At 62.4% G+C, this 57265-nt stretch carries 52 protein-coding genes (2 of these 52 cut by a window edge); 19 read left to right on the top strand and 33 right to left on the bottom strand.

Translation table 11 applies throughout. The features are described 5' to 3' along the window. From FJ977_RS27610 to FJ977_RS27595, 4 genes are all read right to left on the bottom strand, one after another. On the bottom strand, window positions 1-701 hold the 5' portion of the coding sequence (locus FJ977_RS27610; protein WP_140775334.1) for an ABC transporter permease. Its footprint begins 280 nt before the window's first position; 701 of the gene's 981 nt are visible here — the first part of the coding sequence; its start codon is at window positions 699-701; its stop codon lies off the left edge, out of view. Beyond that, window positions 698-2239: a sugar ABC transporter ATP-binding protein gene (locus FJ977_RS27605; RefSeq protein WP_140775333.1), complete on the bottom strand. Its 1542-nt coding sequence runs from the start codon at window positions 2237-2239 to the stop codon at window positions 698-700. The genes FJ977_RS27610 and FJ977_RS27605 overlap by 4 nt, the downstream gene beginning before the upstream one ends. 83 nt (window positions 2240-2322) lie before the next feature. Next, on the bottom strand, window positions 2323-3318 hold the full coding sequence (gene rhaS / locus FJ977_RS27600) for a rhamnose ABC transporter substrate-binding protein (RefSeq protein WP_065005696.1): 996 nt from the start codon (window positions 3316-3318) through the stop codon (window positions 2323-2325). Window positions 3319-3366: 48 nt separating this feature from the next. Beyond that, on the bottom strand, window positions 3367-4170 hold the full coding sequence (locus FJ977_RS27595) for a DeoR/GlpR family DNA-binding transcription regulator (protein WP_056565871.1): 804 nt from the start codon (window positions 4168-4170) through the stop codon (window positions 3367-3369). 184 nt (window positions 4171-4354) lie between these two features. Here FJ977_RS27595 and FJ977_RS27590 point away from each other — a divergent pair, with 184 nt between their 5' ends. From FJ977_RS27590 to ggt, 3 genes are all read left to right on the top strand, one after another. Further along, complete coding sequence (locus tag FJ977_RS27590; RefSeq protein WP_140775332.1) at window positions 4355-6457, top strand: bifunctional rhamnulose-1-phosphate aldolase/short-chain dehydrogenase; 2103 nt, start codon at window positions 4355-4357, stop codon at window positions 6455-6457. Window positions 6458-6553: 96 nt separating this feature from the next. Next, window positions 6554-7846 carry an L-rhamnose catabolism isomerase gene (rhaI, locus tag FJ977_RS27585; RefSeq protein WP_140775331.1) on the top strand — a complete coding sequence of 431 codons (1293 nt, stop codon included), beginning with the start codon at window positions 6554-6556 and terminating at the stop codon, window positions 7844-7846. A 98-nt stretch (window positions 7847-7944) separates the two neighbouring features. After that, window positions 7945-9684: a gamma-glutamyltransferase gene (ggt, locus tag FJ977_RS27580; protein WP_140775330.1), complete on the top strand. Its 1740-nt coding sequence runs from the start codon at window positions 7945-7947 to the stop codon at window positions 9682-9684. A 49-nt stretch (window positions 9685-9733) separates the two neighbouring features. Here ggt and FJ977_RS36805 read toward each other — a convergent pair whose 3' ends face one another. The 4 genes from FJ977_RS36805 to FJ977_RS27560 form a co-directional block, all read right to left on the bottom strand. Then, window positions 9734-9988: a hypothetical protein gene (locus tag FJ977_RS36805; RefSeq protein ID WP_171883371.1), complete on the bottom strand. Its 255-nt coding sequence runs from the start codon at window positions 9986-9988 to the stop codon at window positions 9734-9736. A 370-nt stretch (window positions 9989-10358) separates the two neighbouring features. After that, the gene (locus FJ977_RS27570; RefSeq protein ID WP_246683357.1) at window positions 10359-10931 is read right to left on the bottom strand and encodes a hypothetical protein; all 573 of its coding nucleotides are present in this window, start codon (window positions 10929-10931) and stop codon (window positions 10359-10361) included. Between the two features lie 113 nt (window positions 10932-11044). Beyond that, the gene (locus FJ977_RS27565; RefSeq protein WP_056565892.1) at window positions 11045-11485 is read right to left on the bottom strand and encodes a hypothetical protein; all 441 of its coding nucleotides are present in this window, start codon (window positions 11483-11485) and stop codon (window positions 11045-11047) included. A 335-nt stretch (window positions 11486-11820) separates the two neighbouring features. Continuing rightward, window positions 11821-13188, bottom strand: a complete 1368-nt coding sequence (locus FJ977_RS27560) for a PLP-dependent aminotransferase family protein (protein WP_140775329.1) — start codon at window positions 13186-13188, stop codon at window positions 11821-11823. 141 nt (window positions 13189-13329) lie between these two features. Here FJ977_RS27560 and FJ977_RS27555 point away from each other — a divergent pair, with 141 nt between their 5' ends. The 7 genes from FJ977_RS27555 to FJ977_RS27525 are packed head-to-tail and all read left to right on the top strand — an operon-like array spanning window position 13330 to window position 22322. Further along, window positions 13330-14649 carry a hydroxymethylglutaryl-CoA reductase, degradative gene (locus FJ977_RS27555; RefSeq protein WP_140775328.1) on the top strand — a complete coding sequence of 440 codons (1320 nt, stop codon included), beginning with the start codon at window positions 13330-13332 and terminating at the stop codon, window positions 14647-14649. A 2-nt stretch (window positions 14650-14651) separates the two neighbouring features. Beyond that, window positions 14652-15659, top strand: coding sequence for an ABC transporter permease (locus FJ977_RS27550; RefSeq protein WP_140775327.1), 1008 nt, complete (start codon window positions 14652-14654; stop codon window positions 15657-15659). A gap of 38 nt (window positions 15660-15697) precedes the next feature. Further along, window positions 15698-16714 carry a sugar ABC transporter substrate-binding protein gene (locus tag FJ977_RS27545; RefSeq protein ID WP_140775326.1) on the top strand — a complete coding sequence of 339 codons (1017 nt, stop codon included), beginning with the start codon at window positions 15698-15700 and terminating at the stop codon, window positions 16712-16714. Window positions 16715-16729: 15 nt separating this feature from the next. Continuing rightward, entirely contained in the window at window positions 16730-18844 is a 2115-nt protein-coding gene (locus tag FJ977_RS27540; RefSeq protein WP_140775325.1) for an SMP-30/gluconolactonase/LRE family protein, read from the top strand. Further along, the gene (locus FJ977_RS27535) at window positions 18844-19956 is read left to right on the top strand and encodes an SMP-30/gluconolactonase/LRE family protein (protein ID WP_140775324.1); all 1113 of its coding nucleotides are present in this window, start codon (window positions 18844-18846) and stop codon (window positions 19954-19956) included. Before FJ977_RS27540 ends, FJ977_RS27535 begins: the two co-directional genes overlap by 1 nt. Next, window positions 19949-21448: a sugar ABC transporter ATP-binding protein gene (locus tag FJ977_RS27530; protein ID WP_140775323.1), complete on the top strand. Its 1500-nt coding sequence runs from the start codon at window positions 19949-19951 to the stop codon at window positions 21446-21448. Before FJ977_RS27535 ends, FJ977_RS27530 begins: the two co-directional genes overlap by 8 nt. Next, window positions 21432-22322 (top strand): hydroxymethylglutaryl-CoA lyase, encoded by an 891-nt coding sequence (locus FJ977_RS27525; RefSeq protein ID WP_140775322.1) that lies wholly within the window; start codon window positions 21432-21434, stop codon window positions 22320-22322. The genes FJ977_RS27530 and FJ977_RS27525 overlap by 17 nt, the downstream gene beginning before the upstream one ends. A 90-nt stretch (window positions 22323-22412) precedes the next feature. Here the strand turns inward: FJ977_RS27525 and FJ977_RS27520 are convergent, their stop codons facing one another. Together FJ977_RS27520 and FJ977_RS27515 are read right to left on the bottom strand one after the other, a co-directional pair. Beyond that, window positions 22413-23237, bottom strand: coding sequence for a universal stress protein (locus FJ977_RS27520; RefSeq protein WP_140775321.1), 825 nt, complete (start codon window positions 23235-23237; stop codon window positions 22413-22415). Between the two features lie 91 nt (window positions 23238-23328). Then, complete coding sequence (locus FJ977_RS27515; RefSeq protein WP_140775320.1) at window positions 23329-23862, bottom strand: flavin reductase family protein; 534 nt, start codon at window positions 23860-23862, stop codon at window positions 23329-23331. A gap of 496 nt (window positions 23863-24358) precedes the next feature. Between FJ977_RS27515 and FJ977_RS27510 the strand changes: the two genes are divergently transcribed. Together FJ977_RS27510 and FJ977_RS27505 are read left to right on the top strand one after the other, a co-directional pair. After that, entirely contained in the window at window positions 24359-24691 is a 333-nt protein-coding gene (locus FJ977_RS27510; RefSeq protein ID WP_140775634.1) for a cytochrome c, read from the top strand. A 204-nt stretch (window positions 24692-24895) separates the two neighbouring features. Then, complete coding sequence (locus tag FJ977_RS27505; RefSeq protein WP_140775319.1) at window positions 24896-25405, top strand: hydrolase; 510 nt, start codon at window positions 24896-24898, stop codon at window positions 25403-25405. 11 nt (window positions 25406-25416) lie between these two features. Here FJ977_RS27505 and arcC read toward each other — a convergent pair whose 3' ends face one another. From arcC to FJ977_RS27465, 7 genes are all read right to left on the bottom strand, one after another. Then, on the bottom strand, window positions 25417-26319 hold the full coding sequence (gene arcC / locus FJ977_RS27500) for a carbamate kinase (protein ID WP_140775318.1): 903 nt from the start codon (window positions 26317-26319) through the stop codon (window positions 25417-25419). A gap of 1 nt (window position 26320) precedes the next feature. After that, window positions 26321-27322, bottom strand: coding sequence for an ornithine carbamoyltransferase (gene argF / locus FJ977_RS27495; RefSeq protein ID WP_140775317.1), 1002 nt, complete (start codon window positions 27320-27322; stop codon window positions 26321-26323). Window positions 27323-27333: 11 nt separating this feature from the next. Next, the gene (locus FJ977_RS27490) at window positions 27334-28548 is read right to left on the bottom strand and encodes an arginine deiminase (RefSeq protein WP_140775316.1); all 1215 of its coding nucleotides are present in this window, start codon (window positions 28546-28548) and stop codon (window positions 27334-27336) included. 11 nt (window positions 28549-28559) lie between these two features. Then, window positions 28560-30023, bottom strand: a complete 1464-nt coding sequence (gene arcD / locus FJ977_RS27485) for an arginine-ornithine antiporter (RefSeq protein WP_140775315.1) — start codon at window positions 30021-30023, stop codon at window positions 28560-28562. Between the two features lie 296 nt (window positions 30024-30319). After that, complete coding sequence (hemA, locus tag FJ977_RS27480; protein WP_140775314.1) at window positions 30320-31597, bottom strand: 5-aminolevulinate synthase; 1278 nt, start codon at window positions 31595-31597, stop codon at window positions 30320-30322. A 468-nt stretch (window positions 31598-32065) separates the two neighbouring features. Next, complete coding sequence (gene fixJ, locus FJ977_RS27470; RefSeq protein WP_140775633.1) at window positions 32066-32680, bottom strand: response regulator FixJ; 615 nt, start codon at window positions 32678-32680, stop codon at window positions 32066-32068. Next, window positions 32667-34154, bottom strand: coding sequence for a PAS domain-containing sensor histidine kinase (locus FJ977_RS27465; protein WP_140775632.1), 1488 nt, complete (start codon window positions 34152-34154; stop codon window positions 32667-32669). Before FJ977_RS27465 ends, fixJ begins: the two co-directional genes overlap by 14 nt. 261 nt (window positions 34155-34415) lie before the next feature. Between FJ977_RS27465 and FJ977_RS27460 the strand changes: the two genes are divergently transcribed. The 5 genes from FJ977_RS27460 to FJ977_RS27440 all read left to right on the top strand — a co-directional run bounded on the left by FJ977_RS27460 (window position 34416) and on the right by FJ977_RS27440 (window position 40013). Then, a complete protein-coding gene (locus FJ977_RS27460; RefSeq protein WP_140775312.1) occupies window positions 34416-35225 on the top strand; it encodes a universal stress protein in 810 nt (269 codons plus the stop codon). A 10-nt stretch (window positions 35226-35235) separates the two neighbouring features. Next, window positions 35236-37932 carry a magnesium-translocating P-type ATPase gene (gene mgtA / locus FJ977_RS27455; protein WP_140775311.1) on the top strand — a complete coding sequence of 899 codons (2697 nt, stop codon included), beginning with the start codon at window positions 35236-35238 and terminating at the stop codon, window positions 37930-37932. Window positions 37933-38145: 213 nt separating this feature from the next. Continuing rightward, the gene (locus FJ977_RS27450; protein ID WP_140775631.1) at window positions 38146-38841 is read left to right on the top strand and encodes a VIT family protein; all 696 of its coding nucleotides are present in this window, start codon (window positions 38146-38148) and stop codon (window positions 38839-38841) included. Between the two features lie 197 nt (window positions 38842-39038). Continuing rightward, window positions 39039-39299: a DUF6455 family protein gene (locus tag FJ977_RS27445; RefSeq protein WP_140775310.1), complete on the top strand. Its 261-nt coding sequence runs from the start codon at window positions 39039-39041 to the stop codon at window positions 39297-39299. Window positions 39300-39464: 165 nt separating this feature from the next. Next, the gene (locus FJ977_RS27440) at window positions 39465-40013 is read left to right on the top strand and encodes a hypothetical protein (protein WP_140775309.1); all 549 of its coding nucleotides are present in this window, start codon (window positions 39465-39467) and stop codon (window positions 40011-40013) included. A gap of 103 nt (window positions 40014-40116) precedes the next feature. Here FJ977_RS27440 and FJ977_RS27435 read toward each other — a convergent pair whose 3' ends face one another. From FJ977_RS27435 to FJ977_RS27390, 10 genes are all read right to left on the bottom strand, one after another. Next, the gene (locus FJ977_RS27435; protein WP_140775308.1) at window positions 40117-40812 is read right to left on the bottom strand and encodes a CBS domain-containing protein; all 696 of its coding nucleotides are present in this window, start codon (window positions 40810-40812) and stop codon (window positions 40117-40119) included. Window positions 40813-40877: 65 nt separating this feature from the next. After that, on the bottom strand, window positions 40878-41048 hold the full coding sequence (gene ccoS, locus FJ977_RS27430; RefSeq protein WP_140775307.1) for a cbb3-type cytochrome oxidase assembly protein CcoS: 171 nt from the start codon (window positions 41046-41048) through the stop codon (window positions 40878-40880). Further along, window positions 41045-43330 carry a cation-translocating P-type ATPase gene (locus FJ977_RS27425; RefSeq protein ID WP_140775306.1) on the bottom strand — a complete coding sequence of 762 codons (2286 nt, stop codon included), beginning with the start codon at window positions 43328-43330 and terminating at the stop codon, window positions 41045-41047. The genes ccoS and FJ977_RS27425 overlap by 4 nt, the downstream gene beginning before the upstream one ends. Then, complete coding sequence (locus FJ977_RS27420) at window positions 43327-43842, bottom strand: FixH family protein (protein ID WP_140775305.1); 516 nt, start codon at window positions 43840-43842, stop codon at window positions 43327-43329. The genes FJ977_RS27425 and FJ977_RS27420 overlap by 4 nt, the downstream gene beginning before the upstream one ends. Beyond that, window positions 43839-45398: a cytochrome c oxidase accessory protein CcoG gene (ccoG, locus tag FJ977_RS27415; RefSeq protein WP_140775304.1), complete on the bottom strand. Its 1560-nt coding sequence runs from the start codon at window positions 45396-45398 to the stop codon at window positions 43839-43841. Before ccoG ends, FJ977_RS27420 begins: the two co-directional genes overlap by 4 nt. Window positions 45399-45570: 172 nt before the next feature. Then, window positions 45571-46434: a cytochrome-c oxidase, cbb3-type subunit III gene (ccoP, locus tag FJ977_RS27410; RefSeq protein ID WP_140775303.1), complete on the bottom strand. Its 864-nt coding sequence runs from the start codon at window positions 46432-46434 to the stop codon at window positions 45571-45573. A 2-nt stretch (window positions 46435-46436) separates the two neighbouring features. Next, window positions 46437-46586, bottom strand: a complete 150-nt coding sequence (locus FJ977_RS27405; protein ID WP_095769664.1) for a cbb3-type cytochrome c oxidase subunit 3 — start codon at window positions 46584-46586, stop codon at window positions 46437-46439. A 12-nt stretch (window positions 46587-46598) separates the two neighbouring features. Continuing rightward, a complete protein-coding gene (ccoO, locus tag FJ977_RS27400; RefSeq protein ID WP_140775302.1) occupies window positions 46599-47330 on the bottom strand; it encodes a cytochrome-c oxidase, cbb3-type subunit II in 732 nt (243 codons plus the stop codon). 10 nt (window positions 47331-47340) lie between these two features. Beyond that, on the bottom strand, window positions 47341-48951 hold the full coding sequence (gene ccoN / locus FJ977_RS27395; protein ID WP_140775301.1) for a cytochrome-c oxidase, cbb3-type subunit I: 1611 nt from the start codon (window positions 48949-48951) through the stop codon (window positions 47341-47343). A 249-nt stretch (window positions 48952-49200) separates the two neighbouring features. Beyond that, a complete protein-coding gene (locus FJ977_RS27390; protein WP_140775630.1) occupies window positions 49201-49914 on the bottom strand; it encodes a Crp/Fnr family transcriptional regulator in 714 nt (237 codons plus the stop codon). A gap of 106 nt (window positions 49915-50020) precedes the next feature. On the opposite strand from FJ977_RS27390, the gene hemN reads away from it, so the two are divergent. Beyond that, on the top strand, window positions 50021-51418 hold the full coding sequence (gene hemN / locus FJ977_RS27385; RefSeq protein ID WP_140775300.1) for an oxygen-independent coproporphyrinogen III oxidase: 1398 nt from the start codon (window positions 50021-50023) through the stop codon (window positions 51416-51418). A 20-nt stretch (window positions 51419-51438) separates the two neighbouring features. On the opposite strand, the gene FJ977_RS27380 is transcribed toward hemN, so the two are convergent. The 6 genes from FJ977_RS27380 to FJ977_RS27355 form a co-directional block, all read right to left on the bottom strand. After that, window positions 51439-51870, bottom strand: a complete 432-nt coding sequence (locus FJ977_RS27380; RefSeq protein ID WP_140775299.1) for a potassium channel family protein — start codon at window positions 51868-51870, stop codon at window positions 51439-51441. Between the two features lie 92 nt (window positions 51871-51962). Beyond that, complete coding sequence (locus FJ977_RS27375; protein WP_140775298.1) at window positions 51963-52409, bottom strand: group III truncated hemoglobin; 447 nt, start codon at window positions 52407-52409, stop codon at window positions 51963-51965. A 24-nt stretch (window positions 52410-52433) separates the two neighbouring features. Beyond that, entirely contained in the window at window positions 52434-53306 is an 873-nt protein-coding gene (locus tag FJ977_RS27370) for an SUMF1/EgtB/PvdO family nonheme iron enzyme (RefSeq protein WP_140775297.1), read from the bottom strand. Between the two features lie 69 nt (window positions 53307-53375). Then, entirely contained in the window at window positions 53376-54479 is a 1104-nt protein-coding gene (gene nirK / locus FJ977_RS27365) for a copper-containing nitrite reductase (RefSeq protein ID WP_140775296.1), read from the bottom strand. Between the two features lie 264 nt (window positions 54480-54743). Further along, a complete protein-coding gene (locus FJ977_RS27360) occupies window positions 54744-55190 on the bottom strand; it encodes a pseudoazurin (protein WP_140775295.1) in 447 nt (148 codons plus the stop codon). Between the two features lie 155 nt (window positions 55191-55345). Continuing rightward, complete coding sequence (locus tag FJ977_RS27355) at window positions 55346-56542, bottom strand: NnrS family protein (RefSeq protein WP_140775294.1); 1197 nt, start codon at window positions 56540-56542, stop codon at window positions 55346-55348. Between the two features lie 205 nt (window positions 56543-56747). Here FJ977_RS27355 and FJ977_RS27350 point away from each other — a divergent pair, with 205 nt between their 5' ends. Beyond that, on the top strand, window positions 56748-57265 hold the 5' portion of the coding sequence (locus FJ977_RS27350) for a Crp/Fnr family transcriptional regulator (RefSeq protein ID WP_140775293.1). Its footprint extends 187 nt past the window's final position; the window shows 518 of its 705 coding nt (coding positions 1-518); its start codon is at window positions 56748-56750; its stop codon lies off the right edge, out of view.

The following is a 57265-nucleotide window of genomic DNA, read 5'->3' as shown; positions in this document are numbered from 1 at the left end:
ATCACATAGCGCGAGATCCAGAGGTAGCCGGCAAGGCCGCCGATCATGCCGGAGATGCAGAAGACGATGAATTTGGTCCGGCCGACATCGATGCCGGTATAGACCGATGCCGTCGGGTTGACGCCGATGGCGTAGATCGAGCGGCCGAGCGCGGTGCGTGTCATCAGGATGAAGAACAGCGCGATGACCAGTATGGCGATCCATGACAGCACCGGAATGCCGAGGAAGGCGGCGCGCTGGAAGCCGATGAACTCAGGGCTCATCTTGTCGGCATTGACCCATGCGCCGCCGGACAGCACGAAAGTGGCGCCGCGATAGATGGTCAGTGTGCCCAATGTCACCACGATCGAAGGGATGTTCAGCCGCCACACCAGAAGGCCGTTGATCGCTCCCAGCACCAGGCCGACGGCGAGCGCGATGACGATCAGCACCGGGATCGGGATCGCCGGGTGCGCGGCGTTCAGCATCGCCACCACCATGCCGGTGAAGCAAAGGTTGGAGGCCATCGACAGGTCGATCGATCGCGTCAGGATGACGACCATCTGGCCGAGCGCCAGGATCATCAGGATAGAAGTGTCGTTGAACACCTGGCGCAGATTGCCTGGATCGGCAAAGGCGGGGAAGCGGGTCGAGATCAGCCCGATCAGCACGACGATGGCGGCGGCCAGCCAGATCTCGCGGTATTTCAGGAGAGCCTTCATGCCGCGATCCCCGCTGCTGTCCGAACCAGCGTTTCGGCGTCGAGCCCCTTGTTCTCGTAGACCGCCGCGACAAGCCCCTCGCGCATCACTACGACGCGGTCGGACATGCCGAGGATCTCCGGCAGTTCCGACGACACCATGATCACCGACAGGCCCTGCGCCACGAGTTCGGCCATGAAGCCATGCACGGCGGCCTTGGAACCGATGTCGATGCCCTTGGTCGGTTCGTCCAGGATGATCACCTTGGGCGCGGTCGCCAGCCATTTGGCGATGACGATCTTCTGCTGGTTGCCGCCCGACAATGTGCCGACATCCTGGCTGAGCGAGGAGGCCCTGAGGTCAAGCCGCTCGGTGTAGGAGCGGGCGAGCGAAAATTCTTCCGCCAGCCGCAGCAAGCCTGACTTGGAGGTGCGCTTGAGTGAGGGCAGCGAGACGTTCTGGAAGATGGGCAGGCCGATCACCACGCCTTGCTTGCCGCGTTCCTCCGGCACATAGACGATGCCGGCCTCGATCGAATCCGCCGCTGATTTCGGCGCGATCGTCTTGCCGTCCAACGTGATCGTGCCGCCTGACGTGCGGGTGATGCCCGATATCGCCTGCATCACCTCGCTGCGCCCGGCGCCGACAAGGCCGTAGAAGCCCAGGATTTCGCCCTTGTGCAGTTCGAAGCCGATATCCCTGAATTCGGTCGGATGCGACAGCCCTGAGACGGTGAGCACCGGCGCGCCGATCTCGGCCTTGCGCTGCGGAAAGATATGATCGACCGAGCGGCCCACCATCATGCGCACGATCTGGCTCTGGCCGGCATCCTTGATCAGGCCTTCGCCGACCATTTCGCCGTCGCGGAACACCGTGTAGCGGTCGGCGATACGGTAGATCTCGTCGAACTTGTGGCTGATGAACAGGATCGCCTTGCCTTCGCTCTTGAGGAATTCGATCAGCAAGAAAAGCTCCTCGATCTCCTTCATCGAAAGGGCTGCGGTCGGCTCGTCCATGATGACGATCCGCGCGTCGATCGACATGGCGCGTGCCACCGCGACGAGGTGCTTGTTGGCGATGCCGAGATCCTTCAGCCGTGCATCGGCATCGATATGGCCGGCATGCATGGTGTCGAGCACTTCGCGGGCATCTTTGCGCATCGTGCGCCAGTCGATGGTGCCGAAGCGCGAACGTGGCGCATGGCCGAGAAAGATGTTTTCGGCGACCGTCAAATCGTCGAACAGCACGGTTTCCTGGTGGATGGCGGTGACGCCATGGCCGAAGGCGGCATGCGCGCTGGGCAGGGTGACGGCCTGGCCGTCGATGCTGATCGTGCCGGCATCCGGCTGGTAGATGCCGGTCATGATCTTGACCAGCGTCGACTTGCCGGCGCCGTTCTCGCCGATCAGTGCGGTCACCTGGCCGGGATAGAGCGAGAGGCTGACATTGTGCAGCGCGCGCACACCTGGGAAACTCTTCGAGATTCCGGACAGCATCAGGCGTGGGGTGGAGGCCAGGGGCCTCTCCATCGCCGCGCCGTGTTGGGCTGTCGTGTCCATGGTTGTATCAAGCCCTGAAGCAGGTCCGTTTAAAGTCGCGGCGGGACGTGAGCCCCGCCGCGACAGCTTGAGAGGGTCCGAGATCAATAGATCTTGGAGAACTTCTCGATGTTGGTCTTGTCGAACTGGAAGGGCGGAGCCATCGCAGCCGAGTTGGTGTCGTCGAGCGTCACCTTGCCGACGCGGCCAATCGACAGCGTGGCGCCGGGCTTTGCCTCTTCCTTCTTCACCGCCAGGTCATGGGCGAGGTAGACGGCGGAGTAGCCGAGGTCGATCGGGTTCCACAGCGCGACCGCCTGGCTGGCGCCGTTGTCGATGAACTTCTTGAACTCGGACGGCAGCGCGAGGCCGGTGACATTGACCTTGCCGATCAGGTTCTCGTCGGTGACGACCTGCGCGGCGGCAACGACGCCAACGGTGGTCGGCGCGATGATCGCCTTGAGGTTCGGGTAGGACTTCAGCAGGCCCTTGGCTTCGTCGGTGCTCTTGGCCGAGTCGTCATCGCCATAGACGGTGGCGACGAGTTTGATCTTGGGGAACTTCTCCGGCAGGATTTTCTTGGCCGCGTCGATCCAGGCGTTCTGGTTGGTCGCGGTCGAGGACGCCGACAGGATAGCGACATCGCCGCCTTCCGGCAGGTAATCGGCGGCAAGCTTGATGATGGTCTCGCCGATCAAGCCGGTATCGGACGGGTTGAGGTGCAACTGGCGGCCTTCCTTGGCGACACCGGAATCCCAGGAGATGACGGTGATGCCCCGCTCCATGGCCTTCTTCAGCACCGGCACCAGCGCGTCGGCGTCATTGGCGGAAATGGCGATGGCGTTGACCTTCTGGGCTATCAGCGAATTGACCACTTCGATCTGCGCTTCGGCGGTCGCCTTGGTCGGGCCGGTGTAGATGATGTCGACGTCGCCGAGTTCCTTGGCCGCCTCTTCGGCGCCCTTGTTGGCTGCGTCGAAGAAGCCGTTGCCGAGCGACTTCACCACCAGCGCGATCTTGACATTCTCGGCATAGGCCGCATTCACGAACATGGCGGCGGAAAAGGCCGCCGTAACCATCAATTTCTTCAAGAAGCTCATCGTATATCCTCCCTTGAGCGTTGCATTTCCATCGCCGCTGCGGGCGTCTCAGGCCTGCAGTGAAGATTCTTCCTTTGCCGATTTGCGGGCGACGATCAGCGTCACGCCGGCGGTCTCCAGCATCTTGGCTTCGCGATCCTCGATGCCGTCATCGGTGATGACCGTGGCTATGCGCGACAACCCGCACAGGATCAGGCTGGAGCGTTTGCGGAATTTTGAGGAATCGACCAGCACGACCAATTCGTCGGCCTGGTCGATAAGCTTCTGCTCGGCCTGGATCAGCAGCGGATCGCCTTCCATCAGGCCGAGCGGTCCCAAGCCTTGCGCCCCCATGAACATGCGGCGCGCGTAGAAATTGCGCGTCACGTCATTGTCGAATGGCGACAGGATGATGTTCTGCTCGCGGTAGATGGTGCCGCCCGACAGCATCACCGTGTTCTTGGAGTGCTTGAGCAGATGCTCGGCGATCGGGAACGAGTTGGTGAAGATCGGCATGCGGCGGCCGGTCAGGAAATGCACCATCTGGAAGGTGGTGGTGCCGCCATTGATGATGATCGGCTCGCCGTCCCCGCACAATTCCACTGCTTCTCGGGCGATGGCCCGCTTCTGCGCAGCGTTGATCGTTTCGTTGACGGAAAAGGGCCGGCCGGCCAGGCCGATGAATTGCGGCGGCGAGATCGCCTCGGCGCCGCCACGCACCCGGCGCAGGCGCTTTTGCACGTGAAGAGCCGCTATGTCGCGCCGGATCGTCGCCTCGGAGGACTCCGTCAGGTCGACCATCTCCTGCACCGTCACCACAGGCTTTTCCTGGACTGCGGACAGAATGATCCTGTGGCGCTCTTTTTCGTGCATGGTTCCTCCCTGCCTGGCCATCTAGGCACTCAAAACAAGCACTGTCAATCATTTCCGATCACATAATTTCATTGTGCAGCGCAATATGATCGATCTTGATCGTTTGTGATTGACAAGCGGGCCTCTTGCGTAGACATTCCCGGCAAAATGGACCGCGGTTTTTTGCGTCCCAGGGAGGATACCTATGCTCGACAAGCGCTCCGGCTCGCGCCTTGCCAATCTGTGGGACGATGCGAAGGCCCTGGGGATGAGCGAGCCTGAACTCCTGGTCTATCGCTCGAACACGCTCGGCTCCGACAAGCGCGTCACCAACTATGGCGGCGGCAACACATCGTCCAAGATCTGGCAGAAGGATCCGCTCAGCGGCGCTGATGTCGAAGTGCTCTGGGTCAAGGGCTCCGGCGGCGACAGCGCCTCGATCAAGCTGGACGGCTTCGCCACGCTCTACATGGACAAATTGCGAGCGCTCAAAAGCCTCTATCGCGGCGTCGAGCACGAGGACGAGATGGTGGGATATCTGCCCCACTGCACCTTCAATCTCAATCCGCGCGCGGCCTCGATCGACACGCCGCTGCATGCCTATGTGCCGAAGCCTTTCGTCGACCACATGCATCCCGACGCCATCATCGCGATCGCCGCGGCCAAGGATTCCAAGGCGCTGACGACAGAGATCTTCGGCGATGCCATCGGCTGGCTGCCGTGGAAGCGGCCCGGCTTCGAACTTGGCCTTTGGCTGGAGAAGTTCTGTGTTGAACACCCCGCCGCCAAGGGTGTCATCCTCGAAAGCCACGGCCTGTTCACCTGGGGCGACACGCCCAAGGAATGCTACGAGACGACGATCTCGGTGATCAACCAGGCGATCGAGTGGTTCGAGCGCCGCTCCGAGGGCCTCGCCATTTTCGGCGGCGAAGTGGTCAAGTCGCTCGACGCCACTAAGCGCCGCGCCATCGCCGCGAAACTGATGCCCAGGATTCGCGGCCTGATCTCCGAAAAGAGCCACAAGCTTGGCCATTTCGACGATTCCGCCGCCGTGCTCGAATTCGTCAACTCCAGGGACCTGCGCCCGCTGGCGGCACTGGGCACCTCATGCCCCGACCATTTCCTGCGCACCAAGATCCGTCCGCTGGTCATCGAGTTCGATCCGGCCAAGCCCGATGTCGATGCGGTCATTGCGCGCCTCGCCGACGACATCGCCGAATACCGCGTCGGCTACCAGGCCTATTACGACAGCTGCAAGCATCCGGACTCGCCCGCCATCCGCGATCCAAACGCCGTGGTCTATCTGATGCCGGGCGTCGGCATGTTCACCTTCGCCGGTGACAAGGCGACGGCGCGTATCTCCGGCGAATTCTACGTCAACGCCATCAATGTCATGCGCGGCGCCTCGACCGTCTCGTCCTATGTCGGCCTGCCCGCCCAGGAAGCCTTCGACATCGAATACTGGCTGCTCGAGGATCTGAAGCTGCAGCGCATGCCGAAGCCGAAGTCGCTGGCCGGCCAGATCGCGCTGGTCACCGGCGGCGCCGGCGGCATCGGCCGCGCGACGGCCAACCGCCTGTTGCGCGAAGGCGCCTGCGTGGTGCTGGCCGACATCGATGAAACAGCACTCGCCAGCGCCAACGAGGAACTGGCGAAAGCCTACGGCAAGGATTTCGTCCGGCCGGTGGTGATCAACGTCACCTCGGAGGATCAGGTCGTTGCCGGCTTTGCCGAAACGGCGGTCGAGTTCGGCGGCATCGACATCCTGGTGTCCAATGCGGGTCTCGCCTCCTCGGCGCCGATCGAGGAGACGACGCTGGCGCTGTGGACCAAGAACATGGACATATTGTCGACCGGCTATTTCCTGGTTTCGCGGGAAGCGTTCCGGCTGTTCAGGGTGCAGAAGATCGGCGGCAATGTCGTCTTCGTCGCGTCCAAGAACGGCCTCGCCGCCTCGCCCAACGCCGCCGCCTATTGCACCGCCAAGGCCGCCGAGATCCATCTCGCCCGGTGTCTCGCGCTGGAAGGCGCGGAAGCGCAGATCAGGGTCAATGTCGTCAACCCCGACGCCGTGCTGCGCGGCTCCAAGATCTGGACCGGCGAATGGAAAGAGCAGCGCGCCGCCGCCTACAAGATGTCCACGGACGACCTCGAGGAACATTACCGTTCGCGCTCGATGCTCAAGCGCTCGGTCTTCCCCGAAGACATCGCCGAAGCGATCTATTTCCTCGCCTCCGACATGTCGGCCAAATCGACCGGCAACATCATCAACGTCGACGCCGGCAACGCGCAGAGCTTTACGCGTTAGGCGCGTTTACCCTTCTCCCCGTTCACGGGGAGAAGGTGCCCGAAGGGCGGATGAGGGGCAGCGCCAGCCGAACGCATTCTTGGGAGGAACCAGCACTTGTCCGAAACGATCATTTCCGCCGACGTCGTCGAAAGAAATAACTTCGCCCGTAAGCCCGACCTCGAGCGTGACTACGCCTCGCTCGGCGAGCGCCTCGACCGGCGCGGCATCGCCATCGACGCCATTCGCGACAAGGTGGAAAAGTTCGCCGTCGCCATCCCCTCCTGGGGCGTCGGCACCGGCGGCACCCGCTTTGCCCGCTTTCCCGGAGCCGGTGAGCCGCGCGACATCTTCGACAAGATCGAGGATTGCGCCGTCATCAGCCAGTTGACGCAGGCGACACCGACCGTTTCCTTGCACATTCCTTGGGACAAGGCCGACCCGAACCGGCTGAAGCAGGCGGCCTCGCGTTTCGGTCTCGGCTTCGATGCCATGAATTCCAACACCTTCTCCGACGCGAAGGATCAGGCGCTTTCCTATAAATTCGGCTCGCTCTCGCATGCCGATGCCGGTACGCGCCGCCAGGCGGTCGAGCACAATCTCGAATGCATCGAGATCGGCAAGACGCTCGGCTCCAGGGCGCTGACGGTGTGGATCGGCGACGGCTCGAACTTTCCGGGCCAGGTCAATTTCGCCAAGGCATTCGAGCGCTATCTCGATGCGATGAAAGAGGTCTATGCCGGGCTACCCGCCGACTGGAAGCTGTTCACCGAGCACAAGATGTACGAGCCGGCCTTCTATTCCACCGTCGTGCAGGACTGGGGCACCAACTACATCATAGCGAAAGAACTCGGCGACAAGGCGTTCTGCCTCGTCGACCTCGGTCACCACGCGCCCAACGTCAACATCGAGATGATCGTGTCGCGGCTGATCCAGTTCAAGAAACTCGGCGGCTTCCACTTCAACGATTCGAAATATGGCGACGACGATCTCGACGCCGGTTCGATCGATCCCTACCGGCTGTTTCTCGTCTTCAACGAACTGGTCGATGCCGAGCTTTCCGGCGCCGACGGCTTCGACCCTGCCCACATGCTCGACCAGAGCCACAACGTCACTGATCCGATCGAAAGCCTGATGCTGTCGGCGGTCGAGGTGCAGCGCGCCTATGCGCAGGCGCTGCTGGTCGACCGCAAGGCACTCGAAGGTTTCCAGGACGGCAATGATGCGCTGATGGCGACGCAGACGCTGAAGGCGGCCTACCGCACCGATGTCGAGCCGATCCTGGCTATGGCGCGGCTGAAAACCGGCGGCGCCATCAACCCGGTCGCCGCTTACCGGGCGGCTGGCTACCGCGCCAAGGTAGCGGCCGAGCGCCCTGCCGTCGCCGGCGGCTCGGGCGGGATTGTCTGACACGCCTGACATCTGAATTGATCCGCCTGGCCCACCATTGATGGTGGACTTGGCGGCAGCGACAGGGTCTTCTGGGCACCCCGCCCAGGAGCACCGCCATGCGCCATATCAGCCAAACCCTGATCGCCGTCAGCCTCTCTTTTGCCTTTGCGATAGCACCACTTCAGGTGACGTTTGCGGCGTCGCCAGCGCCGGCCAAAGGCGAACACGGCATGGTGGTGACGGCCCAGCATCTGGCGTCGGAAGTCGGCGTCGAGGTGTTGAGGAAGGGCGGCAACGCGGTCGATGCGGCGGTCGCGGTCGGCTATGCGCTGGCCGTCGTCTACCCCAATGCCGGCAATATCGGCGGGGGCGGTTTCATGACCATCCGCTTCGCCGACGGCAAATCGACCTTCCTCGATTTTCGCGAGCGCGCGCCGCTGGCGGCCACCAAGACCATGTATCTCGACAAGGATGGCAACCCGAAGAAGGGCGCCAGCCTGGACGGCTATCTCGCGGTCGGCGTGCCGGGCTCGGTGGCCGGTTTCGAAATGGCGCGCGAGAAATATGGCACCTTGTCCAGGCAGGACCTGATGGCGCCAGCGATCGCCTATGCCAAGGATGGCTTCATCCTCGATCAGGGCGATGCCGCCTCTTTTGCCGGCAATGCGGACCGGCTGGCGAAGGACCCGGCGGCGGCCGCCGCCTTCCTGAAGCCCGACGGCAAGCCCTACGGCATCGGCGAGAAGCTGGTTCAACCTGACCTTGCCGCGTCGCTCTCGGCGATTTCCGACAAAGGCTCCGATGCCTTCTACAAAGGCGCCATCGCCGCCGCCATCGTCAAGGCAAGCAGCGCCAAGGGCGGCATTCTGGCCAAGGCCGACTTCGAGCAATATACGGTGCGCGAACTCAAGCCGGTGACCTGTTCCTATCGCGGTTACGAGATTACGTCCTCGCCGCCGCCGAGCTCAGGCGGTGTCATCATCTGCGAAATCCTCAACGTGCTTGAAGGCTATCCGCTGTCCTATCTTGGCGCCGGCTCGGCCGAGACGGTGCATGTCATGGTCGAGGCGATGCGCCATGCCTATGTCGACCGCAACTCGGCACTCGGCGATCCCGATTTCGTCGACAACCCGGTCTCGAAACTTCTTGATAAAGCCTACGCCAAGGACATCCGCGACAAGATCGATCCGTTCCGGGCCGGCGTGTCGCAGGACCTGATGCCGAAGGGTTTTGGCGAGTCGAAGGAGACCACGCATTATTCGGTCATCGACAAGGACGGCAATGCGGTTGCAGTGACCTATACGCTGAATGGGTCCTTCGGCGCAGGCGTCGTCGCCGACGGCACCGGCATCCTGCTCAACAACGAGATGGATGATTTCACCCAGAAGCCCGGCGTGCCGAACCTCTATGGCCTGATCCAGGGCGAGGCCAACGCCATCCAGCCGAAGAAGACGCCGCTCTCATCGATGAGCCCGACCATCGTGGCCAGGGACGGCAAGCCGTTCATGGTCATCGGCAGCCCCGGCGGCTCGCGCATCATCACCATCACGCTGGAAGCGATCGTCAACGTCATCGACCATGGCATGAACATCCAGGAGGCGATCGACGCGCCGCGCATCCACCACCAATGGCTGCCCGACACCGTCTATGTCGAGCCGTTCGGACTTTCGCCGGACACCGAAAAGCTGCTCGCCGGCATGGGCTATCACCTTGATCTCGGTGACCAGACCTGGGGTCAGGCGGCTGGCATTCTCGTGGGAGGCAAGAGCCTGGCGGAAATCGAGAAGGGTGGCGGTGCGCGCTACAATGGCGCCATCGACAGCCGCGCGGCATCGGGGGAGGCTCTCGGATATTGATATCCGGGTAAACCCTTGAACAGGCGCCAGCTCATGGCCGGCCGGGCAGTCAGGTAACCAGCGTGATGGTCGATGCAATCAGCATCAGCGCGGCGATGCCGACAAACAGCGCATAGATGCGCGGCCGGTCGAGCAGAAGCGCATTTCCCGATATCCAGGCCGAGGTCGCGCCGCCAAGCGCGAAGAGGAACCCGTTGCGATGGCCGAAGGTCATCGACGCGGCCATCAGCCCGCCAATGATCAGGGCGCCGAATACGATGATCACGGCGACCGCGTATTTTTCGAAGTCGTTGCCGCCGCCCATGGCCGGGCCGATTGCATTCAGATTCGGCAGGTCGTCCGGATCGAAAGACCCGTATTCGTCTTGACCGATGGATTCTCGCATCACTCGTTCTCCGCTGACCGGCAACAAACCATCAACACTTGCCGAGTGCAACCCGATCGCACGTCCCTCTCCATGTTGACCGCCGTCTTCAACACGTTCCGGCGGCACTTGTCATCGATTTTTCGGCCATCTGGCTCGAATGCAACACGGGTCCGCGCCCCCGGGGCACGCCGCCCTCCCATTCCATATGGACCGTGTTCGCGGAGAAAAGATGATGCCGCCGATCAATTCAGCATGCTGAGGCTTCTGCACGGCTGCGGCGGCGAGTCGCAGTGCCCGCCACGCGCCATCATTCCCGTGAAGGGGAGGCGCTCAATCGACGATAGGGGACGCCATCGAAGCTTGCCGTCACAAAATCGGCGACGGACATCTTGCGCTTGCGTCCGTCGCTGCAGGCATAAACCGGCCAACCGGCATCGCTGCATTCGCTGGCAGCGCAGATACGCGCCAGGCAGTTGCCAATGGTCAACCGGAAGCCACCCTTGCCGGCGAAGCCTTGCAAGAGGCTGCCGTCCGCCGAGCGCCATGTCCGCGCACGAAATTCCGCCCGCAAAAGCAATGGCTCGAGAGAGACCGCAAGATTGGTTTCGCCCGCACGTCCCGCGAACTGCAGACGGAAGCGCGCCATTGCGGTCGTGTATGCGGTCACGAGATCCGATTCGCTAAGATAGGAGATCGGCAGGTTGGAGCGGTCGAGCAGATGAGACACACGCTTGCTTGCCTCTACCGGCGTCAGCAAGGCAACAAGAGTAAGAATGGCGAAGAAAGTTCGCGACATTTTCAGCAGCCATATCGATCTCGGCCTGCCGGTTTGGCCCCGGTTGCCCCTTCGTAACATCCCGCCAATCGTCGCCCTGCGCAAGCCGCTTGCCCACGCGGTCCATAAGGCGGCCGAGTGTGCAACTCGCAAGGCCACCGATGGCGGGTACAGCCGGCGTTGCGGCAAGGAGGAGACCTGCCACCAGCCAGGATTCCTCAGCTGGCGCGCGCCGGCGGCAGTTCGAACAGATTAGCGCCGTTCTCCTGGCCGCGCTCGACATAGCCGATGACGCTGAACCATCTGGCGACGTCAGGCCCCTGCAACCAACTGCGCGAGTGGATGGGGAGATTGCCGGCGAGCGCCTGGATGTGGCGGATGTGCCGCTTGCAGAAACGGACGGTTGAGGCGCGGAAGAAATCCTCCTGCGCGGCAAACAGCGTATCGGCGGCGTCGCTGTTCTCATGCCAGGCGATGATCGCCACGGCCTTGTCGCCCTCGACAAGCGCGTGTGCGCGGCCTTCCTTCAAATTCATCATCAGATTGTCGTAGGCGATCTTGCTGTCCTTGCCGGCCGCCGCGTACTCGTCCGACATCCGCTTGGACAAGCCATGGAAGACATCCTCAAGATCCCCGAGCGTCGCTGCACGTGCTCTCATTTCACCTCCTGCAGCCCCTCCGGGAAGTTTGCCCTAAGGATGGGGGATCACCAAGCAAATCAATTCCACTGACGGGCCGAGTAGAGCAAAGTCATTTCAGGCCGGCACGATCGGAGCTGCCGAACGCATTCCGGCGCTTGGCGGGCTCTTCGCCAACAATCCGCGGAAAATGGCGGAGGCAAGCAGGGACAACACGCTGCCTACCCAGAACGACACGACGGTCGCGGCGCTGGGGAGGCCACGCGATCAATGGCGACGGCGCCCGAGTGGGCAGAGGGTTCAAGTTTCCTCTACTGCTTTGCCTATTCGATCAGGAAGCAGTGAGTGACGCTGCGTCAGGACGTTCTTGCTCGCTGCATGAATTCAAAGAAACGCGGGTCCGAAGCCCACGCAATGTTCACGCGAATGCCGGCCTTGCCTGGCCGGCGTTCCGGCGAAAACACGGTGCCTGGCGCGATGAAAATCCCTTCGCGAGCCCCTTCCCGGGCAAGAGCGATGTCGTCGACGTGGTCCGTCAGCTCCAAATAGACGTAATATCCGCCGGTGGGCTCGGCAAAGAGCCGCAGGCCCATCTTCTGGAGGCGGGGGACGACCGCTTCGGTCGCCTGGCGCACACGTTGCCCGAGGCGCTTCAGATGGCGCCGGTAGTGGCCCTCGTTGATCAGCCCATGGATCAGCCGCTCGATATGGCCAGAGCTGTTGACGGTCGTCAGCATTTTCAGCTCGGCCAGCGAGGCGATGAGGTCGGGGCGTGCCGCGATATAGCCGCAGCGCAGGCTGGCCGACAGCGTCTTGGCGAAGGTGCGCACGCAGATGACGTTCTGCAATTGGTCGAGCGGTGCCAGGCCCACGCCGCGCACGGTTGGCAGATCGATGAACGGGTCGTCCTCGACCACCAGCATGTCGTATCGCGCTGCGATCGTCAGGATCGAATGGGCCGTCGGGAGGTTGGTCGAACTGCCGGTTGGATTGTGGGCGAGCGATTGGGTGAAAAACAGCTTCGGGCGCTCGCGCTCTGCCTTGCCGGAGAGATCCTCGATATCCGGCCCGTTCGCGGTTCGCCTGACGCCGACCATGCGCACCTGCGCCAGCTTCAGCTTGGCGAAAAGCGGGTAGTAGCCGGGATCGTCGACCAGCACCGTGTCTCCGGACACCAGGAAGCGGCGTATGATGAGGTCGAGGGCATGGTTGGCGCCGAACGTCAGCAGGATCTGATCCGGCGCCGCCTGCACCTCGCGTTCCATCAGATCGAAGGCCAGCCGCTCGCGCAGCGCCGGCAGCCCCATCGCCGAACCGTAGCCGTCACTGCTGGATCGGTGGTTCCTCCCCAGCAGCCCGAGGTGACGCCGCACCTCCGACTCCTCCATCCATGAGGCGGGGGGGCGACCGTCGCCAACGCGGATCGAAAAGCTCTCCTCCAGCTGTGCGTTGAGCAGGGAGGCGATGTCCACTGCCTCGGCCACATGAAGCGGGCGCTCGCTCGGCTTTTGCCGGCGTCGTTCGGCGACGGTGAAGCCGGCGCCCGGTCGTGACAGTGCAATTCCGGCTGAAACCAGGCGGTCGTAGGCATCGACAATCGTGTTCTTGGAGACGTCGAACTGCTCGGCGGCCTTGCGTATCGACGGAAGCTTGGCGCCGGCGATGAGCGAGCCCGTCTCGATGCGCCTTCTGATTTCGTTGGCCACGGCCTCGGCGCGCGTCATCTTCTGTTCCTTGCGGCAGCGTGCCTAGAAATGAACTGGTACAGTAAGCCGCTGTTTCTTAAAACTGTACCTTGCCTGATGGTATCAGTTGGACGATAGCTGGCTCAACAAGAAAACAGCATTCGCAGGGAGGCGATGGTGATGGGAGCAGTCTTGGGCGGCGTCGAGCCGCGGCTGAATTCCCGCATCGAGAAGTTTCGCGATCTGTCGCCGGCGGATCGCCTGGCGAAGGCCGGCGAGGCCGCGGGCCTTTCGCAGACGGACCGTGACGCCTTGCGCGGGCTAGGCGCGCTTCCGCTCAACATCGCCGACGGCATGATCGAGAATGTGATCGGCACATTCGAGATCCCGCTCGGCGTCGCCACCAACTTCACCATCAACGGACGCGATTATCTCATCCCGATGGCGGTGGAGGAGCCCTCCGTCGTCGCCGCCGCATCCTATATGGCGCGCATCGCCCGCGGCTGCGGCGGGTTCGAGACGTCGAGCACGGCGCCGATCATGCGGGCGCAGGTTCAGATACTCGACATATCCGATCCTCATGGGGCGCGGGCCCGACTTCTGTCGAGCCGCGACGAGATCGTGGCCGCGGCCAACGAAAAGGACCGGGTCTTGAACCGGCTCGGCGGCGGATGCCGCGACATCGAGGTGCAGGTATTCGAGGACACCGCCGTCGGGCCGATGGTGGTGCTGCATCTTCTCGTCGACGTGCGTGACGCGATGGGCGCCAACACCGTCAACACCATGGCCGAAGCGGTCGCGCCGATGATCGAGCGGCTGTCCGGCGGTGTCGTTCGGCTGCGCATTCTTTCCAACCTTGCCGACCTGCGGCTGGCACGGGCGCGGGTGCGCCTGACGCCGGAGGCACTGGCAACGCAGGAATTCACCGGCGAGCGCATGGTCGCCGGCATTGTCGAGGCCTGCTCGCTGGCGGTCGTCGATCCGTATCGCGCCGCAACGCACAACAAGGGCATCATGAACGGTATCGATCCGGTCGTTGTCGCGACCGGGAACGACTGGCGCGCGATAGAGGCCGGCGCGCATGCCTGGGCGGCGCGCACCGGGCGCTACACGTCACTCAGCCGTTGGGAAGCCGATGCGTCCGGCGCCCTTGTCGGCACGCTGGAAATGCCGATGGCGCTCGGCCTTGTCGGCGGCGCCACCAAGACGCATCCGGCCGCGCGCGCCGCGCTGAACCTGCTTGGCGTGAAGACCGCACAGGAGCTTGCCGAGGTCACGGTGGCTGTCGGCCTGGCGCAGAACATGGCGGCGCTGCGGGCCCTGGCCACCGAAGGCATCCAGCGGGGGCATATGGCCCTGCACGCCCGCAACATCGCGATCGTGGCGGGAGCGGTTGGCGATGACATCGAGACAGTGGCCAAGGAACTTGCCGCCAATCACGACGTCCGCGTCGATCGCGCCAGGGAAATCCTATTGAGACTCGGCAAGGAGAAGGGCTGAGCGTGAGCGACGCAACCGCAAACGGCTATCCGGCAAGGGCTCAAACCCTGCTGAAAACCCAGGAAGGCATCGTGTTGGTGCTGGCGGTGCTGGCCTTTGCGCTGTTTTCCTTGCTGCTGCCGTCCTTCTTTAGCGCCGGCAACATCCTCGCCCTGGTCCGAAGCGTGTCGATCCTCGGCATCCTGGCGCTGGGCATGGCGCTGGTGGTCATCGCCAGGGGCATCGACGTCTCGATGATCGCGACGATGGTGGTTTCCGTTTCATGGGCATTCGTGATCGCGCGCTCGGGCTATTCGCTGGAGTTCGCATTGCTGATCGGAGCCCTATTCGCGGTCGGCGCCGGGCTGATGATTGGGACATTGATCGCGTTCGGCGACGTTGCGCCCATCTTCGCAACACTTGCCGCCGGCTCGGTGATCTATGGCCTCGGCAGGACCTTCTTCTTCACGCTGGAAATGCAGAACGTGCCGCCGGGAGCCGAATGGTTTTCACTGATCGGCCAAGGCCGCATTCTCGGCATTCCGGTGACCGTGGTGGCGTTTGCCCTGCTTTGCCTGGTTCTGCACCTGGTACTCAGCCGCACGCGGTTCGGCTGGCAGATCTATGCCATGGGCAACAACCCGGCGGCGGCCAAGATCATCGGCATTCCCTATCGGCCGATGGTCGTTGCGCAATATGCGATCAGCGGACTGATCGCCTACGGCGCCGGACTGATCCTTGCCTCGTCTGCTTCGGCGATCAATGCCCGGCTTTTCAACTCGACGATGATCTACGACATCCTGCTGGTCGTGGTGCTCGGTGGCATTGGCCTGAATGGTGGCCACGGCAAGGTCCGCAACGTCATTCTGGGCACCATCTTCGTGGGCATCCTGCTCAACGGCATGACCATCATGAACATCGACTACACGATCCAGAACCTGGTCAAGGGCGTCGTGCTGCTTCTGGCGATCGTCATCGATTCACTCGTCAATCCACGTGACGAGCAGACATCCCAGCAAGGGGATCTCTGAGAACCAACCAAAATGCCAAATGCAATGGGAGGAAACCAATGCGACTTCTGAAAACGACAAGATGGCTTGCCGCGGCCTGTATCGCCCTGGCGGGAGTGGTCACGGCCAGCGCGCAGGACAAAGGCCTGGAAAATCCACGCTCGACGACGTTCCACAAGACGCTTGAAGGCAAGAAGGTCGTCTTTCTGCCGCTGTCGATGGGCTTCGACCTGACCGAAGGCTGGGCAGCCGTTATGCGCCAGCAGGCCAAGCGGCTCAACTACAGCTTCGAGATCCGAGATCCCGCCTGGAGCACCGATGCCGGCACCAAGGCGCTGCAGTCGCTGATCAGCGAGAAGCCCGATCTGATCGTAGCGCACAATCCCGACATCCAGTCCTACGCCCGCCTGCTGGCGCAGGCGCAGGCCGCCGGTATCAAGGTGGTGCAGATCAACCTCGAATCGAACACCCAGACCGACTCCTATGTCGGCGCCGACTGGACCGAGATCGGCGAGCAGGCGGCGCAGGCCGTGGTCGACAAGTGCAGCGCCGGCAAGGGCGCCTCGACCAAGGTGGCAATCGACACCGGGGTGCCGACGGCGGCGTCTGACGTCTTCCAGCTCGACGGTATCTATCGCGTGCTGAACCAGCATCCCGATATTCAGGTCGTCTCGCAGCAGGCCACCGAATACAATCCGGAAAAGGCGCGTTCGATCATGGACACCGTGCTGCAGCAGCATCCGGACCTCTGCGGCGCCATCGGCATCTGGGATAACCAGGATACCGGCACGGCGTCCGCCATCCAGCAGGCCGGCAAGAGCGCCCAGGTCTTCCTCGTCACCAGCGGCGGCGGCAACAAGGTCGGCTGCGAGAATGTCGAGAAGGGGCTGTTCAACCTCTACATCAGCTACAACGTGCCGCTGCAGGGCGAAATCCTGAATGCGGAGATCGCGCGCTTGCTGCTTTCCGACGGTGCCGCGGGCGAGACCAAGACGCTCTACTTCAATCCGCTTACTCAGATCACCAAGGCAAACGTCAACCAGCGCAATTGCTGGACCCTGGACGACCTGAAGTAACGGATAACAGGACCGATGGCCGCCAGTGACGTGCTGCTGCGACTGCGCTACCGGTTCGTGCCGGACCGCCTGTTCGGCGAACTTCTGACCAAGAGCTGGATTGACAACGTCATTCCGGCCCTTGCGTTGGTGATTACGGTTCTGGCCATGATCTGGACTATTCCCGGCTTCGTGTCGGCCGGGACGTTCTCGGATCTTGCCCGCCAGGTGTCGGAGTTCGGGCTCGTCGCGCTGGCCCTGACGATCGTCATCCTTTCGGGCGGCATCGACCTCTCGGTCGGCTCCGTGTTCGCCCTTTGCGTGCTGGCCGCGCTGGTGTCGATGAATGTGCTTGGCCTGCCGATCGGCGTGGCGCTCATCGCCACGCTGGCGACAGGAACTGCCTGTGGATTGCTGAACGGCGTTCTTATCGGCTACCTCAGGCTGCGCGCCTTCATCACCACGCTGGTGACGCTGGTCATCTACCGGGCGCTCTATGACATCATCTTTCCGCGCCTTGCCAGCGCCATCGTCGGCTCGATGCCGGTGTCCCCGACATGGGACCTGATCGGCTTCGGTTCGTTCCACGGCGTGCCGGTCTCGTTCGTCATCTTCGCCATCATTGCCATCGGCGCGCATGTCGTCCTCTCACGGCTCAGGCCGGGCTGGCGCCTGCGCGCGGTCGGCGGCGCGCGCCGGTCGGCATACAATGCCGGCGTCAACGTCAAGCTGACGGTCTGCCTGGCCTATGTCGCATCGGGCGTGCTGACCGCCATTGCCGCCTTCCTTTTTTCGGCCCGGCTTGGCAGCACCGGCGCCGACACCGGAATAGGATTGGAGATTTCGGTGCTGACCGCCGTCGTGCTTGGCGGCGTTTCGCTGGGCGGTGGCCGTGGTTCGGTCGGCAATGCGGTGATCGGCTCCATTCTGGTGCTGATCCTGACGAACGGGCTCATCCGGCTGTCGATGCCGGGCTCGGTCAACCAGCTGATCCTCGGCCTGGTTCTGATCGCCGCCGTGCTGTTCGACGCCAAATGGGTGAAGAACCGCGGCAAGCTCCTGAACAAGGTCTATGTGTCGCCGACCTATCTGCGCCTTCCCGAGCAAGCGGCCACGGTGGGAAGCAGCGTGCTGGCCGTCAACGACAAGCTCGGCGCCACGCAGCTGATCGGGCTCGGCGACGTCGAAGGGCCTGAAGATGTTGTGCTCGACCGTGACGACAATCTCTACACGGGAACGCGGCACGGCACGATCATGCGGTTCCTGGCGCCGGATTATAGGCGCTGCGAGGTTTTCGCCCGCATTGGCGGGCATCCTTTGGGGCTCGCTTTCGCACCCAATGGCGATCTTTTGACCTGTGTCGGCGGCATGGGGCTCTATCGCGTTGCGCCAGACGGAAAGGTCTCGAAAGTCACCGACGAAACCAACCGCAGCCTACTGTCGGTGATCGACGATTCGCGGCTGCGGCTTCCTGACGATCTCGACATCGCGCCGGACGGACGCATCTTCTTCAGCGAGGCGACGATCCGCTACGAGATGTCGGAATGGGCGGTCGATGCTCTCGAGGGCAGAGGCAATGGGCGCCTGATATGCCATGATCCGAAGACAGGCTCCACGCGCACCATCCTGCGCGGCCTGATTTTTCCCAACGGGGTCACCATCTGCCGCGACGGCCAGTCGCTGCTTTTCGCCGAGACCTGGGCCTGCCGCATCAACCGCTACTGGTTCGACGGGCCGAACAAGGGCAGACGCGAGATATTCATCGACAATCTTCCCGGCTATCCCGACAACCTCAACCGTGGCTCCGACGGCACCTATTGGATCGCGCTCCTCGGCATGCGCACCAAGACCTTCGACCTGGCCATGCGCAAGCCTGCCTTCCGCCGCCGTATGGCCAGGCGTATCGCCGCCGATGAATGGATGTTTCCCAATATCAATCGCGGCTGCGTGTTACGCGTGTCGGCGACCGGCGAGATCATCGATGCACTCTGGGACAAGGCTGGCGAGAACCATCCCTCGATCACCTCGACGTGCGAGCACAAGGGCTGGCTCTATCTGGGCGGAGTGTCCAACAACCGCATCGGCCGCGTCCGCGTCGAGGGCGCCGACCCGCAATGGACGGCGCATGACGATTATTGGGGGAAGCGCTGATGGTGGGCCTGGGCACATTGGTGCGCCGGCTGTTTTCAGCCGATGATGCCGGCATCAGCGTGCCGGCGATGGACGGCGTCTTCAAGCCGGACAACCGGCTGGAGGAGGCGGAGCGGCTGCTGGCCCTTCCCGGGATCGACAATCTCGTCGCGTCGCCGACAGGGCTGCTTTGCAGCAGCGACAAGACGCTTCTCAGGATTGTCCTCGACGGCACGCACATTTCGCCGGTCACCGTGGCGGAGTTTCCCGCACCGGTCACCTTTGTCGCATCGGCGCCCGATGGCCGGCTGGCCGTCGGGGTCGAAGGTGAAGGCCTGCATGTCGGCCAGGCAGGCACCTGGAAGCGGATCGAGCTCGCACCCGACATGACGTCGTGCCTCACCGCCGGCGTCTTTGCGTCTGACGGGGCGCTGTTGGTCTGCGTCGGCTCGCGCAAGCATTCGGCGCGCCATTGGAAGCGCGATCTGATGGAACGCGGCGCAAGCGGCGGCGTGTTCGCAATCGACCCCATCGGCGGCTCAGGCCGCGCGCTCGCCCAGGACCTGGCTTTCCCCAACGGCGCTGCATTCCTCGGCGATGGCCGCCTGGCCATCAGCGAAAGCTGGCGCCATCGTGTTGTCGCCATCGACCCGAAATCCGCGGTGCGTCCCATGGCGATGCTGGAGGATCTGCCGGCTTACCCCTGTCGGCTGTCATCCGCCGCCGGCGGTGGCCTGTGGATCGCGCTGTTCGCACCGCGACGGCAATTGTTCGAACTGGTGCTGCGCGAGGACGACTACCGCCGCGAAATGATGGCGACGATCGATCCCGACGAATGGATCGGGCCGGAACTTGCCGGGTCGGCGAAACCCGACCAGCCATTGAGCCAGGGCTCTATCCGGCAGATGGGCGTGCTCAAGCCCTGGGCGCCGTCGCGGTCCTATGGCCTGGTCGCCCGCTGCGACGACAAGGGCCTGCTTCGCGAAAGCTGGCACAGCCGCGCCGATGGCTCCATGCACGGCATTACTTCCATTTGCGAATATGGCGACCGCGTCTATGCCACGTCGCGCGGATCGGGCACGTTGCTGCGCTTGGCAGTGCCGGCAAATGACGGTGGATCCGTGCATGGCTGACATCGTCGAATTTCGCAAGGCGACCAAGGAGTTCCGCGGCAACGCGGCGGTGCGCGCCGTCGATTTCACACTCCGGCGCGGCGAAGTCCATGCACTGCTCGGTGAGAATGGCGCCGGCAAATCGACGCTGACCAAAGTGCTCGCCGGCCTCTATCCCTTGACCTCCGGCGAAATGCTGCTCGACGGCAAGCCGGTGAGCTTCTCGTCTCCCGGCGAGGCCATGAAACATGGCATCGCCATGGTGTTCCAGGAAACCAACCTCGTCCAGTCCATGAACGTCGCCCAGAACATCTTTCTCGGCGAGGAACGTTTTTTCAACCGGCTGCGCGGCGTCAACATCCGCGCGCAGCAACATCTGCAGCGGCTGAACTTCCATGTCGAGCCGACAGCGCTGGTGTCGACGCTCGGCGCGGCCAAGAAACAGATGGTCGAGATTGCCCGCGCCGTCCATCACAAGGCCCGCATCTTCATCTTCGACGAGCCGACTGCAACGCTCACCCCGGAGGAAAAGCAGCACTTCTTCGCGCTGGTCGAACGGCTGAAGGGCGAGGGCGCCTCCGTCATCTTCATTTCGCATGCGCTGGAGGAAGCGCTGTCGATCGCCGACCGCATCAGCGTGTTGCGCGACGGTGCGTTGATCGTCACCGACGATGCCCGCAATCTCACCCGTGAAAAGATCGTCCAGGCCATGGTTGGCCGGCAATTGACCGATGCACTCTATGGCGATGCCGCCGCGAGGCGCGTCGCCCGCCCTCCCGGCGACAAGGTCCTGGCCCTGGAAAATGTCTCGATGGGCAAGGCGGTGCGCAGCGCGACACTGTCGGTGTTCGCGGGCCAGGTCACCGGCCTGTTCGGGCTGGTGGGCGCCGGTCGTACCGAAATGATGAAGATCGCCGCCGGCGTGCTGAAGCGGGACTTTTTCCATGGCGGGCGCATCCAGCTGCGCGGCGAGACAGTGCGCTTTCGCGTCCCGCGGCAGGCCGTGCGGCGCGGCGTCGCCTACATCACCGAGGACCGCAAGCTCGACGGTCTCTTCGACACGATGGGCATCGTCCAGAACGTGTTCCTTGGCAAGCTGGCGAAGGCGTCCAATCCGGTCACCATGGTCGGCATGGGCGAGGCCAGGCGGCAATCGGCCGAATGGATCGAGGCCATGAAGGTCCGTTCGATCGGCAGCAACGCCAAGGTTGTGGAGCTGTCGGGCGGCAATCAGCAGAAGGTCGTGATAGCCAAATCGCTGATCCAGGAGCCGTCACTGATCATTTTCGATGAGCCGACTCGCGGCGTCGATGTCGGAGCGATCGCCGAGATTCATCGGATGATCGAGAAACTCGCCGATGCCGGCGCGGCCGTCGTGGTCATCTCCTCCTACCTGCCCGAAATCCTCAACCTGTCGGACCGCATCCTGGTGGCGCGCCAGGGGCGCATCGTCGAGGAGATGACCATCGACGAAGCATCGGAAGAAAAGATCATGTATGCCGCCGTCCACTGAACCGTTGCGCGTGGAACGCCAGGTTACGATCGTCGAAGTCGGTCCGCGCGATGGGTTGCAGAACGAAAAGCGGTTGGTCTCGACCGGGCAGAAGCTGCGCCTGATCCGCATGCTGGCCGATTGCGGTTTCGCCCGCATCGAGGCGACAGCCTTCGTCTCGCCGAAATGGGTCCCGCAGATGGCCGACCATGAGGCCGTCATGCGGGGCGCGGTGCGTCATGCGGGCCGCGTGCTTTCCGCCCTGGTGCCCAATGAGCAAGGCGCCCGGGCGGCGATCGCGGCGGGCGCGCAGGAGCTTGCGGTTTTCACCAGCGCCTCCGAGACGTTTTCGAAGCGAAACACCAATTGCACGATCGAGGAGGGACTGGCCCGTTTCGCGCCCGTGATCGCATTGGCGGCCGAACACGGCTTGCCGGTGCGGGGCTATGTTTCCTGTGCCGTCGACTGTCCCTATGAAGGCCCGATCGAGCCCGGCGCGGCCGCGAAAGTCGTCGCACGGCTGCGCGATCTCGGCTGTGCGGAAATCGCCGTCGCCGATACGATCGGCAAGGCAACCCCCGAACGCGTGCACGCCATGGTGCTGGCATGCCTCGCGGAGGCGGAGGCGACGCAGCTCGCCGGCCATTTTCACGATACCGGCGGCATGGCGCTGGCCAATGTCGATGCGGCATGGAGCCTCGGGCTCAGGGTCTTCGATTCCGCGGTAGGCGGGCTCGGCGGCTGCCCCTACGCCCCCGGCGCGGCCGGCAATCTTCGCAGTGGTGCGCTGGTGGAGCATTTCGCGTCGAAGGGGATCGCTACCGGAATAAACAGCGAGCTGCTGGCCAACGTGGAAAACATGCTTGCCGAAGCCATGTTCTTTGGCGAGCTGTGAGAGTTAAAAAGCAAAAGATTTCAAGTCTTTGCTACGCCCGAAGGGTAGAGGCTTCGGCGACAGGGATTGGTCGGAGGGCCGAACCCGCCATCAGTTCGACATCAGCCGATGAAGCCAGACTTCATCCAGCAGCGAACGGGTAACTCCGCCAAACGCCCATTCCCTCAGTCGGCTATGCCCGTAGGCGCCCGACACGATTAGGTCTGCCTTGACTGAGGCCAGGAAGTCTACCAGTCGATTTCCTTCCTCGTCTGACTTCAGGATTTCGGTTCGCGCCTTGATGCCGTGCCCGGCGAGGAAACTGGCGACGTCCTTGACTCCGTCCCTGATCCAATCGCTCGGATTGCGATCAATCGCCACGATGATGACTTCATTGGCCATGGCCATCAATGGCACGGCGTCTGCCACGGCGCGCCTCGCTTCCCGCGTGTCCTTCCAGGCGACGACGATCCGGCCGAGCGGCAAACTCGTCGCGCCAAGGGCAGCAACCAGGACAGGCCTGCCGGCGCGCAGCACCAAACTGCCCGGATCAGCCATACGGTAAGCGTCGCCCGTGGATGCGCCGAGCGAAGCGCCCGTGACGACGAGGTCGGCGAGAAGGGAAGCTCTGGCGAGGGCATGATCTGGATTCTCGACCGTGTCACGCCATTCCGCACTGACCGCTCCGGCGACGAGCCTGTCGAACTTGGAGTGCCTGTCATTAAGCCGTTGCCGGATCTCGATCCTCGATTGCTCCCAAAGTTCAGCAGCGATCGCCGCGCCCTCGGGCGCCATCGTAACCGGCAGCGGAGCGTCCGCGGCGCAGAAACCGATCAGCTTTGCATCGAAACGTTTGGCAAGATCGATGCCGACCTGCGCGAGCGGTTCGATCGGACCATCGATGCCCAGGTTCAACAGAATGGATTTGTAGCTCATCGGGGCGCTTCCGTTTCAGAGGTTCGGTGCACCGAAGCTAGCCTTGCAGGAACGTTCTCACCTTGATGTCGATCAAAACGGTTGCAGCCGCTCAGGGGATACGGGATTGGAAATGAACCATTTCGCCGTCCACGACAAAGGCGCCATTTCCGACGTGGTGGATCGTCTTCGGGTTCGGTTGAGCCGGGTCGATCCATGCTTTCAGGACCTCGAGGACGAACAGGTTATGTTTGTCCACCAGGCGTATATCGATGACCCGGCATTCGAGGTTGGCAAAGCACTCGGCGATCAGGGGAGCCGAAACGCGCTCGGCGGGAAGGGGCGTCAGCCAGGCTGTCGCGAACTTGTCAGTGTCGCGTCCGGAGCAGTTTCCGACCTTGACGACTTTCTCCGCGAGGCCAATGGCAGGGATCGCGACCACGCATTGCTTCGTTTGACGCAAAGCGAAGAAGGAGAAGTCGTCGCTCGACACGACGCAGGCCATGGTCGGCGGCGCGATTCCCGCCATCATGTGCCAGGACATGGTCATGACGTTCGCGCGGCCCTGCTTTGATCTGGTTGTCAGAAGGACAACGGGACCAGGCTCGATCAGCCGATAGACTTCGGCAAGCGGCAGTTCCTTCATTGCGTCCTCATTCCACTGTCTGCATGGCAATTGCTCCGGCGCCATCGTGCCAGGCAATGCCCTTCCTCGCCTTGATCAATGTCAAAATCGGGAAGCGGCGGATTGCGAAGGGGTAGCCGAGAGGTCCATGCGAGTCTGTGCCGCTGGGGCCGATTGATCTTGATCAATGCATGCCGGAATTGACCTTGCGATGTTCGATCAGAGCCACACAAGGATCAGTTCATGTCCACTGGAGGCATTCTCTTTTGGGGCGTCCTGCTTTGCCTCGCTTGGATCGTCGGGATCGGCATCTACTTCGAAATGACGTCCTCCAGGAGACGCAAGCCCTCTGCGGTGAGCTATGGCTTCGGCCGCCGTTCAAGGCCGCGCCACCCTAAGACCAGGCCGTGATGTGGAAGGCGGAGGCCAAGGAATTTTACAATGACTTGGAAGGGACGACATGCGCGTAGCCACTCTCGCTCCTTAAACTGACATGATCAAGCAAGGCCTGACGACAATGCGATCCCACCCGGCGCTCTCGATCCCACTACTTGTGTTCGCACTCGGCTTTGCATCGTCAGCCTATGCTGTCGAAGACCCGCAGATCGCTTATGGGAAAAGACTGGTCGAGAAAAACTGTGCCCGCTGTCACGCGGTCGGTCCGGGCGGCGAGAGCGCCCATCCGGACGCGCCGCCTTTCCGGTTGTTGCACCGGCGGTACCCAATCGAAGATCTTCAGGAAGCTCTGGCCGAGGGGATATCCACCGGACATCCGGACATGCCCGAGTTCGTAGCTTCTCCTGACCAGATCTCCGCGATTATCAGTTATATCCAAAGCCTGGGCCGATGATGCCGGCCGACAGCAATCTCATCGACGCGCCTGCCACTCATTGCGAGCCGGCCTGGGTCTGCGAGATCATCAGACCGATCTGCGTAGCCGCTTGGCCACGGACCGGCTTCAATGTGCGTCAATCGTGGTTCTTTGCTGCGTTGACCGGAATCAATGATGGCGGGGTCGTCAGCTGGTCTGATGTGCCCGTATCAGGAGGTAGCCATGCAGACGAACGAAACACCGCGCTATGATGCGAGCGTGAACACGATGGGTTGCTGCCCAAAATTCAACCCGGGTGGCTGGGACGATCAGGAATTGCACTTCACCGACAAGCCGTTCGTGAAGGCGACGACCCACAGCATCATGCATGTTCCGGTGAACATGAGCAGCGTCTTTGCCCGTGTCAACGAGCACATCGACGACGCGGGCGCTTCTGCCGAAAGCCAGTCCATCGTCCTAAGCCGCGATCTCTCGCCTTGGACGAGCGAGCACCTTTTTTCGGTTTCAAAGGCCGTGCCCGAGGAGGAAATGGCTACGCTGACAGGCGACTTCGTCACCAAAGTGTTCGAGGGAGCGTTCGAGCAGGTAAGGGGTTGGCACGAGGAAATGCTTGAACTCGCGCGCCAGCACAATCCCAAAGCCAGCGACGTGTATTTCTTTTATACGACCTGCCCAAAATGCGCCGCGGCATATGGCAAGAACTACGTTGTAGGGGTAGCCAGGATTTCCTGAGCCCGGCAAGGCTAGGGTTCGAACCATGTGCCCTGGCGCCGCTTGACGATCTCCGCCGCGTCCTCGAGCCGGCCGATCGCTGCGGGATTGCCCGTCGCCTGGACGAACTCGATCGCCGCACTGATCTTGGGTCCCATCGAGCCGGCTGGGAAATCCTTTCCCGAAAGTTCAGTTGCTCCGACATTGCGCAGTGCGCGGGCATCCGCCGTGCCGTAGCCCAGATAGACCGCATCGACATCCGTGAGCATCAGCAGCATGTCAGCCTTCAACTGGCGCGCCAGCAGCGAGCTGGCCAGGTCCTTGTCGATGACGGCTTCGACGCCGACCATGGCGCCATCTTCGCGCGCGACAACGGGCACGCCGCCGCCGCCTGTGCAGATGACGATGACCCCGTGGTCGACGAGGAAGGAGATGACGGATGCCTCTAAAATCTCGATCGGGCGGGGCGAGGGCACGACCCGGCGCCATTTATCGCCATCGGGCGCTACGGACCAGCCGTGCTCCGCTGCGAGCCGTCGCGCTGTCGCTTCGTCATAGACCGGGCCGATCGGCTTTGTGGGACTGGAAAATGCAGGATCGCGCGGGTCGACTTTCACCTGCGTCAGCAGTGTAGCGTATAGTCTCTGGGAGGCGAGATTGGCGAGCTCCTGCTCGATCATGTAGCCGATCATCCCGGCGCTCTCCGCGCCGAGAACGTCGAGCGGAAAAGCGCCGTCCGGTGAGGCAGCCGACTGGAGCGCAAGCAGGCCGACCTGCGGGCCGTTGCCATGCGTGATGACGAGCGAATGGCCTTCGCCAATCAGCGTCGCCAAGGCTGACGCGGCGCGGATGACGTTCGCACGCTGGTTTTCGGCAGTCATCGGTTCGCCGCGCCGCAACAGCGCGTTCCCACCGAGCGCAACGACGATCAGCATGTCAGTTGCCGATCGTGGCGACTAGCAGCGCTTTTATCGTATGCATGCGGTTCTCCGCCTGGTCGAAGACGACCGAGGCACCGGACTCGAACACCTCATCGGTGGCCTCCATGCAATCGATGCCGAATTCGCGCGCGATATAGGCGCCGACTTCGGTCTCGGTGTCGTGGAACGCCGGCAGGCAATGCATGAACTTGACATGCGGATTGCCGCTCGCCGCCATCAAATCTTTCGTCACCCGATAGGGCGTCAGAAGACGGATGCGCTCCGCCCAACCGGACTTGTCCTCGCCCATCGACATCCAGACATCGGTGTAGATGAAGTCGGTATCCTGGACGCAGCCGGTCATGTCTTCATCGAGTCGGAAGCGGCCCCCGCTGCGTTCGGCGAGCCCCCTGACATGATCGCAGAATTCTTGGTCGGGCCAGAGTTCCTTCGGCGAGGCGATGCGCATGTCGATGCCGACCTTGGCTGCCCCCAATGCCAGCGACTGGGCGACATTGTCCCGACCCTCGCCGACGAATGCGACGGTCATGTCCGAGAGATGCTTGTGCGTGAATTCGCGCATCGTCATGAAATCGGCGAGGATCTGTGTCGGATGGGCTTCGTCGGTCAAGCCGTTGTAGACGGGCACCCCGGCATGCGCTGCCAGCATTTCGGCCTGGTGCTGCGCAAATCCGCGATATTCGATGGCGTCATACATCCGCCCGAGGACGCGGGCCGTGTCCTTCATGGATTCCTTGTGCCCGATATGGCTGCCGGAGGGACCGAAATAAGTGACGTGGGCGCCCTGATCATAGGCGGCCACTTCGAACCCTGTCCGCGTGCGCGTGGAGTCCTTTTCGAAGATGAGGGCGATGTTCTTGCGAACGAGGCGCGGTATCTCGTGCCCGGCCTGCTTGGCTGCCTTCAACTCGGCTGCCAGCTTAAGGAGGAAGCGGATCTCTTCGGCTGAGAGGTCGTCCAGCGAGAGCACCGAACGGCCATGCAGGTTGATCGACATTGGGTGTCCTTTCAGAGTGGGTCGCGAGCGATGGGGCAGGTCATGCAATGGCCGCCGCCGCGACCGCGGCTGAGCTCAGCCCCCTCGACGGTGATCACCTCGATTCCGGCGCGGCGCAGAAGTGTGTTGGTATAGACGTTGCGATCGTAGCCGATGACGACACCCGGCTCGACCGCGATCACGTTGTTGCCGTCGTCCCACTGCTCGCGCTCGGCCTCGTAGCGGTCGCCGCCGGTGGCGATGATCCGCAGCGATTTCAACCCGAGAGCTTCTGCCACGACCGTTGTGAAGGGCGCTTCTTCCTCCCTGACCTCGACCGCCGCATCGCCGTCTCCGGGCCGGATCGAGAAGGTGCGCAGCCTTTCGACCACGGGCGGATACATGGTGGCAAGGTCCCGGTCGCAGAAGGTGAAGACGGTGTCGAGATGCATGAAGGAACGGTCGCGCGGCATCAGTGCCGCGATCACGTGCGTGGCTTCGCCGGCAGCGAACAGGCTTCGGGCAACATCACCGACCGCCTGCGGCGTGGTGCGTTCGCCCATGCCGACGAGAACGACGCCTCCGCCGACGGGCATGACGTCGCCGCCTTCCAGGCTGATGCCCGTTCCTGCCTGGGGTGAAACGAATGGGATGCCGCTGTCGCGAAACCTCGGATGGAAGCGGTACACCGCCTCGACATTGGCCGCTTCCGGTCGTCTGGCCGGCCAATACATGGCATTCACGGAAACCGAGCGGTAAATCCAGCAGGAGCTGTCGCGAGTGAACAGCTGGTTCGGCAACGGCGGCAGCACGAAGTCCTGCGGCGCGAATGTCCGTCCGGTCAGCCCTTTGGGCTCGAACGGCAGTTCGGCGCGGGCGATGCCGCCGACGAGGCAGGTTGCCAGCAGGCCGGCCGACATCTCGTTCAGCCAGCCCCGCATCTCGTCGACCATGTCGAGGCCGACGACGCCGGCATGCACCCGGCGATCGAGAAGCCAGTCGTGGGCCTTGCCGATGCCCATGGTTTCCGTGAGCAGTTCGCCGAACGAATGAACGATCACGCCGCGCTCGCGCAGGGCGTCGACGAAGATGTCGTGCTCCTGGCGAGCGCGCTTCACCCAAAGCACATCGTCGAACAACAGCGACCTGCAGTTGTCTGGTGTGAGCCTGCGCAGGCTGAGATCCGGCCTGTGGACCATCACCTCGCGCAGGCGGCCGACTTCTGAATGAACCCCCAGATTTGTCATAGGATAGCCTCTCAAAGCGCGCTGACGGCGCCGGTCCACATCTCGTAGACGGCAAGGATTGCGACTGCGACGAGCGCGACTGCGATGACGGCTTCCACCGGGTGGAAGACGCGCTGATTAGCCTCGCGACGGGCCCAGACGTAGAAGATGATGCCCGGAGCATAGAGGATCGCGCACATGAACAGGTACGCAGGCCCCGCCGCATAGACGAGCCACAGCCCGTAGGCCGTTGCCAACACACCGGCGAAGAGCGGCCCGGCGCGCCGTTCGCCAACCCGATAGCTTTCTCCAGTCAATGCCAGTTTGGCGGCGAAGGCTCCGGAGAAAATATAGGGCACGAGGATGGCGGCCGAGGCGATGTAGAAGAGCGCCTGATAGGTACTCTGGGCGAAGAGCGTGATCACCAGGAAGGCCTGGACGAGGACGTTGGTGACCAGCAGCGAGGTCGAGGGAACGCCGCGTTCGCTTTCCCGGCCGAAGAACTTCGGCATGGTTCCATCCTTTCCGGCGACATGCGGAACCTCCGCTGCAAGCAGCGTCCAGCTCAAGAAGGCGCCGAGCACAGAGACGACGAGCGCAAGATTGATGAGCACGGCGCCCCAGGGCCCGACAACCGCTTCCAGTACGCCTGCCATCGACGGGTTCTTCAATGCCGCGAGTTCCGGTTGGCTCAGAATGCCGAGCGAAAGCAGAGAGACCAGCGCGTAGAGCGCGAGGCAAGTGAAGAAGCCGATGACTGTCGCCGTCGCGATGTCCTTGCGCCTCTCGGCACGGGCGGAGAAAACGCTGGCGCCTTCGATGCCGATGAAGACCCACAGCGTCACCAGCATGGTGCTCTTGACCTGAGCCGCGATGGTGCCGAGCGAGGCATTGCCGAGCCCGGTGAAGTCGAGCGTCCAGACACTGAGCTTGAAGGCCACGGCGACGACGCCGACAAACAGTACGACAGGCGCGATCTTTGCCACGGTCACGATTGTGTTGACGATCGCTGCCTGGCGAATGCCTGCGAGGATCAGAAAATGGATGAGCCACAACAGAATCGAGGCGCCGAGCACCGCCTGCCACGTATTTCCGTCACCGAAGGCGGGGAAAAAATAGGACAACGCGCTGAAAACGATCACGGCGTAGGAAACGTTGCCGACCCATGCGCTGATCCAATAGCCCCAGGCGCTGTTGAACCCGATAAAGGGTCCGAACCCTGCCTTGGCATAGGCATAGGGACCCGCATCGAGATCAGGCCGGCGTACCGCCAGGGACTGATAGACAAACACCAGTGCGAGCATGCCGACGGCCGTGATCGCCCAACCGATCAGGACGGCGAGCGGACCGGCGCCGGCCGCCATGTTCTGGGGCAGGCTGAAGACGCCCGAGCCCACCATCGACCCGATCACCAGCGCTGTCAGCGATCCCAGTCTTAGCTTCGTCGATGTCGCGGCTTCCCTGGCTGGAATGTTGACTTCTGCTGTACTGGACATGATGCCCTCCCGGATTTGGAACAGTGGGAGGATCCAACAGGAAACAAAGCCTGCCGGCCTTGATGCTGGTCAATTCCCGATTGTCTTGCGCCGAAGGTTGGGTTGAGAGGCATACGAATCTGCAGGCGTTGGACGGCCGCGAGCCAGCTCGTTCACCCATTGCTGAGCCTGCTCGGCAGCATGGACGAGGGAGGTATGGGAGAGAGAATGTGTCATGACCGGAGCCTTCCACCCCGCTTCTTTCCATCAATGAGAGATGCACGCATTGCGCGGGATCAAGATGGCTGCCCTTGGTGTCAGCCGCCCGCCTTTGCTGTCAGCAGGGGAATGATGCGGTCGGTCTTGGCGACCGAAGGTCGGCCGGCGGAGCCGTAGGGAATGCCGAGCGCATCCCAGGTCTCGACCAGCGCATCCTGCAGTTCGGCGATCAGCGCATCCGAATGGAACGGCGTCGGCGTGATGCGCAGCCGCTCGGTGCCGCGCGGCACGGTCGGGTAGTTGATCGGCTGGATGTAGATGCCGTGAACGCCAAGCAGCCGGTCGCTCGCCATCTTGCAAAGCTCCGGATCGCCAACCAGCACCGGCACGATATGGGTCGCGGAGTCCATCACCGGCAGGCCGGCGGCCGCCAGGATCTGTTTGGTTCGGCTCGCCTGCTGCTGCTGCGCGTCGCGCTCGGCCTGCGATTGCTTGAGATGGCGGATGGAGGCGGTGGTGGCGGCGGCGATCGCCGGCGGCAGCGCCGTGGTGAAGATGAAACCCGGCGCATAGGAGCGAACCGCGTCGATCACCGCGCTGGTGCCGGTGATGTAGCCGCCCAGCGTGCCGAACGCCTTGGCCAGCGTGCCCTGGATGATGTCGATGCGGTCGGCAAGGCCTTCGCGCTCGGTGATGCCGCCGCCGCGCGGTCCGTACATGCCCACGGCATGGACCTCGTCGATATAGGTCATGGCGTTGTAGCGCTCGGCGAGCTCGACGATCTCTCTGATCGGCGCGATGTCGCCGTCCATCGAATAGACGCTTTCGAAGACGATCAGCTTGGCGCGCTCGCGGCCCGCCGCCTGCAAGAGGCTTTCCAGATGCGCGACGTCATTGTGGCGGAAGATCTTCTTTTCGGCGCCCGATCGCCGCACGCCCTCGATCATCGAGGCGTGGTTCAACTCGTCCGAGATGATCAGGCAGTTGGGCAAAAGCCGGGCAATGGTCGATATCGAGGCCTCGTTGGAGACGAAGCCGGAGGTGAAGACCAGGGCCGCGTCCTTGCCGTGCAGGTCGGCAAGCTCCTGCTCGAGCTCGACCAACGGGTTGGACGTGCCGGAGATGTTGCGGGTGCCGCCGGCGCCCGAGCCCATCTTGCCGGCCGCATTCTGGAACGCTGCGATGACATCCGCGTGCTGGCCCATGCCGAGATAGTCGTTGGAGCACCACACGGTGATTTCCTCGGCGCGGCCGTTGGAGCGCCAGATGGCGCGCGGAAACTTGCCCGCGATACGCTCGAGATCGGCGAAGACACGATAGCGACGCTCGGCGTGGAGCTGGTCGATCGCTTCTTCGAAGAACCGCTGGTAGTTCATGTCGGAATGTCCTGTGCAAGAAGCTGGCCGCCATCTGCGACGGTTCGGCCTCAACCTAGGGGCTGGGAGCGGTCTGCGCTTTGAGCTATGTCAAATCACGGGACACCCAGATGCCTCATTATAGGCAGGTCTCCTCAATGCAAAACCGTCCAAAAACTGATTCAAATCAAAGCGCGGAACTGCAATTTGGCCCACGCTGGCCGGATGTGGAATCCAATAGCAAGCGCTCCGTTTGGCCGCAGCCTCGAACTAGCCGTTCTGGATGAAGAAGGCTTACATCCGCTTGTATTTCCCTGCGAAAAAGGCCGGGAGGGATGGCGGCATGCCGTTACCGGTATCCGCGTCCATATTCGGCCGACCCACTGGCGCGACTGGCATCTCCGAGAAGATAGGGTGGCCTCGCTCCGAAACGCGCCTTAGAGCGGTGGTTCCGGGTGGAGAACCTCTGCTCGTCTTTCCCCGAATGCCCTAATGTTGGGGGCCGGCGATCAGGGCCATGCGCACCAGATGCGAGAGGCTGCCGGCGCCCATCTTGCTCATGACATTGGCGCGATGGATCTCGACCGTGCGCGGGCTGATCCCCAGATCGTAGGCAATCGTCTTGTTCGGTAACCCGGAAACAAGCCCTTCCAGCACCTGGTGCTCTCGCTCCGACAGCATGGCGAGATTCTTCCTGATCTCCGTCGATTGCGGGTGTGCCGCGGCGGGCTGGCTGCGGTGGTCCAGCGCCGAGCGAATTGCATCGATAAGCACCTGATCGTCGAACGGCTTCTCGATGAAATCGGCAGCGCCCTCCTTCATCGCCTGGACGGCCAGGGCGACGTCGGCGTGCCCCGTCATCACGATCACCGGCACGCCGAGGCCACGGGCTTTCAGTTGCCGCAGAAACTCGATGCCATCGATGCCGGGCATGCGTACATCGCTGACGATGCAGCCTTGGATCTCCTTCGGTTCCGTCGCCAGGAATGCCGTTGCCGATTCATAGAGGCGCACGGCAAAATCGGCTGTCGCCAGAAGGAAACCCAGCGACTTGCGAACGTCGACATCGTCGTCGACCACATGAACGATATCATTGGCCACCAGCGACCTCTTCCTTCTCCACGGCGCGCAAAGTGAATCGGAACGCTGTCCCGCCGCCGGGCATTGCTTCCGCCCAAATATGACCGCCGTGCGACTCGACGATAGTGCGACAAATGGACAGGCCGACACCCATTCCGTGTTTCTTGGTGGTGACGAAAGGCTGAAAGAGTTGGGCTGAAACCTCCGGCGCCAGCCCCGGGCCCGTATCAATCACACCAACTTCAGCCATGCCATCCCGCCGTGACACGGTAACGACATGCAATTCCCGCCTGGGCGCGCCCTGCATGGCCTCCACGGCGTTTCTCATCAGATTCAGCAACACCTGCTCGATCTGGATTCGATCGGTCAAAACAAGCTCGGCCGCCGGGTCGAGATCATAGCTGACGCGCACGTCTGCTTCCCTGGCGCCGACCAAAGCGAGCGATGAGGCGTCCTCGATGAGCGTTAGCAGACGTTCGACCTGACGCTCGCTTTCGCCCCTGGCGACAAAATCCCTGAGGCGACGGATCACGTCGCCAGCGCGAAGGGCCTGCTCGGCAGCCTTCTCGACGGCATCCCGCAGCATGGCGGCGTTCTCGTCCTTGCTTTTCTCGAGGAGGCGGCGGCTGCCTTTGAGGTAGTTCGTGATGGCCGTCAGCGGCTGGTTTATCTCATGCGCCAATGTCGAGGCCATTTCACCGAGCGCGGTGAAGCGTGCCATGTGAAGCAGCTCCTGCTGCTGCTCCTGCATCCTGGCTTCCGTTCTATGACGCTCCGTCAGGTCGCGGCAAAAACCGGTGAAGAAGCGGCCCGTTCCGGGATGCATTTCGCCGACCGCGAGCTCCATCGGAAAGGTCGATCCGTCCTTGCGCATCCCGGTTACCGTACGCCCGAGTCCGATGATGCGGCGCTCTCCCGTCGTCAGGTAACGCTGCAGGTATGCATCATGCTCATCCCGGTATGGCGAGGGCATCAGCAACTTGACATTCTGACCGATGACCTCGCCGGCCTTGTAGCCAAACAATGTTTCGGCCGCCGTGCTGAAGGATTGGATGTTGGCGCTTTCGTCGATGACAACCATCGCATCCGGCACGGTAGCCAGGATCGAACGCAGGTGATCCTCTCGCAGCTGAAGCGCGGCGTTCGCGAACGACAGATCGCTGACATCGGTGCCTTGAACAAAGATTGCGGTGATCCGGCCATCCCTGGCCCTGATGGGCTGGTAGACGAAGTCCAGGATACGCTCCTCCGCAAGCCCGGTCTCGGCATTGCGCAGGACGACCTTGATGCCGCGCCCGACATAGGGATCTCCGGTTTCGCTGACGCGATCGAGCAATTCGAAGAATTCCTGGCCCTCGAGCTCGGGCAGGGCCTCGCGAACCGATTTGCCGATAACCTGCCGCTGACCGATCAGGCGCTGGTAAGCCGCATTGGTCAGTTGAAAGATGTGGCCAGGCTCGCTGAGCAGGGTCATGAAACCCGGAGCCTGCTCGAACATCAGCGCGAGCAGCTCGTGCTCCGGCAAGTTGGTGCCTTGTTCCGGTGGGCCGCCGGCCAGCGGTGATGCCTTGGCGACGGCTTCCGACCAGTCTTGCTCCTTGGTGCTCACGAGCAGTCTCCGGATTGAGAGGCAGCAGCGGCCGCTGATGTAGCATTCATCGTTCCGCGCACCAAACAGCGGTTATTTGATCGGTATCAAGGTGCCGCGGACCGCACAATGCAAATGACAAGCATTCCACGTTCCGAGCGAGGTGCCCGCATGTCCTACAAAACGATACTCGTCAACCTGACCGTTGATGCAAATCCCGCTCCGATCTTAAAACTGGCGACGGAGCTGGCGCAGCGGTTCGACGCTCACCTCGTAGGCCTTGCTGCCGCGGACGTTCCGCCTTTGGTGACCACGGGAGAGGGCCTGGTCTACGAAGGTGAGGTCATGCAGATCCAGCGCACCGAGATCGAGAAGCGGCTTGCCGAATTGCGCGACATCTTCGAGAAGCTTGTCCCGGGCGAGGTCAGCAGCGAATGGACCCAGTACGTTTGCGCGCCAACCCGCGCTCTCGGCCTGGCCGCCCGTTCGGCCGATCTTGTTGTGACCGACGACGGCGGCGACGATGTCTTCCGCGCCGTCGATATCGGAAGCCTGGTGCTCGGGGCCGGTCGCCCGGTGCTGGTTGCAGCGGCCAATGCCGAACATCTCGTCGGGAAAACCGTCCTGGTCGCCTGGAAGGACAGCCGCGAAGCACGAAGGGCCTTGTCCGATTCCTTGCCGTTCCTCGCCAGGGCCAAGGAGGTGGTCGTTGCCACGATGGAAGGCGATTCGGGAGAGGATGTTCGAAACAGCCTCGCCGACGCCGCGGTGTTTCTTGAGCAGCATGGCATCATGCCGCAAACCGAAGTGATCGCCGGTGCCGCGGATGGTGAGACGCTGTTGGCGTTTGCCCGCTCGATCCATGCCGATCTGATCGTTTCCGGAGCCTACGGTCACAGCCGGCTCAGGGAATGGGTCTTTGGTGGTATTACGCGCTCGCTGATCCGCGAGAGTGGCATCAGTCGCCTTCTTTCCAACTGACTGTCCGGCTATGGCGACCGGAACGGCAGATGCCAGGGACCAGCCGGCAGCCATGGCGGGCGCGGAGCAACTGATCAGCCGCCTTTCCGGTCATGTCGAGCATGCCTACTGGTCGATCGAAACGGGTGACCTGGCAGGGCAATTGGAGACCTCTTCTTCGGGTCTGCTGAGTGTCGATGCGGCAATCCGACTTGCCAAATTCGGCCGCAACGCACTGGCGTCCCGGTCCGGCGGATCGGCATTGACTGTATTCGCGCGCCAGTTTCGCAGCCCACTCGTCCTGATTCTGGTCTTTGCCGCCGCCGTTTCAGTGTTCGTCGGGGAGAGTCATGAAGCGGCGATCATCGGCGCGATCGTGCTCGCCAGCTGTGTCTTAAGCTTCACTCAGGAATATGGCGCCTCTCGCGCGATGGAGGTCCTGCGGCAGCGGATCTCCCGCAAGGCCACCGTGCTCAGGGATAGCATCGAACGGACTATCGATGTCGAGGAGATCGTTCCCGGCGACGTCGTCTGCCTGTCGGCCGGCAATCTCATTCCGGTCGACGGCGTCATTCTCGAGTCGCGGGATTTCAACGTCAGTGAATCTGTTCTGACCGGCGAAACCTTTCCCGTCGTCAAGTCCGCCGGCCGCTCCGCGCCCGAAGCCGGCATCGCGCAGCGAACCAATGCGGTCTTCACCGGCACCTCGGTCCGCAGCGGAACAGCAAAGGTGCTTGCCGTCGCCACGGGAGCGCAAACCGAATTCGCATCGATCGCCGAAGCATTGGAGCGCCGGATACCCGAGACCGGATTTGCTCGCGGCATCAGGATGTTCGGATATCTGATGACCGAGATCATGCTTGTGATCGTCATCCTGGTGTTTTTCGCCAACGTCATGCTTGAGCGGCCGTTGATAGAGTCGCTCCTGTTTTCGCTTGCCCTGGCGGTTGGGCTGACGCCCGAATTGCTTCCCGCGATCATCAGCGTCACCCTGGCCAAGGGTGCGCGGATGATGGCCGCCAGCGGCGTCATCGTGCGCCGTCTCGACGCGATCGAGAACCTCGGCAGCATGGATCTGCTTTGCACTGACAAGACAGGAACGCTGACGGAGGGCGTCATTCACCTCGATGGGGCGTTCGATGTCGAGGGCATTGCTTCGAGGAAGGTTCTGCTTTGGGCGCGGCTGAACGCGATTTTGCAAACGGGCTTGAAGAATCCTTTGGACGAGGCAATTGCAAGCGCTCCGCATGACCAAGACGATTTGTCCGGTTTCACCAAGATCGACGAGAGCCCCTACGACTTTGTTCGCAAGCGGTTGTCCGTTGCCGTGCAGGACAGCGCGCATGAACAGGTCCTCATCACCAAGGGAGCCGTCCAGAACGTCATCGAGGCGTGTGGCTTTGTGCAGGATCGGGACGGCTTGACCCCCCTCGGCGCGACGGAACGCCAGGCGATCGACGAGAAATTCAGGCGCTGGAGCGCGCAAGGGTATCGTGTTCTCGGCCTGGCGATCCGCAGATTTCAGAACAAGGCGAGCTTCAGCCGCGACGACGAAACCGAAATGGCATTCGCGGGGTTCCTGCTGTTTCTCGATCCGCCAAAGGAGGGGGTAAGGGAAACCCTGTCGGCACTTGCCGGTCGCGGCATCGGCGTGAAGGTGGTTTCCGGCGACAACCGCTACGTCGCCGCGCATCTGGCCGAGGCTATAGGCCTCCGGTCCGACCGGATCATGACGGGCGAAGATCTGGCGAAAATGACGAAAAATGGTCTTCTGGCAAGTGCCCGCAATATCGATCTCTTTGTCGAGATCGATCCAAACCAGAAAGAGCGCATTGTCGAGGCGCTGCGCCGCAGCGGCCATGTCGTCGGCTATCTTGGCGACGGCATCAACGACGCGCCGGCGCTTCATGAAGCCGACATCGGCATTTCGGTCGATACCGCTGTCGATGTCGCCCGCGAGGCCGCGGATATCATCCTGCTCAAACGCGACCTCGGTGTATTGGTGCGGGGCGTCGATGATGGCCGAAAGACGTTCGCCAACACGATGAAATACATCTCCATCACGACCAGCGCCAATTTCGGCAACATGATCAGCATGGCCGCAGCCTCGCTCTACCTGCCGTTCTTGCCGCTGCTGGCCAAGCAGATCCTGCTGAACAATTTCCTGTCGGACATTCCGTCGCTTGCGATCGCGGGTGACAACGTCGACGCCGACCAGTTACGGAGACCGCGGCACTGGGACATCCATTTCATAAGACGTTTCATGGTGAGTTTCGGGCTCGTGAGTTCTGTGTTCGACTTCGCGACCTTCGCGTTCCTTCTGTTCGTAGCGCATGCTGCGGCAGCCACGTTTCAGACCGCGTGGTTTGTCGAATCCGTGCTGACCCAACTTGCCATCCTGTTCATCGTGCGTACGCATGTGAGGCCATGGAACAGCCGTCCCAGTCGCCTGCTTGCGGGGCTCGCTTTTGGCGTTGGCGGTATCGCCGTCGCCATCCCGTTTGCTCCCTTCGCCAAGTGGTTCGGTTTCGTTCCCCTGCCAGCACCGGTGCTGGCAGGGCTGCTCGCGATCACGATGCTCTATATCGTTGTGTCGGAGGTTACCAAAACCTGGCTTTTCGATCATGGTCGCCGGGGTAAGCGCAGGCGAAAAACCACGGGCACGCATGAACCGCGAGCAAATCGGCCTGGCCCTCTGGGTGAGGAGCCAAGGCGGTCTGTTCCATAGCTATTGTTCCAAGGTTCGGGCGCTCCGGCTGAGCCCTTGTATGCATGTTAGGAGCACTCGCGAAAGCGCCGGCTCGGCGGCCTGCGGCTGCCAATTGACTTTGATCAAGGCATTTGTTCGGATCGAGGGGCATCAAGCAGTCGAGCTGCCTTCTGGCGCTTGCCGATATGGACGCGAAACCGTGGCGAAACAGACGACTTTTCCTTCATTCAAATGACTCGTCTTCATTCCGAAAATCATCTGGTGTCGCGCGTCGGCTGGTTACGGGCCGCGGTGCTGGGCGCAAACGACGGCATCGTCTCGACCGCCAGCTTGATCATCGGAGTTGCAACCGCAAATGCCGCCACCGCCAACGTGCTGGTAGCGGGCGTCGCTGGCCTTGTGGCCGGCGCTATGTCGATGGCCGCCGGCGAATATGTATCCGTCAGTTCCCAGGCTGATACCGAGCATGCGGATCTCGAGCGAGAGCGAAAAGAGCTGGCGAGCCAACCCGAGTTCGAGAGGCAGGAGCTTGCCCAGATCTACATCGATCGCGGCGTGGAGCCTCAATTGGCGTTGCAGGTGGCTGACCAGTTGATGGCCAAGGACGCGCTTAGCGCACACGCCCGCGACGAACTTGGTATTTCCGAGGTTACCGCCGCACGACCGATCATGGCGGCGCTGGCTTCGGCGGCGGCGTTTTCAATCGGTGCGATTATGCCATTGGCAATGGTGCTGCTTTCGCCACCCGCGAGGCTGGTTGCGGTAGTCGCGATTGCATCGCTCCTGTTCCTGGCGGTGCTGGGCGCGATCGGCGCGCGGGCCGGCGGCGCCAATGTATTGAAGGCCACCGCCCGGGTCACCTTTTGGGGAGCGCTGGCGATGGCGCTGACCGCGGGCATTGGCGCTATGTTTGGGACCGTAGGCTAGGACTGCGGCCTTACCGAGCTCATCATATCCAGGCGAGCCATGCTGTATCCAGAGCTGACTGCGCTGGTGTGGGCTGGGCGGGAAGGGTGGCCTTGTCCAGCGGAAGCAGTTCCGGGAATGGATGGCCCTCGTTGACCGAGATCAACGTCGCACGTCGCTTGGCATGGCAATGATTGCCGTCTGAGGAGTGTGACGACATGAACTTTCTCGAATACCTGACTGGACTTGATGCTCGAACGGCCCTGATGGGGCGCATGATGCAGAAACTGGGCGTCGACAGGCCGCTGAAAGTCGTGGCGGATCACGTCGCCGTCACCAATCGTGCGGTGGACCGGTGCCGGTCCTGCCGTCACCAGGAGGAATGCGCGACATGGCTTGATGAGACGGCGCATGCGGATCACCCGCCGGCCTATTGCCGCAATGGCGACTTGATCGCCCGGTTGCAATCTATCCGTTGATTGAACACCAACGCCTAGCCGGATCGGCTGCCGCGGTGCGCCCTTATTCCAGCCGGCGACGGACGATTTTGCCCTTGCGACGAGTTGACGGTCCAGGAGGCTTTTGACGACAGTCGGCACAAGTGGGACTGCTGCAGTTGACAGGTTCGCATACGAGGCAGGCGTTTGGACTATCTGCATTTTCTGGAAGCATTCCTGCTTTTTGCCGCGCCGGGGCCGACCAACGCTCTTCTGGCGGCAGGCGCGGTCAAGCGTGGGAATGCCGCTACGCTCCTTGCCGCGCAGGCATGCGGATACGGGATCGCGGCAGCCTTCTGGCTTTCTCTGCGTTCCCTGGTGCCGCCTGGCACCATCCAGATGGTTCAACTGGTTGCCGCTGCATGGCTGGTAATACTTGGCTTTCGCCTGATCGCCGTCAAACGCGCCGACGCAACCGGGAACGGCGGTGGTATTTCCATCCTGGCAACCACCGTCCTCAATCCGAAGGCGTTCATCTATTGCGTGGCCATCGTGCCGATGGATATCGAGGCAGGCGCGCGGGGCATGGCTTGGATCGTATTGCTTGTAATCACGGCAATTACCGGATCGATGTGGCTGTTGCTGGGCAGGCGGCTGAGCGGCGGCAAGAGGATAGCAGATACAATCGCCGGCGCGGCGCTCATTGCCTTCGCGCTGCTGTTGGTTCGGCCCTTGATACCCTTGTTGGCGATTTAAGGGAGGGGCCGGAATGCTGGATTGGACGGGGCGGATATGCAGCCCGAAAAATCTCCCTTTGGCGATGCGCTGTTCGGGAGCCGTTCCGCCTCTGTGACGTCCTCTAGGAGAGAAGCAGGACCGAGAACGTCCCGGCGCAGAAGAGTTTGTCCGTGACCTTCTTGACCCCGTCGACGTTCTCGGCCGCAACGACAGCGGCCTTTCGCTGACGCTCGTCGAAAATGGCGCCACTCAGTTCAACGTCGCCGCCATCGACGGTAACGCCGATAAGATCGCCGCCACTCCAGGATTGCCCCTGCAACTCGGCGATGATCTTCCTGCGTATGACCTCGTCATCGGCAGTCGCGGCGCCTGATTTGGGCAGGATCCGCAGCAGGGCGCGCAACAAATCGGAGCGGGTTATGATCCCGGCCATTCTGCCCTGATCGAGGATCGGCACATTCTTGATGTCGTGGTCAGCCATCAATTCGACGATCTCGGCCAGCGACGCCCCAGGCGGCGCCGAGACGACGTCCGTCGTCATGATGTCGCCAACCCGACGGCCGGTTGTGTGCACATACTCATCGGCGATCTTGCCGGGGCCGGCCAGAAATTCGAGCCAGCGAGGACGAACACGCTGGGTGCCAAGTTCCTTGCGCCGGAGGAAGTCGCCTTCGCTGATGATGCCAATCGCCACACCGTCGCGTGTGACCGGCAGGCAGCTTATCTTCCTGGTCACCATCAGGTCGGCGGCGTCGGTGATCGAGGCCGAAGCATCGATTGAGATCACCGGCGTCGTCATGATGTCCTGGGCCTGCATCGGTGCCTCCTGCTCTTCGTCAGGCATTTTCTGGAACGCCGGGAGCGTCGGCGCTTTGATCCGCGTCAGTTTGACCGCAGGCCTTCATTGTCCTGCACATCGGGCTCGATCAATATCCGCTCGGCGGCTCCGTCGAGATCCTCGTACTGGCCGCTGCGTAAGGCCCACAGGAAGCCGGACAAACCGAGCGCCCCCAGGAAGAGGGCCACCGGAATGAGGTATACGAGCGTGGTCATGGATGGGCCGCTTCGATGATTTCGGTGCGGCGCCTGGCCGGAGCCGCGTCAGGTGCCGCTTTCGCCGTGGCCTGAAGCCGCAACGCATTCGCGATCACGATCAGCGATGAAGCACTCATCGCGATCGCCGCGATGAGCGGCGTCACATGTCCGAGGATGGCGATCGGCACGGCGAAGGCGTTGTAGATGATTGCGATCGCGATGTTCTGGCGGATGAGCCGGCCGGCCTTGCGCGAGACATCCAGGGCGAGCGGTACGGCCAACAGGCTCTCGCGCAGGAAGACGAAATCCGCGGCTTTGCGACCAATGTCGGCCGCGGTCGCCGGAGCCATCGAAACATGAGCGGCGCCAAGTGCCGGCGTGTCGTTGAGGCCATCGCCCACCATCAGCACCTTGTGACCGGCGCGGGCCAACGTCTCTATCCTTTCGACCTTTCCCGACGGCAGCAAGGCCGGCACGAAGCGATCGATGCCGACGATCCCCGCCGCCTCGGCGCAGGCCCGCGCAGTGTCGCCGGAGAGTATCTCGACCGGGATGCCGTCGTCCTTCAATCTCCGCACCGCGGCCTTCGCATCGGGTCGCGTGGCATCCTCGAAGGCGAAGCAAGCGACGATCCTGCCATTCTGGGCGAGAACCGTGCCGCCAAGGCCGCCATATTTTCCTTCACCGCCCGTACGGGCCTTCCACCCTGCCCAGCCGCGCCGGCCAAGGCGCCAGGTATCGCCGCCGGCGAACGCTTCGATGCCGAAGCCGGGCTCTTCCTGCACGTGGTCGAATTTGGTTCGGCTACGATCGTTTCCGTATGTCGCCAGAGCCTTTGAAAACGGGTGCCGGGAATGAGCTGCCATGTCGGTCGCGATCGCCAGCATGGCCGGATCGATCGATGCGGCATTGACCAGTCTGGGCAGCCCCATGGTCAACGTCCCGGTCTTGTCGAAGACAGCCGCATCGATCGCCGCGAGACGCTCCATGGCCGAACCGTCCTTGACCATGACGCCGGCCTCGAACAGGCGCCGGGCTGCCACGACCTGGACAATCGGCACGGCCAGGCCGAGCGCGCAGGGGCAGGTGATGATAAGCACGGCGATGGCGATGGTCATGGCCCGGTGCCAATCGCCGGACGCAACTATCCAGCCGAGGAATGTGACAAAGGCCGCCAGATGGACAACCGGCGCGTAGAGGGCCGATACCCGGTCCGCAATTCGCCTGTAGCGAGAGCGGCCGCCCTCGGCGGCCTCCATCAGCCGAACCATTTCCGCAAGGAAGGAATCCTTCGCGGCGGCGGTTGCCTGGATCGTCAGCGGCCCCGTCAGGTTCAACGTGCCAGCCTGGACATGTGTGCCGGCACCCACGGTTTTGGGCGCGCTCTCGCCGGAGACGATCGAGCAATCCAGGTCGGAATTCCCGCTGATGATATCGCCGTCGACCGGTATCCGCTCTCCGGCCGCGATGAGAAGGCGCATTCCTGCCGCGAGCTCGGCGACGGGCACGTATTCGCGTGTTCCGTCGTCGCGCAGGACAATGGAACCCCGCGCGGCAAGGCGCGACAGGCCATTGACCGCGGTTCGCGCTCGCTCACGCATGACGTGGTCCAGCGTGCGGCCGATCAACAGGAAGAAAAGCAGCGATACCGAAGCGTCGAAATAGGCGTGCTCGCCGTGGTTGATGGTCTCATAGAGGCTCATCGCGTAGGCGAGCGAAACCCCCACCGCGATCGGCACATCCATGTTCATCCGGCCATGGCGAAGCGCGTTCGCCGCAGAGCGGAAGTAGATACCGCCGGCAAAGGCGAGGGCTGGAATGGCGATCAGCGCGGACAGCCAATGAAACAGATCGCGTGTCGGACCTTCCGCTCCCGACCAGACCGATACCGAGAGCAGCATGATGTTGCCGGCGGCGAAGCCCGCCACGGCGACAGCGCGGATCAGCTCCGAGAGCGTCCTGTCCTTCTCGTGAATTTCCGGGTCGAACAGGTGCGCCTGATAGCCGAGACGGCCGAGCACGGCAAAGAATGGCGGGACGCTGTCTCCGTGCCAGCGCACCGACACACGCTTCGTCGAGAGGTTGACGCGAGCGGACTCGACGTTCTCGACCGAGCCGAGCGCAGCCTCGATCGCTTGGATGCAAGCCCCGCAGTGAACCGTCGGCACCGACAGGTCGGTCTGGTGGATGTCGCCGCCCAGAAAGCGGCTCGCCAGCTTGATCTCCTCGCTCGACGGCGGCGCGGATGCAGCGGCGGGGACCTCCAACGCCATTTCCGCTCCTGGCGCGCAGCAGCTCATTGCAGGGCTCCATTCGAGATCATGACGCGGCGAACGTCACGAAACGGTGACGTCAGTCCGGCGTCCGCATCGATCTCCACGATCCAGACGCCATCCCTCGGCGTGTGCCGGACGGCAAATTCCTGTATGTCGCCCGGAGTGCCTCCGGGCCTCGCGGCAAGTGTCAGGGCTTCATCCGCGGCCTCGTAGGCCGGGTGGCGGAACAGCATCTTGACGCCGTGCAGCGGCACCGGCTTGCCCTTGCTGTCGGCAAGGCTGTAGCGGACCTCGCCTGAGGCGACGGTCAGCCTGCCCGTCCAGCCTAGCGCCGCCTGTGCCCTTCCTTTCCGCGCTTCCTCGTTGAACTGCTGGCTTGCGACATAGGTGTTCTCGACAACGAGGCCCGTCCAGCTCTTCTCGGCGAGGGTCGCCATGGTGACGTTGACCCCGATCACCACAGCGAAGAAGCTCAGGATGACGATCAACATGTGCCTGCCGGTGAACTCGCGTGGCTTCCGCGTTTCGACGCTCATCTGCTGTTCTCCGGCGCGTTGAAAGTGGCGGTGTATTCGGCGGATTCGGAACTCGCCTTGTCGTCGATGCGAAATTCGAAATTCTGCGCCGGCTTCTGGATGCGGTCTGCCGGTTGCCTGACGAAGATTTTGAGCGTCTTCAGCCGGTCGGGTTCCACCGGAATGGAGAAAGAGCGACTTGCGGCCTGATCGATGCCGACGATGCTCATCTCACCGCCGTCGAGACCCTGCAGCGTGACCTCGATCGTCCTCGGTTGGGGTATCATGTTGAGCAGCTTGACCGTGTAGCCGTTCCGGATCGAGCCGTCCGAGAGCGTCACGAACTGGGGATTGCGATCGTGCAGGACATTCAGCTCCAGCCGCTCGCGCGTCAGCAGCGAATAGACGAGCACCAGGCCGATCGCCGACCATGCGCCGAGATAAATGTAGGTGCGCAACTGGAAGATCTTGCCGAGATGGAAGTGTGCCAGGCCGTCGGCGAAGCTGCCGTTCGCCGTTCTTACGAGCGCCGGATTGACCGGGCCAGTGCCGCCGGAAGTGGCCACTGCCATGTTGGCGTTGTAGTCGGCCAGCGTTGCATAGGAAATCAGCCCGCGTTCTCGGCCGAGCTTGTCCATGACGCTGTCACAGGCGTCGATGCACAGCGCGCAGGTGATGCATTCCAGCTGCTGGCCGTCACGGATGTCGATGCCCATGGGGCAGACGGCGACACAGGCGTTGCAATCGACGCAGTCGCCGACCGATTGCCCGGCGGCCGAGACCTTTTTGGCGTGCCTTGAGCGCGGTTCGCCGCGCCAGTCGTTATACGTCACCGTCAGCGAATTTTCGTCGAGCATGGCCGCCTGAATGCGCGGCCAGGGGCACATGTAAGTGCAGACCTGCTCCCGCATCAGCCCGCCGAACACATAGGTGGTGCCGGTGAGCACGGCGATCGTGACATAGGCCACGGGCGCCGCCGTGCCGGTGACGACTTCGCCAAGCAGCTTCGGCGCGTCGGCGAAGTAGAAGATCCAGGCGCCGCCCGTGGCCGCTGCGATGACGAGCCAGACGGCGTGCTTGGAAACGCGCAGGAGGAGCTTGCGAACGGTCCACGGGGCAGCATCGAGCTTGATGCGGGCGTTGCGATCGCCTTCGATCGCCCGTTCCACGACAAGGAACAGGTCCACCCAGACGGTCTGCGGGCAGGCATAGCCGCACCAGGCCCGCCCGACCGTCGATGTGATCAGGAAAAGACCGACGCCCGCCATCATGAGAAGGCCGGCGACGTAGTAGAATTCCTGCGGCCAGATCTCGATGAAAAAGAAGTAGAAACGGCGGTTCGCCAGGTCGATGAGAACGGCCTGGTCGGGAGCGAAGGGGCCGCGGTCCCAGCGCAGCCACGGCGTCAGGTAATAGATACCGAGCGTGATCGCCATCACCAGCCATTTGAACTGGCGGAAATGGCCGGAGGCCCGCTTCGGAAAGATTTTCTTGCGTGCGGCATAAAGTGGCTGTCGCGTCTTTGCGGAATTGACCGCTTCGGCTTCGAGCCGTTCTACCTGCGACTGATCCAGCACGACGATCTCCAATCACGGCGAAAATGACGCCGCCTTCCTGCAGCAGTCTTGCAGTCGCCTGGGCGCGTCGCGTTGATGCAGGTCAAATTGAGACATCAAAAAGCAAGTCGAGGCCCGGCATGGCCGGGCCTCGTCGCTTGAACGGCCAAGGGCTGAGAACAGGCCCCCGCTCCTATTCTCCGCCGCCAAGCGAATGGACATAGACGGCCAGTTCCTTGACCGTCGTCTCGCCAAGGCGGCCGACCCAGGCAGGCATCACCCCGTTCTTCGGGGCTCGCACCTGAGAAGCAATCGCGGCTTCGCCGGAACCGTGGAGCCAGATTGCATCAGTCAGATCGGGTGCCCCGAGTTCCCGGTTGCCCTTTGCGTTCTCGCCATGGCAGGCGGCACAATTGTCCGCGAAAACCTTGGCGCCGGGCTCGATCAGGGTTTTGTCCCGTACCGGCCCGGAAAGGCTGGCCACGAAAGCGCTGACCTGCGCGATCTGCTCGGGCTTGAGCACGTCGAGGAAGGCGGGCATCTCCGACTGGCGGGTATCGGCATCCGAGGCGAAACGGATGCCGTGCGTGATCGTCTGCTGGATCTGCTCCGTCTTGCCACCCCAAAGCCAATCGTCATCGTTGAGGTTCGGAAACCCTGTCGACCCTTGCGCGCCGGAGCCGTGGCACTGCACGCAGTTGACCTTGAATGCCGCGCCGCCGGCCGCGACGGCGAACTCGCGCAACGTGTCGTCCGCGGCGATTTCCGAAGCAGTTTTAGACTGTATCGCCGCGACGTATTTGGCCTTGCCGGCTTCAGCCGCGGCCATTTCGTTCTTGACGTCATTGCGGCTGGAAAAGCCCAGGACACCCTTGGTGGCGGAACTCAGCATCGGCCACGCGGGATAGGCGATCGTGTAGGCCAGGGCCCAGGCGATGGTGACGTAGAAGGTGATCACCCACCAGCGCGGCAGGGGATTGTTGAGCTCCCTGATCCCGTCCCATTCGTGGCCGGTCGTCGTCACGCCCGAGATTTCGTCGACATGCTCGCTGCTCATGATCAATCGTCCTTAAGAGGAATCTGTGCGGCGCGGTCGGCATGCGCCTTGCCACCCGGACGAAGCGCGAAAGCAATGCAGCCTACAAAGAACAGGGCCATGGCAAGCAGACCCCAACTGTCGGCGAACTCCCGCATCAAATTGTATTCCATCGGTTGCTCTCCTCAGCGGTAGCCAGCTGCTTCGTCGTAATTCTTGAAATCGACCAGGGTGCCGAGCATCTGCAGATAGGCCACCAGGGCATCCATCTCGGTGACCTGCTGGGGGTTGCCGTCGAAGTCGCCGACCTTGGCTTTCGGATAGCGGCTCTCCAGTCCGGATGTGTCGGCGTTGGGATCGGCCTGCGCCATCAGGTCAGCGTTCGCGTGGGAGATCATGTCGTCGGAGTAGGGCACTCCGACGCGCCTGTTCGCCACCAGATGCGTCGAGAAATCCTTCACCGCGATCGGCGTGTCCTTCAGGAACGCATAGCTGGGCATGATCGACTCGGGCACGACGGAACGCGGGTCCGTAAGGTGCTGGACGTGCCAGCTGTTGGAGTAGCGGTCGCCGACGCGAGCGAGATCGGGGCCGGTCCGCTTGGACCCCCATTGAAACGGATGGTCGTACATCGACTCTGCCGCCAGGCTGTAGTGGCCGTAGCGTTCCACCTCGTCCCGGAACGGCCTGATCATCTGGCTGTGGCAGAGGTAGCATCCCTCGCGCACATAGATGTTGCGGCCGGCGAGTTCGAGCGGCGAGTAGGGCCGCATGCCATCGACCTTCTCGATCGTATTGTCGAGATAGAACAGAGGCGCGATCTCGACGATGCCGCCGACGGTCACAACCAGCAGGGATCCGACAAGAAGCAGCGTGGCGTTCTTCTCGATCAGCGCGTGTTTATCCATCAAGCCCATATCTGGCTCCTTATTCGGCAGGCTGGAGGGCGGGGGCGGAACCGGGCAAAGGCTGCTCTTCGCGCTGGTAGCCACGAATGGTCATGGTGACATTCCAGGCCATGACCAGCATGCCGGCGAGGTACATGGCGCCGCCCGCGGCGCGCATGACGTAGTAGGGATGCATGGCAGCGACGGTCTCGGCGAAGGAGTAGACGAGGAATCCCTGCTCGTCGTATTCGCGCCACATGAGCCCCTGCATGATACCCGAGACCCACATCACTGCCGCGTAGACAACGATGCCGAGCGTCGCCAGCCAGAAGTGCCAGGTGACAAGCCGCATCGAATAGAGCCGCTCGCGGTTCCAGAGCTTGGGCACCATGTAGTAGATCGCACCGAAGGTGATCATGCCGACCCAGCCGAGCGCGCCCGAGTGGACATGGCCGATCGTCCAGTCGGTGTAGTGCGAAAGCGAGTTGACCGTCTTGATCGACATCATCGGGCCTTCGAATGTCGACATGCCGTAGAAGGCGATGGCCGCGACCATCATGCGGATGATCGGATCAGTGCGGATCTTGTCCCAGGCCCCGGAGAGGGTCATGAGGCCGTTGATCATGCCGCCCCAGGAAGGCATCCACAGCATGATCGAGAACACCATGCCCAGCGTCTGCGCCCAGTCGGGCAGGGCGGTGTAGTGGAGATGGTGCGGACCCGCCCAGATGTACAGGAAGATCAGTGCCCAGAAGTGGATGATCGACAGGCGGTAGGAATAGACCGGCCGGTTCGCCTGCTTGGGCACGAAATAATACATCATGCCCAGGAAACCGGCGGTGAGGAAGAAGCCGACCGCGTTGTGGCCATACCACCACTGGGTAAGTGCGTCCTGAACGCCGGAGAAGGCCGAGTAGCTCTTCGATCCCAGCAGTGATGCCGGCATCGACAGATTGTTGACGACGTGGAGCATCGCGATGGTGACGATGAAGGAGAGATAGAACCAGTTGGCGACGTAGATGTGCGGTTCCTTGCGCTTCAGGATGGTGCCAAGGAACAGGATCAGGTATGCGACCCACACGATCGTCAGCCAGATGTCGACATACCATTCCGGCTCGGCATATTCGCGGCTTTCGGTGATGCCGAGCAGATAGCCGGTCGCGGCCATGACGATGAAAAGCTGATATCCCCAGAAGACGAACCAGGCGAGATTGCCGCCGAAAAGGCGTGCCCGGCAGGTGCGTTGGACGACGTAAAGCGAGGTGCAAATCAGCGCGTTGCCGCCAAAGGCAAAGACCACGCCGGAGGTATGGACCGGCCGCAACCGACCGAAATTGAACCAGGGCTCGATGTTGAGGTGAGGGTATGCAAGCTGCAGCGCGATGATCACGCCGACCAGCATGCCGACGACACCCCAGAACACCGTTGCGATGGCCCCATAGCGGATCGGACCATCCATGTAGGCGGAGGGGTCGATCGGCGTCGCGGGCTTGAAATCCGTATTGCGCAGCAGGATCGCAGTGAAGCCAGCCACGGCGAAGAACAAGACCCACATGTGCTGGCGAAAAGGTTCATCCACGCCGAAGCCGGCGGCCACGAGGGCACCAAAAGCAAACAGGCTTAAAAGGACGATCTCCGTGCCAAATTTCATCGCAAGTCCCCGATCGCGTCTCGAAAGTTCCGGCGGAAATGCCCGCTCGCGGCACCATTTCGGGATTTTCCGTTCCCGGGCCTTGATCCAGGTCAAACGCGGAGAGCTTTTGTTGGGGAGGGTCGCAGCGACCGCTGGAGCGTGGCTCTGGCAGTGACGTGACCAGGCAGGAAGCGCCGATGAAACGACCTGCAGGGCTGAAGTCGGTGATTCCGGAAAGTCAAAGCCGGACGACGGTTCGACAGCGGGTTAGTCGCCGCAGCGTTCCTCGAACTGAGCCATGCTTGCGAGGCTTATGTGTCGCTTGTTTGTGATCCGGATCGCGCCGTCCACTCGCAACCTGGAGAATTCTCGACTTACCGTCTCGATCGTCAGGCCGAGAAAATCGGCGATCTCCCCGCGTGTCAGCGGCAGATCGAAGCTGATAGGGTCTGCTGGATGTTTGGATGGGTCGATGTTTCTGGCGAACATAAGAAGGAAGCTTGCGACCTTTTCGGAGGCGGTCTTGCGCCCCAGTGCCGCCATCCAGTCGCGCGCTTCGTCCAGTTCGTTCAGCGCGCGGTTCAGCAACAGGCGTCCAAGCTCCGGCACCTCGTCTGTCATTCGATCGATGATCGTTCTTGGAAACGAACATAGCGCCACATTCGTCAAGGCTTCGGCCTTGATCGGCCGTTTCGCCTCGAACGGCCTGCCCAGAAAATCAGGCGCGAAATGGAACCCGACAATCTGCTGACGACCATCCGAAAGATCCCTCGTGAGCTTGACTACGCCGGACAACAGGTTGGAATAGGTTCCGTCGTCGTGCAGTATCGTCCCTGCTGAAACCTCATGTCTGGACGAGGCTTTGGCCAGCTCGGCAAGTTGGCGGGCGTTGAGCGCGCCGCACAATCCACCCCGCCGCGCTTCGCAGGACTTGCAAATTGCGGGAACGTCAACTTGTTGAGCATCCTGTCTGGCGGCCATTGCAACGCCCGTGATCAATAGGGACGGCAATTTGCACCCGTTGTGACCTGAGTCGCCTTGATCGAGATCAAGGTTTTGCCGCGGTGGTTCAGGCAGTCTGACCGTCATGACCCCTCCCGCCGCTACCGTCCATTCCCCGCGCCCAACCCCGGCCCTGAGTCCAACACCGGCCGTCAGCCTTGTCGACAACGTGCCGCGTTACACGAGCTATCCGACCGCGCCGCACTTCCATCCGGGCGTCGACGCGGTCACGGTTCGCGGGTGGATGGACGCGCTCGAGGGCGATGACGAGATATCGCTGTATCTGCATATCCCCTATTGCGACCGGCTGTGCTGGTTCTGCGCCTGCCACACCAAGCAGACGCGTCACTATGCGCCTGTGGCCACCTTCCTGCGCTCACTCCACAAGGAGATCGAAACGGTCGGCGGCCTTGTGAGTGGCCGGGGCAGGGTTCGCGCCGTCCATTTCGGCGGCGGCTCCCCGACAATGCTCAAGCCCGACGACATCCTGGTGCTCGGAAGAGCGTTGCGGGATCAATTCGACTTCCTCGACGATGCCAGCCTCAGCGTCGAGATCGACCCGAACGACATGGATGAGGGTCGGCTTGATGCCTTCGCCGCGATCGGCATGACAAGAGCGAGCCTCGGCGTACAGGATTTCGATCCCAAGGTGCAGAAGGCGATCAATCGCGAGCAGGGTTTCGCGCTGACCAAAAGCATTGTCGATGCGGTGCGCGCACGGGGCGTCACTTCCGTCAACCTGGATCTGCTCTACGGTCTGCCGCACCAGACCCGCGAGAGTGTCGCGGCGACCGTCGCCCAGGCGCTGACGCTGGCGCCAGACAGGCTTGCCTTGTTCGGCTACGCGCATGTGCCTTGGTTCAAGAAGCACCAGACGATGATCGATGAAGCCTGGCTGCCCGATTCCGCTGCACGTCTGGCGCAGTCTCAGCTTGCGGCGCAACTGATTGTCGACGCCGGCTACGAGGCATTGGGGTTGGACCATTTCGCAAAGCCGGAGGACACGCTGGCGGTTGCCGCCCGTGCCGGCAAGATCCGCCGCAATTTCCAGGGCTACACCGAGGACCAGTGCGAAACCCTGATCGGTCTCGGTCCCTCGTCGATCAGCCGGTATCGACAGGGCCACGCACAAAACATCGTTGCCACCGGCGAGTACGAAAAGGCCGTGGATTCCGGACAGCTGGCGATAGCGCGCGGCATTGAGTTCAGTCTCGATGATCTGGCGCGGGGCTGGATCATCGAACGTCTGATGTGCAACTTCACGTTCTCGGCGGTGGACCTTGTCGAGCGCTTTGGAGCGGTCGGCCAGACGCTGCTCTGCGAGGCGAGCCGGCTGGCCATCAGCGGTGCCGGCCAGCTTCTTCGGCTCGAAGGTGAAAACTTCGTCGTGCCGCGGGAAAGCCGTCCCCTGGTCAGGACGGTGGCGGCGAGATTCGACAAGTATCTCAGCAGTGGAACCGGCAGGCACTCGCCAGCGGTCTGAACGACGGCTCGGGTACCGGGTCAAAAATGCTCGCCGACCCGGAAGGGACCGACACGGATGCCGGCGGCGATCAGATAGGCGGTCGACCAGCCAATCAGCAGAAAGCCATTGATGCCCTCCAGGGCCGCCAGCACCCGCCAGCCATGGGCGGGCACCACATCTCCATAGCCGACCGTCGAAAAGGTGATGGTCGAGAAGTAGAGCGCGGTCTCGAAGTCGCTCAGGATTCCGAGCAGCCGATAGAGTCCGGCCCATAGCCAGACCTCCGCCGTCATGACAGCGAAAAGCCCCATGACCACGCTGATCATGGCCAGGACCCGGCTGCGCCGTCCGTGCATGCGAAAGAGCGCAACAATCCGTGCCATTGCGTGAGTGATGGCGATGAGGCCGAAAGTATGGATCAGTACCGTCAGGCTGATGACGATGGTGCCGACGAAGAGATTAAGGATCATCGGCGGAAATTACGGGCCCCGACGGCCACAGTCCTTGCGCATGATCAAACCGGATGTCGGCCCGGTAAGCTCCACCGTGCCGGCGAGATCTGCTAGCCAGGCACCTTGGTGGCGGGGCCGAGGTGGAAGAACATGGCGAGCTTCAAGCTCGTTGCTATCCTTTCCGCCCGTTCCACGAACACCGCCGCGATCTCGGGGGCGAAGAGCTCGGACGCCGTCTCGCCGAAGAGAGCCAGCCAAATCTCGAAGTCGGCTTCGGTGACATTCTTGAGCTTCAGATGAGCAGGCACCGGCCGGCCATGATAGTCACCGCTTTTCAAGATGACGGAGCACCAGAAGTCCGTCATCTTCTCCAGATGGGGCTCCCAATCGCCAACGATTTCTCGGGCGAAGACGGGCCCGAGCCGCTCATCCTTTCTCACCCTGGAATAGAATTTGCGGACCAGCACTCCTATCGAGGTCCGGTCGACGCCGGGGCGCGCCAAGGGCTGTTCGGCGGCAGGGGGAACCCTGTCAAGCGAGGCCGGCTTCGGAGTCATCTACGTTCCTTTCTTGTCGAGCAATCAGGTGAGGCCCAGTCGGCGACGGGCGGCCTGCAGGAAGCCACCGGTATCATGGACAAGGCGGAAACCGAGATTGTCGGGCGGCGTGCCGACCGCGCAACCGCCGCTTTTGCCGTCGCGGATGAAGTTCGACATGTAAGTGCGGTGGAAACCCTCCACGACATGCACACCGCAATTGGTGATCGAACTGGCGATACGCGCGCCGTCGCTGGATATCGTCGCATGGGCATAGCAGGTCGCCGTCCACTCCCAGACATTGCCGGCAATGTCCGCAACACCTTTTGAATTGGCTCCAAATGCTCCAAGAGGTCGAGGTTCAGGATCCGGTTTGCGGCCGAGCGCCGCCTCATTGCGATATTGCGTGAGCCATCGCCTCGCCGGATCGGCAGGATCGCCATCACCACCTTCTATGTCGGCTCGAAATCGCTCACCCGCGGCATAGGCCCATTCCGCGTCGGTCGGTAGCCGCCACGCTTCACCTGTCTTCTCGGACAGCCAGTTCGCATAGGCCTGTGCATCAGTGAAGCTGACGCCGGTCGCCGGAACGTTGCCGGCGAGGCGCGAATCAGCCGGCTGGCAGGCGCCGTCCAGGACGCAACGGTCATAGTCCGACGCGGTCACCTGAAACATCATGATCTCCAGCGGCGCGTCGATAGTCTCCTTCAAGATGGGCGCAGGCGCGGAATGGTCGTCCTTGAGGAATTCACCTGGCTGCGGGTGGTTGAAGGAACCAGGCGCCAGGGTGACCATGTCGGTCAAGACAACTGGCCCCCGAGGTTGCCAGGACATGCCGTCGACCGCGTGGCTGACACCCAGTCCGATGAGGGCGGCAGCCGCGATGGTTCCGAATGTGAAGACAGGGTCGAAGGACATGTCCAAACTCCGCCTGCCCTGCAATTCGCCGGCGGTGCCGGAAAATTGCAGGGCGATCGGCTTTTCTTCCTACGAGGCAATCGCCTTGGGAGCTTCGACCTGCATCATCAGATCGTCGTCCCAGGTTCCATCGACCGTGAAGTGCGCGGTTGCGCCGAGTTCGACGGCCTCGATCAGATTGTGGTTCACGTAGGCGTAGACCCCCGGCTGCCGGAACGTGTAGAGAGCGGCGCCCGCCGATCCACCCCGAATGAACCAGGTCTCGAGATCCTTGGCCGGGGCATTGCCGAACTTGCCCTGTTCCCAGACGAAGTCTCCGTGGCCGCCGATCAGGTGCGGGCGAGTGTCGCGATTGGCCTGGGAATGGACGATCAGCACCGTTTCCCCGACCTTGGCCTTCATGGCGTTCTCGCCGGTCAGCGATCCAGCCTTGCCGTTGAAGACGACATGCGTCGGGATCAGGCCGCGCATCACCTTCACGGTATCGTCGTAATTGTCGCCGACCGAGTCGTACTTCTTGAATTTTCCCTGCTCGTCGCGCGGGATGTAGAAGTCGTTCTCACCGATATAGTAGATGCGGTCGTAGCGGACGGGCTTGCCCTTTTCGTCCTTCAGGCCGTCGCGCGGCAGGACCATCACCGCTCCGCTCATTCCCGACACGACATGCCAGGGGATCATCGCTCCGCCCGGTGCGCAATGGTAGACGAATGTTCCGGACCGGGTCGCCTTGAAGCGCAACGTCACTTGCTCTCCCGGGTTGATCAGTGTCAGTGCACCGCCGCCGAGCCCGCCGGTCGCCGCATGGAAGTCGATATTGTGGGCAAGCGTATTGGTGTCGGGATTGATGAGCGTGAGCTCGAGATAGTCGCCCTCATGCACGACCATGAGCGGGCCCGGAATGGAGCCGTTATAGGTCATGGCATTGAGCTGCGTGCCGTCGGCGTCGATGACCGTCGGCTTCTCCTCGATCTTCATGGTGAACTCGACAACCTTGGGGCCACCCTTGGCCACCTGGTCGTGAGGGTGCACGAAAGGCGGCGCGACAAGGGTCACTTTTTCGCGTGGAAGTGAGGCCACATCCTTCACGGCAGCCATAGCCGGCACCGGGCCGATGGCGGCAACGGCAGCGGCGGTAAGAACAGAACCCAGCAAAGCTTCGCGTCTCGTAAGCATTTTCATCTCCTCGACTTCAACGGTTTCGATGAAGCCAGGATAGTGTCTTGACGCGGCGCGTCTTTGCGTTTGCGCAAATCTGAGCCAGATGAATTTTAACTTGGAGGCAGTTGCCTAAACACGTCTTTGCGATGACCGCTGGTCACAGCGGCGTGCCAAACGGCAAATGAAAAACGAAAATGGCCGGGTCGGACCTCTCCCCAGGTCCGCCCGGCCAGTGCTTCCGGCTCGCCATCACCGGAGGCAGGCTCAAATCATGTCCGGTCAGTTCGAAGCAGCTTTGGTCGCCTCGGCGAACAGCTCGGCAAAGACCGGCTTTGCCTTGCCGATCTGCTTGACGGCTTCCGCCGTTTCCAGGTTGACCGGCTTGCCGACGACGATCAGCGCCACCATGCCCATGCCATAGTGGGGGGCGCACTTCACGCCATAGACCCCTTCCTTGGTGAGGGTGACCGTGATCTCCTCGCTCGCCTTGCCTTTGAAGGGCTCGGCGCCGTCCGGAATCATTCCCTTGATGATCTCGGCATTGTGGGTCTTGTCGGTCGGCACGAATTTGATGGTGTCGCCGGGCGCCGCCCGGATGAAGTCCGGCTGGAAGACCATCGAACCCTTGTCACCCTTGTTCAGCATCTGGACGACATGTTCTTCGGCATTTGCCGCTCCGGTGATTGAGAGCAACGCGATCGCCGCGGCGATGAGGGGCAGTTTCATTGGAATAGTCCTTTCTTTGGTTCACCACGGCATCAACCGTTGCGCCCTTGTAGGCCGTCGGACGGCTTGGCAATTTGTGCTGGCGCAAATTGTTTCGACGAAAATGATTGGCGCGGGGCTGGCGAGAAACTGGCGGAACGTCGCCAGCCAACCTTTCATGCGCCGCTCTTGCGCGCTTGCCGGCGCGGTCGCACGAGCATTCCGCCAAAGAGCACGGCGTAGCCGACGAAGGCGGCAACCCAGAACGCCGCAGAGATAGGCAGGAGAATTGCTGCGGCGGGAGCCATGGCGGCCACTACACGCAGGATGGCGGCAATGACGATCGCAGCGAAGATCGCACGTGTTCCGGCGCTTGCCGTCAGTTCGCGGCCGGTATGGCCGAGGGAGGCACGGGTCATGACGGCAAGCGTCATGCATGCCACCGCTCCCACGGCCAATGTATGAATGCCGGCCACCGCAGGAACTGCCCCCGGCGCGAACACGGCCAGTCCGGCAAGCGCCAAGCCCAGAGGCACAAAGGCGAACGCAATGTGCAGGATCAGAACCAAAGGGTCGGCCGGCGTCCGGTCGCCCGCCCAGCGGGCAAGCCGAACTGCGTTGAACACCGCTGCGGCGATCAGCAATGCTCCGGTTGCAACATTCTCGGGAAAAAAGGTCCACGCGGCGAGGCCGACGGCGGATAGCGCGATCGTTGCGATATCGAACTTGCCAAACGATACCGGGAGCCGGCCGGGGTTCTCGCGAGCCAGCCAGTTACGGGTGAAGCTCGGAATTATCCGCCCGCCGACAATCATGATGAGGACGACAACCGCTCCAAGGCCGAGACGCCGGCTCATGTCGGAGGCTCCTTGATAATGCGCTTCCAGATGAAACATGACGTTTGCCGCAAAGAGGATCGTGACGGGCAGCAGCACCTTGAGGTTTCGCCAGTTTCGCCCGGCAATGATTTCCGTTGCGGCGGCCGCCACCACAGCGAGAAGAAAGGAGCAGTCCATGACCGCGCTCAGGAGCCATCCCGTTTCCGCAGAAAGGAACACGGCCGCCCGACCAGCGACCCAGAGCAGCACCAGCATCAGCAGGCGAAGATCCTGAACGGGAAGCCGTCCGGTCCAATTCGGAATTGCAGTCAGCAGGAAGCCGGTCTCGACTGCCGGCAGGTAGCCGAAAAGCAATTCATGAATATGCCAGTCCACGGGCAGGAAGGTGCTGAAGGTTTCGAGCTTGCCGTAGTAGAGGGGCAGCCACAAAAGGATCGCGGCAGCGGCTTGCAGGGAGCCGAGCAGAAAGAAGGGCCGGAATCCGTAAGAGAGAATTGCCGGATAGGCGCTTGGTCGCGTCCGTGGAATTGCCATGACATGCCTCATCAAAACCAGGCAGGGCGCCTGTTTGGGTTCTTCTATCCCGGTCGCGAAGGATGGAGCTTGCCCCAGCGCAAACAAGCGGGTGATTGGCAGGCGGCAGCCAGGGGAGGCTTCACTTGTCGAAGGGCGGTGGTCCGTGACACAGTCGGGCAGGGGCCTGAGCGCGTTGCATTGTTGAAGTTGGGGAGGATGGCCTTTGGCAAGCCTTGATCGATCACTGGTTGCCGGGCTGTCCGTATTCGAGGGGATCGCTTCCGCGGACCTCGATCGCATTGTCGGACAGGCACGGTCTATTCGGGTCGCCAAGGATCAGCCGGTGTTCGAGCAGGAGCAGGAGGCCCATTCGTTCTTCCTGCTGCTCGACGGCCATGTGCGCGTGATGAAATCGACTCCGGATGGGCATGAGGTGACCGTGCGCTACATAAGCCCGGGCGAATTGATGGGGATCGCCAGCGCGCTGGGCCGGACGACCTATCCGGCAAATGCCGTCGCGGCTGTCGATTGCGTGGTGCTTGCCTGGCCGAGCCAGCTCTGGTCCACATTCGCCGCGAGCTTTCCGAGCTTCAGTGCCAATACCTACAAGGCAGTGGGAGTGAGGCTGCAGGATGCCCATGCCCGCGTCATCGAGATGTCCACCGAGCAGGTCGAGCAGCGCGTCGCGCATGCCTTGCTGAAGCTGATCAAGCAGTCGGGGAAAAAGACCGAGGAGGGAAT

The organism is Mesorhizobium sp. B2-1-3A, from assembly GCF_006442655.1.
GTDB lineage: Bacteria > Pseudomonadota > Alphaproteobacteria > Rhizobiales > Rhizobiaceae > Mesorhizobium.
This window is presented reverse-complemented; position numbering and strand designations above follow the sequence as displayed.

Excerpts from the sequence above, each read along its gene's own strand:
- FJ977_RS27605 (WP_140775333.1), bottom strand. The coding sequence starts at position 2,239 with ATGGACACGACAGCCCAACACGGCGCGGCGATGGAGAGGCCCCTGGCC.
- rhaS (WP_065005696.1), bottom strand. The coding sequence starts at position 3,318 with ATGAGCTTCTTGAAGAAATTGATGGTTACGGCGGCCTTTTCCGCCGCC.
- FJ977_RS27595 (WP_056565871.1), bottom strand. The coding sequence starts at position 4,170 with ATGCACGAAAAAGAGCGCCACAGGATCATTCTGTCCGCAGTCCAGGAA.
- FJ977_RS27590 (WP_140775332.1), top strand. The coding sequence starts at position 4,355 with ATGCTCGACAAGCGCTCCGGCTCGCGCCTTGCCAATCTGTGGGACGAT.
- ggt (WP_140775330.1), top strand. The coding sequence starts at position 7,945 with ATGCGCCATATCAGCCAAACCCTGATCGCCGTCAGCCTCTCTTTTGCC.
- FJ977_RS36805 (WP_171883371.1), bottom strand. The coding sequence starts at position 9,988 with ATGGGCGGCGGCAACGACTTCGAAAAATACGCGGTCGCCGTGATCATC.
- FJ977_RS27565 (WP_056565892.1), bottom strand. The coding sequence starts at position 11,485 with ATGAGAGCACGTGCAGCGACGCTCGGGGATCTTGAGGATGTCTTCCAT.
- FJ977_RS27560 (WP_140775329.1), bottom strand. The coding sequence starts at position 13,188 with ATGACGCGCGCCGAGGCCGTGGCCAACGAAATCAGAAGGCGCATCGAG.
- FJ977_RS27555 (WP_140775328.1), top strand. The coding sequence starts at position 13,330 with ATGGGAGCAGTCTTGGGCGGCGTCGAGCCGCGGCTGAATTCCCGCATC.
- FJ977_RS27545 (WP_140775326.1), top strand. The coding sequence starts at position 15,698 with ATGCGACTTCTGAAAACGACAAGATGGCTTGCCGCGGCCTGTATCGCC.
- FJ977_RS27540 (WP_140775325.1), top strand. The coding sequence starts at position 16,730 with ATGGCCGCCAGTGACGTGCTGCTGCGACTGCGCTACCGGTTCGTGCCG.
- FJ977_RS27535 (WP_140775324.1), top strand. The coding sequence starts at position 18,844 with ATGGTGGGCCTGGGCACATTGGTGCGCCGGCTGTTTTCAGCCGATGAT.
- FJ977_RS27530 (WP_140775323.1), top strand. The coding sequence starts at position 19,949 with ATGGCTGACATCGTCGAATTTCGCAAGGCGACCAAGGAGTTCCGCGGC.
- FJ977_RS27525 (WP_140775322.1), top strand. The coding sequence starts at position 21,432 with ATGCCGCCGTCCACTGAACCGTTGCGCGTGGAACGCCAGGTTACGATC.
- FJ977_RS27520 (WP_140775321.1), bottom strand. The coding sequence starts at position 23,237 with ATGAGCTACAAATCCATTCTGTTGAACCTGGGCATCGATGGTCCGATC.
- FJ977_RS27515 (WP_140775320.1), bottom strand. The coding sequence starts at position 23,862 with ATGAAGGAACTGCCGCTTGCCGAAGTCTATCGGCTGATCGAGCCTGGT.
- FJ977_RS27510 (WP_140775634.1), top strand. The coding sequence starts at position 24,359 with ATGCGATCCCACCCGGCGCTCTCGATCCCACTACTTGTGTTCGCACTC.
- FJ977_RS27505 (WP_140775319.1), top strand. The coding sequence starts at position 24,896 with ATGCAGACGAACGAAACACCGCGCTATGATGCGAGCGTGAACACGATG.
- arcC (WP_140775318.1), bottom strand. The coding sequence starts at position 26,319 with ATGCTGATCGTCGTTGCGCTCGGTGGGAACGCGCTGTTGCGGCGCGGC.
- argF (WP_140775317.1), bottom strand. The coding sequence starts at position 27,322 with ATGTCGATCAACCTGCATGGCCGTTCGGTGCTCTCGCTGGACGACCTC.
- FJ977_RS27490 (WP_140775316.1), bottom strand. The coding sequence starts at position 28,548 with ATGACAAATCTGGGGGTTCATTCAGAAGTCGGCCGCCTGCGCGAGGTG.
- arcD (WP_140775315.1), bottom strand. The coding sequence starts at position 30,023 with ATGTCCAGTACAGCAGAAGTCAACATTCCAGCCAGGGAAGCCGCGACA.
- hemA (WP_140775314.1), bottom strand. The coding sequence starts at position 31,597 with ATGAACTACCAGCGGTTCTTCGAAGAAGCGATCGACCAGCTCCACGCC.
- FJ977_RS27465 (WP_140775632.1), bottom strand. The coding sequence starts at position 34,154 with ATGTTCGAGCAGGCTCCGGGTTTCATGACCCTGCTCAGCGAGCCTGGC.
- FJ977_RS27460 (WP_140775312.1), top strand. The coding sequence starts at position 34,416 with ATGTCCTACAAAACGATACTCGTCAACCTGACCGTTGATGCAAATCCC.
- mgtA (WP_140775311.1), top strand. The coding sequence starts at position 35,236 with ATGGCGACCGGAACGGCAGATGCCAGGGACCAGCCGGCAGCCATGGCG.
- FJ977_RS27450 (WP_140775631.1), top strand. The coding sequence starts at position 38,146 with ATGACTCGTCTTCATTCCGAAAATCATCTGGTGTCGCGCGTCGGCTGG.
- FJ977_RS27445 (WP_140775310.1), top strand. The coding sequence starts at position 39,039 with ATGAACTTTCTCGAATACCTGACTGGACTTGATGCTCGAACGGCCCTG.
- FJ977_RS27435 (WP_140775308.1), bottom strand. The coding sequence starts at position 40,812 with ATGCAGGCCCAGGACATCATGACGACGCCGGTGATCTCAATCGATGCT.
- ccoS (WP_140775307.1), bottom strand. The coding sequence starts at position 41,048 with ATGACCACGCTCGTATACCTCATTCCGGTGGCCCTCTTCCTGGGGGCG.
- FJ977_RS27425 (WP_140775306.1), bottom strand. The coding sequence starts at position 43,330 with ATGAGCTGCTGCGCGCCAGGAGCGGAAATGGCGTTGGAGGTCCCCGCC.
- FJ977_RS27420 (WP_140775305.1), bottom strand. The coding sequence starts at position 43,842 with ATGAGCGTCGAAACGCGGAAGCCACGCGAGTTCACCGGCAGGCACATG.
- ccoP (WP_140775303.1), bottom strand. The coding sequence starts at position 46,434 with ATGAGCAGCGAGCATGTCGACGAAATCTCGGGCGTGACGACGACCGGC.
- FJ977_RS27405 (WP_095769664.1), bottom strand. The coding sequence starts at position 46,586 with ATGGAATACAATTTGATGCGGGAGTTCGCCGACAGTTGGGGTCTGCTT.
- ccoO (WP_140775302.1), bottom strand. The coding sequence starts at position 47,330 with ATGGGCTTGATGGATAAACACGCGCTGATCGAGAAGAACGCCACGCTG.
- ccoN (WP_140775301.1), bottom strand. The coding sequence starts at position 48,951 with ATGAAATTTGGCACGGAGATCGTCCTTTTAAGCCTGTTTGCTTTTGGT.
- FJ977_RS27390 (WP_140775630.1), bottom strand. The coding sequence starts at position 49,914 with ATGGCCGCCAGACAGGATGCTCAACAAGTTGACGTTCCCGCAATTTGC.
- hemN (WP_140775300.1), top strand. The coding sequence starts at position 50,021 with ATGACCCCTCCCGCCGCTACCGTCCATTCCCCGCGCCCAACCCCGGCC.
- FJ977_RS27380 (WP_140775299.1), bottom strand. The coding sequence starts at position 51,870 with ATGATCCTTAATCTCTTCGTCGGCACCATCGTCATCAGCCTGACGGTA.
- FJ977_RS27375 (WP_140775298.1), bottom strand. The coding sequence starts at position 52,409 with ATGACTCCGAAGCCGGCCTCGCTTGACAGGGTTCCCCCTGCCGCCGAA.
- FJ977_RS27370 (WP_140775297.1), bottom strand. The coding sequence starts at position 53,306 with ATGTCCTTCGACCCTGTCTTCACATTCGGAACCATCGCGGCTGCCGCC.
- nirK (WP_140775296.1), bottom strand. The coding sequence starts at position 54,479 with ATGCTTACGAGACGCGAAGCTTTGCTGGGTTCTGTTCTTACCGCCGCT.
- FJ977_RS27360 (WP_140775295.1), bottom strand. The coding sequence starts at position 55,190 with ATGAAACTGCCCCTCATCGCCGCGGCGATCGCGTTGCTCTCAATCACC.
- FJ977_RS27355 (WP_140775294.1), bottom strand. The coding sequence starts at position 56,542 with ATGGCAATTCCACGGACGCGACCAAGCGCCTATCCGGCAATTCTCTCT.